We start from the raw sequence: 52,925 nt of genomic DNA, 5'->3' as shown, positions 1-52,925 counted from the left end.
GTAATTGTGGTAGGAGTATTGTGGCCTGTGGGTTTGGTACAACGACCCACAGCCTATTAACACCAGCCTTAACCCTACTCTCCACTGTGTCAAGCACCTTATGCACAACGGTGCCTGTCCCGTAAAGGGTCTCAACCTCAACAACCAAACCATCAAGCCTAGAGCCGCAGTTAGGCTTGACATACACGTCGAACCTAACATTACCGAGTTGATACTCAGTCTCAACGCAATCTAAGGCCTTAAACCTAGCATCACCCTCCTCAATCCCCTTACTCCTAAATTCCTCGGTCAACTCCCTGATTAGGTAATTAACCATGGTTGCCTTGGTTAGGTAGTGGCTCATTGACTCGAGGCTGTGTTCATCACCCTCGGCGCTTGGCTTAACCTTAAGCCTAATGTCAAAGTCCCTTAACGCACCCTCAAGGGCCCTCCAGTAACCATCCTCAAGCCAAACAACAAACTCATCAAAACCACCAAACCCACTGTAATCCGCTATCGGCTTACTAACCCTACCCCACATTACACTAGCTAAAACAGCGTAGAATTCACGTGAGGATTTTGCGTCAAGCCCCTCAACAACAGGGTTAACCTCAATTGGGCTTGGCACCGTTGAGTGGTATTCGAGGGTGTCTTCACGAATAGCCTTAACCCACATGCTACCCATGAATTCACTTACATGTTCATCATCCCCGTAAATCACCACGAACCCGAAGCCCTGTGAGAACAACTCCCTAAGCCTATCCTTAACCCTCCTAAGCGTGTACTCCTCAGCCTTATCCCTCAGTAACTCACCCAAATTACCACTGACAAGGTCTATTACAAATAACCTACCACCGGCACCAACCTCAATAGGTATGAGCAATCTAAGATCCACAATATTACTAACATGCTTCGGATTCGGTAAACCACCAATAGAAACCCTGTAAACCTCCCTAAGAACCCTCTTAAGAAACTCAATGTAGCCAAAACCACCAATACGCCTAGCAACGATCACCAAAGCCCTATCAGGCACAACCCTACCAAGGCCAAACAACACCCTATCAATAACCTCCTCAACCTCGGCAATTTCCTTAATTGACAATTCACCAGCCTTCTCTTCATAGGGTGGCTTGCTTTCCGACTTAGCCGTTGTATTCGCCGTGGCATTGCCTAGGCTTGGTAGTTCATAGTTAATAATGCCTAGGGATACTTGCCTAAGCTGGGCAAAGGTTACTGAGGCGGTTCTGAATTCATAGGCGGCTCCCCGTGGAGTAATGTGGTTAATGATGTGGCTGTAATCACTGATCAATTGAAGGTTCACAATAGCTGGCTTACCAAACGAGACTACGACGGGTTTAATGGATGCCCCAATGATTGGTAACTTATCGATGAACTCATCATCAATAATAAACTTTACCCGCCTAGTAACGTTGAAGCCGACTTTAATAGGTGTTAACTGCGGCGCCTTTATAGGTGGGATGCGTGGCACCTCAGCATTAACACTTAGATTAATACCCCTAGGCCCCTCAAAGTTAACACTAACACCGATTAGCCTTGGAGTAGCGGTGGTAGTTATTTTAGGCCTTGATGAGTTAAGGTTCAGGCTGAGACTTGGGGGATTCGTAAAATCAACATCAACCCTAGTAAACCTAACCCTAAACTCCCCACCCTCACCAACACTGGTGCCAACGCTACTTGGCATTGCCTGTATCGATAATGAACCCAAGCCCCTAAAGCCACGTATTATGTAAAGCACGTAACCCTCAGGAAACTCCTCTTTAACGACCTCTACTTTCTCAGCCATAACAACCACCTAATGCAATACATACATCATGATACGGTCGGTCTTAGAAATCCATGCAACACCAAGGAACAGCAACTGTGAAAACACCTCCAAAAACCTTTCATACCTTATGTCTATAGTATCGCTCCATGTTTCCTTCCCCTTTTTCAACCTGAAATCGCAGGATTCATTAAATGACATAACATCGTATCTACCGTTGTCCATTAACCTTATGAGTCCTCCATGGGCTTCAAGACTTAATCGGTGTCCGCATTTTAATTTAACATCAGCGGCTATGATGTCGCTAGCATTACTGGCGAATTCATCTAAGTAACCACGGTATTTGCTAACATTAACATATTCCTTAAGTTCATCGTTTACGCGGTAACCCAGCTGGTTCAGTTCATAGGTTAATTCGTAGATACCCCATATGAGTCGGGTTAATAGGTCGCCGACGCTCCCATCCTCATGCCCAATTACCGCTAATTCATCATCCAGACTTGATATACCTAGGTTTGGATCCAGTATCTTCACTAGTCCAATCCCGTACTTACTCATTAAATTCCTGATGGGGTCGCTGAATAACTCGTCGCAGTACATGATTTTGAGGTATGGTTTTGGTGTTGAGCGTAGGGACTGTATGAAGAATGTGAATGGGTTATACAGCGGCAGTAGTTTAATGCCCTTGTTTAGGAAGTCCTCAAAAGCCTTAACCAAATCCCTATAATCATAATTCACGGGATTCGCTGATTCCAGCTCCGGTATTACCCTCCTTAACCTATTGTAAATGCCCCCCGCTAGCTTATTAATCTCACTTATAGTACCCAATGGTGGAGGTTCACTTGAGTAACTGCTTACCAGCATTCCCAGTCTTTCATCGCCAATCTTCTCCAAGCCTTTACGCCCTATGATCTGCACGAGCCTCGTTGTTTCACTTAAATCGCTATATATGTCCTTCCCTAACCCAACCCCAAGCACATACCTGTAGAAGTGCGCCGCTGAGCCAGGTGGAATGCAGCCCCTCTCTATCTTACCTTGCTCTACACACTCATCCTTTACACCCCCAAGCAGAATCCTCAATGCCAAGTCCCTCTTACTTTGATCCGCGAGCACCTGAGCCAAGTCTCCTGATAACTCACTTAGTAGAGCGCTCTTAGCGTTAAGTAACCCCTTAAGTGATGAGTAGAATTCGGCGAAGTCCTTTATGAAGAATTCCCTCCACCAATCCTCATTCCTGTAGTTTACTTCCGGTATCTTGGGTTGGCACTCAGCCATTCCAATCACCCGGTTACCTTATTCTTATACCCTTGCCCTTGTGGGCACTTGACTTTAAGCTCCCTATCATCAACGTCGATCCTGGCCCATATGCTGCTGACTGGTTTAGTGGATAGTACGTTGTCTAGGAATGGTATTAGGTCGCTCCTCAACTGGTTTATGAAAGCCTCCAGGAAATCCCCACTGTAATTCGTACTTACCACTGGTTTGTATAGGCTGGGCTTGTCTAGGCTCCACCACCTGTACAGTATCGACAATGCCTCCCTAACCACTGGTTTGCCTATCCCGTTGAAGGCCATTAGTATTGCCCCTAGTTTACCGTAGGGCCACGGTAACGTGAACCTGGGGTAAACTGGCTCAATCACAAGCCAGCGCATTGGTGAGTACCAGTCGATGTGGATGTGATCCCCGTGGTCTATTATGAATGGCCTAATCACGGTTACTAACGAGCCCTCCGAGGACTCCTCAACAAGCCTAAAAGCCACGTAGTTGCACAACCCCTCGTCACTAGGCTCATAGATGCTGCTGGGCATTGGATCCATACTGAACCTAACATTCTCAAGGGTGTGGTGGCAGAGTTCGTGAAGGAAGAGCACCTGCGGGTAGATTAACATAACCAGGTACTTGCCCTTACTAGGAGGCCTATTACTGCTGCTGTTGATTAGTTGCCTAGCCAGGTTACTCAAATCCCTCTCCATGTTAGGCCTAACGAAGTAGATACCCCACCCCCTATTCGAGTTAGTACTGTAGGGCACGTAGTAGGCTAGGACATCGTAGGCCACACCCTCACAGAAACCGCCGGCACTAAAGTCTACGTCAGACCTAGCCACATCCACGTTAGACTCCGGAACCCACTCGGCGCCCGGCTTGAGGTTTAACACCCGCCTCACCAGTTACCCTAGCGGTTACGTGTTGGATATTCCTTTAGTAGAACCAAAAGTAGAACTAGGCTACGTAGGATAGTTAACTTTATTAACAATGGTTGGTTTACTGGGATTGTGGGTAAGGGTAGGGGTACCTCACCTATTTACGTGCAGGAAGCTAGGGCTACAGCTAAGAGTGGTAGGGGTAGGAGTACATCACTGGTTGTTTTGGCTATTGTGTATGGGGCGATGCTTAACGGTGTGGATTGCGTTAGGTTCAGTGAGATTTTTAATGCTGTTGGGCGTGGTAGTAAGGGTTCCATCGGTAACACGCTTAATAGGATGGTTAAGGATGGGCTACTTGAGAGGGATGGTAGGGGTTGCTACAAGGTGACTGATAAGGGTATTGAGACCCTGCTTAGGGGTAATAGGAACGTTGTTGACCTCTTAAACACCATGTTGATGCTTTACGCTGACCGTCAGGACCCAGAGGACTTAATCCCAAGGATCAGTGGTATTGGTGACTGGATTAGTAAGGTGTCTGCTTTACTGGATTGCGCGGAGGTTATTGGTGCTGTTGCCAGGTTCAGTGGTAGGATTAACGTTGATGACTTGATTACTGCACTTGGTTTGAATAACAGTAGTGTTGTTGCTAAGGCTGGTGAGGTGGATTCTAAGGAGTGTTATGAGGCTTTGAGGAGCCAGAGTTGGAGCAACGTCTGGTGTTGGGATGAGGAGTACCATTACTTCAACTTCTTCGAACCACCAGGCTACAACGTGATCATTAAGCTGGGTAAGGATGGCGTCGATGCACTCTTCCTGTCGGCGTTGATATATGAGCAGTGCATTAATGAAGCCGAGGCTGCTGATGCAGTGCTGAGTAGGTATAGGGATGGGTTTGGTGAATCAGGTAGGTTCATCATGACTAGGCTACTTCTAACACACCTAATGGGGCACATGGCGATGGTCGACATGGTCGCCAGGTCTAGGCTTGGAGTGGGGTTAGTGGTGAGTGAGCTTCACATGTTAACTAAGGTTAAGGGTAAGCCGGTCATAATGCCAATCGTAATGAGTAGCCAAGGTATAGACCTAGGTAGCCTAATAATGAACACTGTGCTTAAGGGTACCTCACTAACCGTTAACTAGGCCTATTAACTCAATGTTGTCCTCAGTGATGGGTAGTTCGATTGCCCACTCACCGTTTAAGTAATCAACCCAAGCCTTGAAAACCCTGTAACCGCCACTATGCTTAACAATCGCCTCAACTGGTTTTGCCGGGTTGTCTGGTTTGAAGCCAAGGCCGTAGTAACCCATTGTACCCGTGCAGTCTAGGCTAATCAACCTAAGCTTCATGTATGCCTAATGGGCTTGGGGTATTTAGGGTGATGGGTTAAAATAAAAGGTCCTATGCTGAAGGGGTAAGCGTTAAAATGCTGAAGTGGACAGTAGGCAGTGCCTAGTACTATTGACATTACATTGCTCTTCAGGGAGCTCCTAGGTAGGTTATCCACCTCTAAGGTTAGCCTAAGCCCAGGTGGACCCTATGCTGGTGAGGATGACTCAGCATTCACAACGACCCTGAGTGGGGAGTTTAAGGTTACCGGTAGGGGTGGTTTGGGTTGCAGTGGCCTATTGAGGACCGTGGTTGTTGATGGTTCATCCAGGAGGCTTGGTTCACCGGGCTTCAGGGTCTTCCTAGCCGGTGTTGCCGTCTACGGGGGTGTTGGTGGTAGCCCCTTGATGCTATACCCAACGTTAAGTGGGCTTGAGGGTGGTGTCGGCTTCATGGGTGTTAAGGCGCCTATTGACGTGCTTAAGAGCATTGAGGGTGATGTGTCGTTGAGCAGGTTCGTTAGGGTTAGGTTCACCGGTGGTGGTTATTTTGATGAGGATGCTAATGAGGATGACATCAGTGATGACGTTAGGATGAGCCTTGAGGCGTGGGCCATAGGTGAATTAGCCAGGAGGCTCAACAGGGGCTATGCTGTTATCCTCGATGGGCCAATTTACCTAGGCGTTAGGGAGAAGGCTAACCTAGCCTTCAGTAGGATTACGGCTGTTAATGGGCTTGAGGGGGTTGGTGTGCCGGTTGTTGGTGTTGTTAAGAGGGTTGAGAACTCCAGGAAACTATGCAGTGGTGGGGTTATTGAGGAGCTTAACGTTGACGTAGACCCCAGGCACTGTAACGACCCAACCGTGGTTCAGGCCGTGGGTAGGAGGTTTAGTGGTGGTGTTGGTGATGTAGTCCTCATTGGGCCGTTTAGGCATGTCCACGGTAAGGCTGGTGGGTTAACAAGCTTCATGTTCCCTGAGAGGGTGTTTTGGTACGTCCACAGTGGCTTCGGCTCCAGGGTTTTTAGGGTTGAGGCGCTTGCATCAACCTACAACTCGTTTGGGGGTGAGGTTGATTGCCTCGTTAAGTGGCTTGCCTTGAGCATAGATGGTAATGGGCTACCCTACGTTATTGACATTGCCGATAGGTTTGCTAAGGGCATTACAAGGAGCCTATACCTACTGTTCTACGGAATGGCTAAGTCAGCTAACGTGGCGTTCACATACGACACGGAGCAGGAGGCGGCGTCAGTCATGAGGGAGGTGGCTAACCTGGGTGGTGCAGCGTGGGCATAGGGGTTGATGTAGGCGCCTCGGCTAGGGGTGTCTTGAAGGCTGTTGTTGAGAGGGGGCTTGGTGAACCCATTGGTAGGGTTTCCGCAGGCGACGTCATAATCGTCGGCTCTGAGGGTGCTAAGGTTCTCGTCGACGTACCCTTCAACGACTACGTTAGGCATGGCGTGGGTGTTAATGATTACCTTGGGATTGCCACGATTATACATGGGAGGCTTGTGCTTGGTAGGGTTGTTGAGGTTAGGAGGAGCCACGTAATGGGGCTTGTGGGCGCCTCACCAATACTTGAACCAACCGAGGACTACACAGGCCTTGCAACACCAGCAACAATACTCCTTGAACCATTGACCGAGTGCCCGCTTGAGGGTTTCGAGGACTGTGAACCCAACACTGTCCACACACCAATAGACCCATTGAGCATTGTCTTCAAGCCAAGCCCAACATTCCTAAGGAGGATGCTTCAACTACCGGGTGAGGGGGTGTTGATTGGTGAACTCTACTCTGGTGGTAGGGTTGTTGAGGGTGTTGATGTTAAGCTACCGACCCATGCACTCTACGAGCATGTTCTCGTGATTGGGACCACTGGTAGTGGTAAGACGGTGCTTTTGAAGAACATGGCACTCTCAATGCTGAACAACGTGAAGGGCTCGACGGTGCTGGCCCTAGACCTACAGGGCGACTACCCACACCTAGCCCTACCAAACCCAGTAAACGCAAAGCCACTATTCAAGCCAGTGGGCTCTTTAACCGTGATACAGCCCATCACCAGGGATTACCTTGAAGGTTACAGGGGGTTGATTGAGGGGGTGTTTGGGGTTGAGTACCTTGAGGATTACCTAGGTGAGGGGGGTGCGGAGTTGAGTGACGTTAAGGATGCTGAAACCCTGGCTAAGGCGTTAGGCTATGCACTACTCAGGCTTTTCATAAGGGACGTGTACGGTGATGCAGAGGTTGAGGGGTTTAATGCCTCAGTGGGTGGCGGTGGGTCTGAGGCTGTGCTGCACTGGGTTGAGGCAACCATTAAGGTTGGTGGTTCATCCTTCAGGCTTAGGCTGGTCCCATGGTCGCTTAGGTTTAGCGACGTGTACATTGAGTTGCCTAGGATATTCCCAGTATTCTCGGAGAGGGTTGGGGTGATTCTGCCCAGGGTTCTTGAGAACGCAATGAACTACATAAATCACGGCGTCAACTGCGCACAGCAGTTAAGCCAAAGGGGTAGTAGGTGCCCTGGGGAGCGGCCTCAAGCAAAGGTTCAGGCTAGGGCTGGGGGTGAGGGGACTGTTGAGCAGGGGGTGGTGGATCTTGACGCCCTTTTGCGTGAGCAGGCTTGTGTTGAGTTGGCTGCCGAGTGCCTTAGGTTGGCTTGGCAGCAGAGGGATAACATAGTGAGGGGCCTCCACATGCTAGGCAGGTTAGGCGTAATGGACGTTAAATTCACTGTTGGCGGTAAGTCCGTGCTCCTCGAGGAGCCCAACTACGGTGAACTGCTTAACGGAGGCTTGATCGTGCTTGACCTTAGGTTGTTTAGGGAGCAGCCAACGGCAGCATCAATAATCGTCTACAGGGTTTTATCAAGGGTTTTCGAGGTTAGGGATGTTGAGTTGAGGGGTGGTGGTGAGCCAAGGCCAACATTCATACTCATTGACGAGGCCCACAACTACTTCCCGCAACCTGAACGTGGAGTGGAGGACTTCAACAAGGATGTTGTTGAGGCTATGATAAACAAGCTGACTAGGCTTGGTAGGGTTAGGAGGATTGGAGTGGTCTTCGCAACCCACACACCAGACGACCTAAACAACCTAATACTACAATTAACAAACACGAAGATCGCCCTTAGGAGTGAGGGGCATGTGCTTGAGAGGGTTGGTTTAAGGGAGTACTCCAGTGAGGTAACCTACGCACAGGACGGCGTGGCGGTGGTTAAGAGCTACGTCTTCAGGACGCATTCAGTAACGGCAAGGGCAATACCACCACAGACAATGCACAGGAGCCATAAGTAACTTTGCTTAGGGGTATTGTTTTAAGGGGGTTTATTTAAGGGTTTGTATGGGTGCTGGTGAGTTTAAGCCGTGTAGGGCTGCGTGTGACTTCTGCGAGTCAAACCTGAGGTTTATATCTGGTAATAGGCCTGGCCTCCTCAAGGATCTTAGTGACTTAATTGGTGATGCCTATGATTTAATGCCAGCCACCCTTAACCCTAACTCACTCTTCACGTTCGCACTGATGAACCTAGTACAGCCACTCGCCAACTACATACCGCACTCGGTGCTTGAGTGCGCACCATACTCCACCCTATCCTCAATGAGGCTCATCATAGAGTCCCTGGCGGTCGGCCTCTACGCCGATAGGTGGTTCGGCAATGCTTGGCTTGGGGAGAGATTGAGTTTGGCTAGGGGCTTTGAGTTGGGTAGGTTTAGGAGGTGTGGAGAGGGTAGGGGTGAGGATTATGCGCTCTGCAGCCAATACGAGAACTTGAGTAATGAGGTTAATGAGGCATTGGATTGGTCGAGGAGTTGGTTAGGCAGTATCCTCGGTACTAGTACTGAGCCCATGGACTTCATATATGAAACCTACAATTCACTATCAAAACCCATCCACGCCGTGGCGATGATTAATGGAGGGGGTGTGCTTGGGGCCTTGGGAATTGCCGTGTTTGATTACATGCGTTCAAAAATCGACATCCCACCAATGCGGACAGTCATGATGCCGGCTGAGTGCGAGGAGGACGACCTAGTAATACTCGACGCAATTCACTGGGACTTATTACTCGCTAGGTTATCCATGAACATGCTAATCTACGCATGGGGAGTAGTAGCAAAAGGCATGAGCAATGGGGAGCTTGAGAAGGCTAAGGCGAAGATTGAAGAGGCATTAAAGAGAATAGAGGAAGTGCATAAGGAACTGGAGAATAGGTATAGAAACAAGACTGAGACCAATCACTAAGTGGCTCACACTGCTCCCAGCTAACCACCCCCTAGAGGGTTAAGGAGGTTAGAGACACCTTAGCAAAATACAGGGATGAGGTGAGGGAGTTATCGACGCTAAGGGATTAAGGGGAATGTGGGGCTCATCGTAACCGAAACACCTAAATTAACGGCAACAGTACTACGTATTAATGCCTAGGTGCCCTTACTGTGGCTCGGAGGACTTAACACCAATTAAGACTTGGAGGTTCAGATTCTATGAGGTGACGAGGTATAAGTGCAACAAATGTGGTGGAATATTCCAACACTACAGGAACACCACGGGTAGGGGCAAGCCTGAATTCTACATCAGGATTAAGCCTAAGCCTTCCTCAACTCGTTGATTGTTGTTCATAGTTTTTAATGTGGGCATTGTACTTGTATTCAAGTCCTCTGACTGTTTCAAGAATCCACATTCTTTGAAATTCCTCGAAGGTTACGCAGTTTACTTCACTTAGATTCCCCTCACTAATGTACACTATGCACACGATGTGCCTATCTGGGAACCTTGATGCCCAATCAATCTCATTAGCCGTGAATGAGACTACCTCGTCATATCTACGACTCCAATTTTCCTGCGGAACCCACCTACCCTTCACCTCAACGGTGTATAACCTACCATTCCTGGAGACAACCATATCAAAAGGCCTAGGAACACTCCTATAACCCTCAATCATTTTATAACCCATACTGAGTAGATACTCCTTAGCATACTCGGCAGCCATCAGCTCAGTCCTCTGCCTTGAGCGACTGGACTTAACCTCCCTCATGACCATATCCTCGAAATCCCCCAAGTACTTCGCTGAGGTCTGCACACCCCCCTTAACCCTAGCCCTGGCAATACTAACTATCTTATACCCTGGCTCACCTATCGTTAAGTACTGCTGCAGCTTTTCAAGGTAGTTCTTTAGATCTAGCCACAACTCCGTATGAACCTTCTTCTCAATCTCGCTTCTCTCATCCTCCCTAACCTCACCGCTATCGTTCTTCACATCATCCCAATTAACCTCAACCTCTCTAACCAAAGCCTCCCTAACCTCCCTACTCTTACTCAACGGCGTTGGTAAGCGAATCAAAAGTCTCTCCCTATACGCCTCCACTTCCCTATTAGTTTCCCTGTCCCTCACTAGGTATACTAAGTCAACGATGTAATAGCCACCGCCTGGCTCAACATCAGCACTTGGTGGGTAGCCTAGCTTAATCCTTAATCCCCTATCGACATCCTGCTTGGGCTTCCACCTAATCTTCTCCCTCTCCCTCAATATAGCCTCAATTTTTCTACGTAACTCATCCAAGCGAGCGCTTAATAAGGCACCATACACCTCATTCTCCCTTAGGAACACTGAGGAGCCGATCTCCATTATCTTGTATACCCCCTCCCCAACCTCGTAAATCTCGAACTCGCCGTAGCTTTGGGGAGGCAATGCCCTAAGTGATATCTCATACAATTTCTCCAGAAGGTCTAGGTACATCGTGTACTCATCACGTTCAAGCGCGGTCTTAAGCACCATATCGATAACCAAGACTGAATCAGCCTTTTGACCAAACCTCCAAATCCTCCCAACCCTCTGAACATGCTTAGTAGGGCTCCAAACAACCTCATAATTAACAACAACGTTAAACGTCTGCAGGTTAACACCCTCAGACATTATGTCCGTGGATATGAATACCGCCGTCTTAGATGACTCAGCGAGGTTTGAGGCAACGGCACCAACATCAATCTTCTCCCTAGCCCTAGACGTGGCATACATGATGCCGAAATCACCACAGTCAGCCCTAGCATAGCCATCGGATGATTCAATAAGCCTACAATTACCCAACTCACCCATGAGCCTTTGGAATAGGTACTCCGCAGTGGTTGCGTATTCAGTAAAGATAAGGACCTTCCTGCCAACTAACCTATCAGTCAGTAGCCTCTTAAGTGCATCAAACTTCCTATCTGCAGCACTGGAGTATTGGCTGGCTAAGTCCATTAAATCCCTCCAACCAGCCACACCACTTAGGCAGGAGTCCAACTCACCCTCCTCAAGCTCCTCCTCCCCACACCCACCCCTGGCAACAACCCTCCTAAGGGTTGTGAGGAAGGATAATGGGCTTGACATGGCCCTCTTCTCAACAACTACACGGACAATATCCTCAATGTTAGTCCTCTCAAGTAGGTTAAGGATCTCGTAGAGTGCGTGTGACTCCTCTCTAGTAGCCTTCACCTGCACAATCCAGTAGTTTAACCTTGGGAATATTCTCCTACCCTCATACTCCTCCACATCCCTCTTCTCCCTCCTAATAACAACATTATCAACGAGTGATGTGAGGAACCTATAATCATTCTCATTACCAGTGTGTGGTGTTGCGGTTAATAGAATGCAGCCGTTAGCCCTATTGCATAGGTATACAAGCCTCTCCCTCTCCCTACCCAACCTAATCTTATGAGCCTCATCAATTATGACCAAATCCCATTGCATCTTCTGTAGTGAATTCATGTAATCAACCATCTTAGCCCTATCAAGCGTGACCAGGTAGACTCGATAACCCAGTGGGTAGTCTGGCGATTCAATTAGGTAATGCTGTATCTCAAATTTGTCCAATTCATCAGACCATTGATTAAGTACTGAGCGGGGAACGATTATTAGGACATTATTAACCCTATTCAACTCCATCAAGACCTTAACGAGCAGTAAGGCCTGTATCGTCTTACCAAGACCAACATCGTCAGCGAGCAAAAACCTAGGCCTTGGAAGCCACAGCACATCCGACACAAGATCTAACTGATGCTTATACAGGTCCTTACCAGCAAGCCTCAATATGTCTATTAATGAAACCATAACTGCCTCATTGAAACACTAGTCCCCAATTATATATGCATTCCCCTCAATACAGTATATGCTGATTATTTTTATTCTTCACATATTACCGTGAACTCCAGGTTCCAGCCCTTAAACTTCTGAGCCATATCATCATCCACAACAATGGGTTCAAGGAACTCAAACACTGCCTCCACAGTAGGGGTTATATCCGTCAGTGCCATTAATAGACGTAAGACATTATTATAAGACGTATCTTTCACCCTAAAGTTTGCGTTCAGCTTAATCTCGTTCTCACCAACCTTCTGCTCAGTACTTACCCTAAGGGTTAGGCTGAGCTTACGCTGACCCCACAAATACTTTAATAAATTCGTCGTATCATTAGCCTTCAACACCTTAATCCTCTTAACAACATCACCTAGAGAAACATCGTATTTAATGCACTCCCTCCTCCTACCCTTTACGTAAATTGTTACAGTCCTTTGATCCCTAATCCCACTCTTAAAGACTGCCTCAATACTGAGTGCATGCTCACCAGGCTCTTTAGGCACCTCAACCTCAAAGCGGTAGTTAACGCCTGGCGAGGGTGCCTTATTCATAGTACCGTTAATGCCGTAAATCAACTCACCCATCTCCTCACTCGCAATAACCTCAACATTTACCTTAGTACCCGGAAGTCTCTCAATGAAGAGTTGCTCAACTCCATCAACTAAGACCTTAATAGAAGCCTTAACGATCCTCCTCTCGAAACAGCCCTCCGTGAAGTAGGGCCAGTCACCCTTCTTCGTTAATGCGTCATCGATGCTGACCTCGACCTCCTCACCACTGGGTCTCCTATACTTAATATAATACCTTGTAGAGTTACCCTCCATCTCATGAAGCTTCTCAAGGAACTGCCTAACGGGCCAGTCAATGAATTCCGTACCAATGATTATGGGCGCAACCCCACTATTCTCATCCAAACTCAGCGTTTCACCCTTACCGGAGCACTCCGGTATCCAAACTAACTCATTATTTATCCTGAAGACGCACCTATAGCCCTTACAGTAATCCTTAATGGAACTTAAGAACTCATCAAAACTTATTGGCGCGGATGGTAACTCGGAATTGTTAAGGTATATGTTCCATAAATCATCTATAATTTCGAAGTTACCGCGCTTTATTGAACTCTTGACTAAATCGAAGTTGAAAACTCTTTCTGCAAGCGTATTCACGACCTCACCCTTCCTCTTACTAATCTCGACCAAAGCACTATCAAGCTTATCGAATGATTGCTCCTTAAATCCAATCACCGCCTTACTAAGCCACGTATTTACCGCCTTCCTAAGTGTGGCTAGAGCCACAGACTTTCTATCATTAAGTCGATTTCTTAAGTATCCCTCGATCTCCCTCTTAAGACTCTCATTCTCTATCTTAAATAGATCGGGAAAGTAGTCCAAAAGCCTATTACTTACCTCATCGATAGCCTTTATTATCCTGCCAAGGTCAACAACGGCACTTTTAATACCATTCTTCTCCCTGGCCTCCATTCCATAACCCTTAAGAAGCCCAACAGCCTCCGATGGCACCTCTACCTCATCGTTGGGCAACATAACCACTAAATTGTTTCTTTTCACCTTGATGCCAAACTCGCGTATATCCACTGCAAGTATCGACTCCTTACTGTTACTTAACTTTTCCTGCCAAGAGTCTTTATCGGCAATTATAACAACCTTATCCAGCGACCTAGGGTTTACACCCGAGATGAGAACTCTAGAGAAGGCGCCCAATCTATCCTTAATTATATTTACCAATTCGTTAACAGCAATATTTAAACCATCAATGTCTGAGTAGGTAACGGCTGCTTTATATACGGCTTGTGTTTCATCACTAAGGAACCAATATATGTACTTATCCTTGTCAATCTTCGTAACATGAGTATCCTTACTAACTTCATTAAGTGCCTCTCTAAGGACAACGGTACTCGTATCTAAATCATTATAACTACCCACGAGTAAGTCCTGCTCCGATGGGTATAGCCCTATTATTGGCATGAGTCTCAGGTAATATGTCATGAGTAATACATACCTAAGCATTGAAAGCGCCGCTTTATATGTTGAATGACTTAAGTTTCTACTTTTAATATTCTCCACATCACTCTTATAAAACTGAAGGAGTGATGTCCAAATGGCTGCTTCATCACCACCCGGTATCAATAATTCATTCGGCTCCGGAAGGTGTGCGAAGGTTATCAACTCCCCTCTATTCGTGTTTAGGTAAGCGCGTGCAAGTATCCTAAGGAGCTCTCTCGTTAACTGTATCCTCGTCCTTTTAACCAGTGACTCATTAGCAAGCATTAGGAGGATATCAAGGAGTTTCGGGTTAACAGGGTACGTTTGCTTAAACTTATCATTAAGGCGTTTATATTCCTCATCGCTGACCAAGCCCTTCAAGGGGACTAAATCAACATCCTTAATGGCTATTCCACCCCACCTCCTGAGTATGGCTGTGATTTCACTGACCGTATCTAACGAAATTCTTATTGGTTCCTTCCCCCTCCCAGTGACCCATGTCGACTTACGGGTTCCCAGCTCAGGTTCCTCAGTCGCAAATAGCGAGTAGGACACGAACAAGAACACTCCCGGTATTTCATGAACAACCTCAGCCAAGGTCTGAATCCAAGCAACGAAATCGTCTTTCTCATCAATCTCGAAGAATTGCGTCTCGTCAAAAATAATGACCAACGGCACATTATTCCTAACAATACTCCTTAAGTCATCCTTAATTTTCGTCTCCCTAAGCCTTCTCTCGAAATCTCCCAACCTCTGCCTACCCTTAAAAACGGCAACATTGGGGACCTTGCTTATCGATGGTATTTTGATGTCGATACCGTACTTCGACAACTCCCTACTAACGCAATCCCCAACACCATTACACCGCCTATAGAGGGCTAGGAGGTGTAGTATGAATGCTAGGAAGTGCGATTTACCAGCACCCATCAGGGCAGGCATTAGGTAAACCTCACTCTCGCCCCTACTTAGTTTCGCCAGGAAACCCTCTATGTACTGCCTAAAGGCTGGGGTTACGTGCGTGATGGAGAAGAATGATTGCGGATCACAGTATATTTCGTACACTTCCTCGGGCTTCTCGTTTAGGAATAATGCCCTATACACCTCGTATATGTCTATGGCAGAGCTCACCTTCCCCTCGGCGAGTAACTTTAGGTTCACGGCACTCATTGCCACCACTCCATACCAAGAACCAGCCTTGAAAGCCTTACGTCAGCATCATCCTCATCAAGCAAGCCCGACTTAGAAAGCTCAATCAAGGCTCTAGCCAGGTTAAGGGCCTCCTCCCTAACCTCAGGAGTGCACTTAATCGCTGACCTAATTAGGGCATTAAGCTGGAGCTGCCTAAGGCAATCAAGTACGGCAGACTTCCCACGCTGTAGTGAGTAAACCCTCTTAACCTCATCCACAGTGTCACTACGCGGCGCCAGTACCTCAAATGTTTTGCGCTTAGCCACATTAGGCCCGCCAGTCTCAACCTCCGTAATCAAGCCAAGCCCAATCAAGTCCTTATGCTCCAGCCCAACAGCCTTCTCTACGTATGACAACGTATCACTATCCACACGACCACTCTCACTCTCCATAATCCTAAGAGCCAGATAGGCATGCGCACCCCTATCAGTCAACTTAATACCAGAACTCCTCAGCAACGCCTCAAACGCAAGCACAACAGCCTGCCTCATCAAACCATCAGAACCAAGCTCCACACCACCAAGCCGCACCGGGTAATGAGTCGTCAAGTACTCCAGGGCAGCCAAGTAGGAGTAAACCCACGCCGCCACACCACCCTTCCTACCCCGCAAAGCCTTAAGCCTAGCCTCAAGCCTCGAAGAAACCTCCTTAAACGCCTCCTCCCTCGCCACATCCAAATCAAGCGGCCTCTCCCCAACCCGCCTCCTCCATGCCGAGACATAACCACCGAGAACCGAGGCCTTACCCCTAGCAACAACACTCTCCTCACTCTCAGTCTCAACTGGATAGGCGGCGACAAGCTCAAGCCTATTCTTACGCCACAAAGCATCAACCAACGCAGCCCAAGCCTCAGGCTTCTTAGCAACGTAGTACACAACAAGTAACCCATCCTCCTTGAGGAAACGCAGAACATTAGCAAAAGCTCTAGTTAACAACTCAGCAAACGTGACCTTCACCTCAAAGTACCCCCACCGACCCTCATTCTCACTCACCTCCTTAGGCGCAAACCTCTGCCACTGAGTTGGTATCTCCAAGCCAAACTCGTCGAAGAATGCCTCAGGCAGGAAGCGCGGTTTTAACTCATTATTTTCCACATCACTGAGAGCCCTCTTAAGCCAGACATAGTAGAAATCACTAAGCTCTGAATACGGCACATCATCAGCATAAGGCGGATCGGTCACTATCACATCAAACTTCTCACCCTTAAGTTTGGAAAGTTCAGAAGCATCATCTAAAATTATATTTACGGAACCCGTAGCATTAGAAAGGTAGTTAATTGAATCAAGTTGAACCTGGATGTTTCTCCAGTATGAACCAGTCCAGCTAATATCAGGTCGTTGATCATACCAATTCCACATCATTGCAATACCTCTCATACTCATAGTATGGGCCATTATAAGTGACAGATTCCACACATTATTTGTAGAATTATAATTAGCATATTTTATCAACGCCATAGCTAAATACGTTGTTACTGCTTCTGCGTATTTTTTCGCGTCTTCAGCGTTCCAACTCTCCTTTAGTTTCTCCTCCTCAACTGCATGCCCTGTCTGTCTAATTAATTTGACTAGCTTTGTTAGGGTGAGGAGTTGGCGTGGGTTAAAGAGTTTATAGAATTTATCGAAACCCCATAGTGTAATCCTAAGAGCACCTGCAGTTCCCATCTGATATGGTGCAAACATTTCCGTAGGCATATTTGGATCCCCCCACATTTTCCTTAGCTCCTCAGTGGCTTTCCATAGTTTCTCCGTGTCTTGTTGTGTTGCTGGTTTGAATTGTAGGTCTCCATCCTTGACGTAAATCTTAACTAGTAGCGTGGGCCTTGCTGGTGATTGCTTCAACTCCTCAAGTGTTATTTCACCCCTTAGGTACTTCTCGTAATTCTCATTCCACTGCCTGAGTGCCCACTTCACGTACCAATCACCATCCTTCTTATTGCCCTTAACCACCTTACCGTTTACTACGCGGTGGTTTATCTCAGCCCTGCAGTATAGGCACTGGGCGGTCTCGCGCCTTGCATCCACATTCTTTATTGGCACAACGAGCTTCTGATTCGCCCACCTCACGGAACCACCCTCCTCACCTCTTGTTGTCACCTCGGCACTTAGGTTATCGCAATTCCCCAGCCTCTGCTGTCTGCATTGTTCGTTTAGGTCCACCACCTTGATTTCACCGTTTTGCCACTCCATCCAGGCAAGCCTCTCATAGCCCCTATTGCCACTCTTCACCCTCGCCAACCACCAATTACCAACCAATGGCGTGTACCTGCCGCACACCGGGCACTTGACCTCCCATGTACCAATGTATATGTCGGCGTCGTAAAGCCCCCTAATCACTGGATCCTCCCTGAGCCTGTTGATTACCCATGAGCCCCACTTGGCAACATCATAAATGAGTATAGGCACCTTGTACCTACCAGAATCACTCACCTCCTTCTTACCGTTGAATTGCTTGGCAGCATCCTCAAGTCCCAATTCCTTTATGGTCTTCCCATCAACCTCTATGAACTTGTCCCTAAAGAGCCTTGGGTATTCTAGTATTGCCTTTAGGAATACGTAGGCTGTTGGCAGTAGCTCAACGGCAACAGCATCAACACCAAGCCTAGACGCCTCAAGCGGTATTGAACCAAAGCCGGCAAATGGGTCAAGCAGCCTCTTTCCCTTGAGCTTCTCGATTAGGCGTTGTGATGGGTTGCAACTATGCGCAGTCTTCTTCTCATGCCTACATGGGAATAGGTCGCTTAGGAACTGCTCCATGTTTTGGTAAGCATTATCAGGTAGGAGTGATGCGGCTATTACGGCTCTGGCGCCGGCAAGTGGCTTCCTAGTCCACCAGAAAACCATCTCCCAATGAGGTGGCCTACCAGGACCCTTCTCAACACTCGAATACTCATTAACCTTATCAATGGGTATGCCACGCTCTAAAAGAGACACCACAACAGTTAAACAGCATACACTTTTAAAGAATTACACCCATCAAACCAATGCCCTGGTTCCTGTACGTGGGTGACTTGTTTAGTCTGGTGGACGTTAGGGCATTCACTGTTAGTGAGGCTGTTGAGGCTGGTTTGAAATTGGCTGGAGGTATTCTCGGTGGTGCTGATAGGTACTGCGTCTATGAGGGTAGCAATGAACTTGTCATCGAGTTTTGGCATAATGGTGAGTCGATTAAACTTATTCACTCGGATAAGCCGAGTGAAGCAATCATGCGTTACTACGATGCTGAGAGGGTTGGCTTGGTTAAGTGTGTTGAGTATTAGGCGGTGGGGTGGGTTTCGCAGGGTTATGTATTTTACCACGGCGAAGCCTACACATCAATGGATAAGAAATGCATAATCATCGGTGTAGGCATTAACATCACACCAGCTAGGCTAGCGCTTATTAATGCTGACGTTAATGATGGTGATTATGTTATTCTAGTTGGTGTTAGTGGTGATGCGCTTAATGCATTAGCCGAGTTCACTAGGCAAGTCTACCAGGACTTGAACATTGATGTTAAGCCGATTACCATCGACACTCAGGTTAGCCTAGTTGACGCTGTTTCAATGCTTAGGAGCATGATTGAGGGTAATGCACCTTGCGATGAACAGGTGAAAAAGTATGTCCACATGCGGCAGGCTGCGTATGACTTAGCGCATATGGCTAGGAATGGTATGGTCAGCGCTGTCCATTCAATTCCAGTTGGTAATACAGTTGGTAATACTTCCCCCAGGTGTCACAAGGTTTTTAAATTATGAAAAAGCGGGGCCCTGAGGTGATGAGGAAGGGGGAGCTGGGGTCAGCCTGAGGGGTGATGAGCTAGTCCTTGGGCTGACCCCATATCCCCTACGGACACCCACTGTATACCTCTAAGGTGTCTTTAGTATATCTTTAGTATACCCGGTTTTTAGGTTTTTCGGTTTCTGGGCCTACTGGTCACTGGTAGGTACAGTGCACTGGAGGCTCATCACGGATAATTCCCAGCTACAAAACCTAAGGTAATTGGGTTCCCAGATTGCGAACACCCATGCTCACATTGAAGGGTGCCTGGGCGGGGCGTGGGTTCCATTGATTCTCACATTGTATTTATCCAAGGTGCTTACCCTTCAATTCTCCTTTGAGATCACCCCCACGCCCCTAATACGACCATGTCATCAACCCAGGCACCCAGTACCCTCACTCCAGTGCGAGTTTTAAAGCATTGCATTCAATATGCTTAAAAGAGGCTTGATTGAACTACTCCATTAATGGGGAGGAGGTGCATTGTAATTGGGGCTGGCTTGAACATTACCCCAGCCAGGTTGGCTCTAATCAACAGTGAGGTTAATGATGGTGATTTGGTAATCCTCACTGGGCTTAGTAGTGACGCCTTAGGCGCATTAGCCGAGTTCACAAGCCAAGTCTACCAGGACTTGGGCATTAAGGTTGAGCAGTTCGTCCTGAACCCAAGGGCCAGTTTGGTTGATACTGTGGCTGGCTTGAGGAGCTTCATCGAGGACTACGCACCATGCGGCCTCGTTATCGGTATTGCTGGTGACAGGTGGGTTACCACTGTCTTGGGCTTCCTGGCCATGACGCTGGCTACTGTTGGCGGCTTCACTGGCATTAATGTTGATAGGGTCTTCACCATGCCTGATAAGGGTGAGCCAATTGACTGGCCTATTGCACCGAGGCTCATTAACCTGAGCCAAACAGAGTACCGTGTGTTGAGGCTCATTTGCGATGGGCATGCGTTGGCTAGGGAGGTTGCTAAGGCTTATGAGGGCGCCTTCAGGGAGTCAATATCCATTCAAGCCGTTGAGAGGGTGCTAGCCAAGCTTAGGGCTAGGGGGCTTGTTACTGCTAAGCCATCTGGCAAGGCGTACTTGTATGATGCCACTTCAATTAGTAGGCTACTCGCCTGCAGGATGCCAGTCATTAGGGGTGGCTAGGGCTCGTCATCCCCCCAAGCAAGCTCCTCATCCTCAGGAGGCCTACTCTCGGCTATGGAAAGGTTTATAAGGCATGAGCATGATTCATGTGTAATGAGGATGAGGCTAATATACAATGGGCTTGAACTCACAAGCTCTGCAGGAGTACCATTGAGCCACATTGCAGTCGCCAATGGGCTACCTGACCCTGAGGAGGCCAGCTTCACTGAGGTTGTTGAGGCGCTTGGGAGGCTCGGGTATAATACTATTAGTTATAGTTAGTATAGTAATAGTGAAGCCTGGGAGGGTTAGGAGGAGGGTTAGTGCCCTGAGGCAAGCCTAATAAGACCCCACCTGACAGCAAGGCCCCTAGGCCCAGCGAACCTCTTGTCGAGAAGCCAAACTGTGACAGTATCATTCAATCCTCTAATACCCCTTCCAATTGCCTGAAGAGTCCTTATCCTACCAATCTCATTCATTAATGCTGACTCACCAAGCCCACTTGCCTTAGCCATGTCCTTGAAGACGGCATCCTCCTTATTCGGAAATGGCACGCCAGCGATTATAATATTCTTAATGAGGCTCTTATCCCCATCCTTAACCTCAATACCCTCCGTGAACCTACCACCAGCAACAGCATTCACGACAACCTTGTGCCCATTCTTAACAGCCTTTATGGCACTATCAACAATAGTGCTGAGTTCCTTTGTATCACCCTCATTGAATACCACAACATTGTTAATATTAAGGTGGGATAGTACACTATTCATGAACTTGTAGCTTGGGTACACGACTAGGACTACACCTGGCTCCGCATTGTTTACAATCTCACTAATGCGTTTCCCATACCTCTCATACATTTCCCTACTCCTCATATTAAACAAGCTTGTTAGACTTGCATCAATCCTAATCTTATACACACCAAGCCTTGGGCGCCTTTCAACGGTAGCATCAACCTTGAAGCCGTAGACGTGCTCAATATACTTTTTGCTTGGGAGTGTGCCACTCATGAGGAGGAACCTAGTATTGCGCTTGTTTAAGGTGTTGAGGATGTCCTTGTACACCTCCTTAGCCAGCAGTGGCCTGAGCATAATGCCCACAGTCCTCTTCTCACGATAAACGTAGACACCCCAACCAGTACTGGGCTTATCAATATACTGTAGTATCTTATCAATAGCCACGGCGGTCTTCACAATCTTACTATAAATCTTACGTACTTCAATATCATCACTAATCATTATGATAATCCTCCGAAGCCTATCACGGGTAGTATCATCAATCTTCCCCATAAGGAGCCCCTCTATGTCCCTAACTAGGTTCACAATAGGCTTAAGGGCATTATAGGCATTATTGAGGATTCCCTTAATCAACACTGGGTCTTTAACATGAACTGTCGAGCCAACATCAAGCCCATTAGCCCAATCATTCAAGATAATGCTAAGGTCATCGGCAATGGCCTTGAGGGCATTAACAATGTTATCTAAGTCAAGATTGAGTGGTTCACAATCCACCTCACTACAGAGTTTGATAATAGCCTCTGCCGTGCTCGCAAGCCTACCTGGGCTAACACGAGTACTCACAAGGTCTGTGAGTCCATCTAGGTTGTGAACCTCATCAATAATGACAAGCATGCTCTCAGAGTCCTCAATCTTATCCAATATTACATCGGCGATTTGAGGTATGAGGAGGTAGGGGTAGGGGCCAACAATGAGCCTAGCATACTTCACGGCTTGTAATGTGAGTGGGTAGACACAGTATGCCTCAGGTGGTTTTAACCCCATCGCCCTAGAGTACGATACCCTAATGTTAGGTACAGTTGGGTCAATAATACCCATTACATTCAAAGCTTCATGAACCAAAAAATCACCATGAATCAAAAAATCGCCAAACTCAACATCATCACTCTTACCCGCATTGTACCAACACTCACTACACTGCATGACAGGCTCCCCATCCTCATCAATGTACACCTCTGGGCAAAAACGAGCCTTACCATGAAGGGTCGCAATACTACCCCTAGCCACACCACTCTTCACAAGCATCAACCACTCCTTCCAAGGCGCCCTCTCCTCATTAATAGTCCTAGTGAGGAAGATGATTTTATCAACACCAAGACCAAGGGCATACAATAATGCTGTAAGCGTCTTCCCACTACCAGTGGGCATGCTCAAGGCGAAAACCCTCCCACCCCGATACAACAACTCCCCAAGAACCTCCGACTGCCACGGGTACAGGTTTAGCCCACCAAGCTTGGACATCACAATGGGCGTGGTGCATTAACTAATTAGCTGAACCAAGACTGTGGAATTATGAGGCAGGTTGGGAGGAAGCAGGTGAAGCACAGTGACTTCAGTGAGGAGTATGCTGGCAGGGCAATAAGTATAAGCCTGGCTGATGGTAAGGCAATAAGTGGGGTGCTTGTCGAGTCTAGGCGTTACTGGGTTAAGTTGAGGACTAGCAATGGTGTGGTTTACATTAACAAGGCATTCATGGTGAGCGTGGTACCCAATGCACAGTAACGCCTTCGATGAATGGTAACCGTAGGGCTTGTTCAAAGTACTGCCTTTGGCTCGCCTTCAAACTCCTAATTAGAGAATGAATGAGAGGTTGGTTAATGGGGATTACAAGCCTACTCAACCTCCCATACGGCATTGGGATTACCATAGCTGGCATTGAACTGGCTTGGGGCTTAATCAAGTACTACCTAGCCCCAACCCCAGGGCAGAGGAGGGAGGCTGTTGAGGAGTTCTACGGCATTGTAATTGGCGCAATCCTCACTGCAGTTGTGGCATACTACATGAGTATTGGCCCAAGTATTGGTGTGAAAATTGCTGGGGCAATGGGTGTTAATGCCACTCAGATACAGTTGAGTGATATCCCAAATGTAATGTATAATGATTTTAACCTCGTGATGGGGCAGTACATTGCTAACCTAGTATTCGCCTTCGCCTTCAGCGCCGCTGGGGCAATCATAGGAGCCACTGAGGTGCTCAAGCCAATTGGCGCACTCCTCGGTAGTTTATCAAGCTTCTTGAACGCAATAATGGCACCCTACAATCGTGCCTTAGTCGCCACAATGATGAATACCATAGCCCTAGCCGCACTTGGACAAGTCATGAGTGTAATGTATAATTACGGTATTGGGAGCCTCTCAGTGGCATTACTACTCCCATCAAGGACTAGGCGTATTGGGGCTTGGCTAGCATCATTCATCCTAGTCTTCAGTATCCTACTACCAATGGTGGCTGGGTACCAAGATACCCTAGTCTTAAACTATGGGAATGAATTGACAGCGTGGTTGAATGCAATTGAACAACAATGCGCCAACAATCCATTGGCAAAGACGCTCCTAAGCCTGCTTGCTACAAGTGGCATTACGTGGCTCCAGAGCAGTGTAGCCCTCATGCTAGTGTGCGGTGCGGCAAGCCCACTGGGGTTAATTAAGACAGCCGCCAGCCTCGTGAGCACTGGCACCTTCAACCTGCTCGAAGGCGACATTATCATTGATATTGCCATGGGTATTGGGTTCGCCATAACAGCATGGCTAGCTGACTTAATTGAAGCTGGGGCTAGGGCGCTATTCGAGGTAAGGCACCTGTGATTGGCAATGAACTACGCTAGCATACTCTGGGGTTCCGTGCTGACTGGGGTAGGCTTCTTTGCCATTTACATTGCCTACCTTGTAATCGTGAAGGGTAGGCTTAGGGGCATTAACATTAACCGTGAATTATACAGTGCCGTGGGTGCCTTCACGGCATTCATAATAATGATGAGTATTATTACCCCACTCCTAGGGCACCTGCCAAGCCTAACCCAACCACCACCTGGTGGTTTGGTTTTCAAACAGTATGATATTGTCACGGCGGTACTAGGCATAGTGAAGATGGTAGCAGCCATAATCCTCTTCCCAGTCGAGGAGTTCGATACATACTATTCACTATCAAACATTATCGATGGCATTGTAGGCTTCATTGGTGGGTTAGCATACCTCACTGCAATGGTGATAGCCCTATACAAGGCACTCCTAGCACTATTTCCATTTGCCCCACTCTTCATAAGCCTAGCCCTAGCAAGGCCAAACAAGCCTGGGAGTATTGTACTCATGGGTATTGGGTTGATGGCACTAGTGGCAACACCGTTAATTGGATGGGTAGCCTCACTATTCTATAAGATTACAATGGGTGTGGTAGCAGTACTAACCCCACCATGCCTGGACATTAAGATACTCGGTGTAGCCTACTACGGGCCTTCCCCAGCATTGGTTACGACTAGTCAGGGAGTCTTCATGACTAATGGGACAAGGTACATTCCAATTTGGGGGTGCGAGGGGGTTTATGTTACCCAGGTTGCCTGGGACTGGCTAGTACTAAACTCCTATTACATATTACCACCAGGCTTCAGCATCATCCCACTCTACGGTGGAATCCTCATGATAAATGCACAATTACCATTCCCAGCAACGGCAATTGAGAATTCGAGTGGGGTCTATGGGGCATGGTTTCCATTGAGGGTACTCAGGTATTGGCGCAATGGGACTGGCTACATGATTAACGATACGGTCTTCTACATTAGGAATGAGAGCGTTTTATTCTGGGCATGGGCTGATGGCGTGGGTGGGAATTGCAGTCTCAAGATTAATGAGACTGGCATGGTTAAGACGACACTCGTGAGCGGGCCAATGGTACTCCCAATGTTCGCACCATTGACAGGCTCATACCCACCAGGCTACTATTACGGCTATAGGCAGATGCTCATTAACGCCACTGCCTTCAACGAGTCCTGCATTATAATCTTTGAACCAGGCTCAAGGTGGAGTGGCTACACGGTACTACCAGCCACTGGGCCTGTGGAGTGGGCACTGGCAGGGCCACTCAACCTCGTTATTGGGCTTAATAGCCAGTGGAATAATGTTGAGACTGCCTTCACGACTGTTGGAGTCCTAACAGCGGCAGTCACATTGCTCGGCATCCTACTCCTACCATACCTTGCCATTGGTACAGCATACCTAGGAGCCATCATTGTCGAGTTCATTAGCCCACTTTGGGGTGTCATAAGCCAATTACTCCCATTCTAACCCAGTAACCCAAGGCTCCTGAGTAGGTTCAAGGCATCCTTAATATCATTATCACTAACCCAGGGCTTGAGGAACCTAACATGGTCAATGGCACCATTCAAGTCATCCCTGTAGTCAGGGGCATCAAGTAGGCTCCTAATCATTGAGGCAACCTCAAGGACATCAGTTGGATACTGGTTAAGCCTTTCAACAGTACTCCTAATACTACGGCATTCCCCAGCCTCAAGGCAAAGTACAGCAAGCCGAGCCAGTTCATCATCACCAAGGTGCGCCAATAGTTCAATAGTATTAGCCAACTCACTTGAATAAGGCCCATGGTAGTAGAGGTCGAATTCAAAGCCAATATCATACCCAAGCCTCTTGAGGAAGTATGCAGTCTTTTGTACCCTAACCCTAGCGTCAATGCCATCATCCCCGTCACTCAGCAGCGTACCCGCTCTGATGCCTAGCGTGTTGATTATGAATGCTACTACGGCAATGTTCACGAATGTGGTTAGGGTTGGGTGTTAATTAGGGGTAATAGTGAGTGGGGGGTTTCGGGGGACTTCTCCTTAGGCTTATTCTTCCTCCTCATTAGTACTGCCATCAAGAAGAACACTGGTGATATGAACATTCCTCCAGGCACAACGAGTAGTACTAGCCCAATGATTGTTGGCACCAACCAATGCCTACCCTCCCCTTTAGAGTTTTGGGTTTGGGACTGGCTTGCAGGCATTCGAGGATTAGTGAGGGGGTTTGGGTAATAAGCCTTACTCAACCATTGGCGCCTGTACAATATACGCCATTGTCTCAACAGATGCCTTACCCTCAAGCTCTGATTCAACCACCATTGGCTTGTCATAGCCTAATACAACATTGACATGACCCCTCTTAACCTCCTCAAGGAATTCTGTAACATACTTCAGATTGTACCCAACCTCGAAGATATCATCAACACTGTACTCCCCAGGTACAAGCTTGGTATCAAGCATCATCGTCGCCCCCTCATTATTAGCATCAATCATAAACCCATTATTCAACATCTTGAAGCGAGCCTCAGCCCTTGCCACCACTGAAAACGGCTTAAACCAGCTCAGTAGTGTTGAGGCATCAACACTCTTCATAACAGCCTTCGGGTGCCACTCCTTCAATTGCTCAACCAATCCACTCATAATACTCTCAGGCTTCTCAACAATAGTACCATCAACACTAGTATCACCATTCATCGAGTGCACTTGAATCCTTGCGCCATTGAAGATAACCCTAACAAGCATCCTACTCCACGGGAGGCTCTTCAGCAACCTTTTAACACCATCATTACTAATCATTATACTGTAACCCAACTTATTGAACAGCCCCACTGTATCAACAGCGGCCAATACAGTGTGGTCATTACTTAATGCCTCAAGCCTTACCAAGTTCGCATCATACTTAGACCCTATGGGCATTATTGTTACATCCGCATCCACTATTGACAGTATCTTAAGTATCTTCTTGAGTTCCCATGCCTCCATTATGGTTTGGAAAGTTTGGGTGGTTTGGGTTGGGACTTCGGGCATAGCATTATTACAGGCTAGTAAACTACTAATTAGATTAATAGGAGAGTAGGCTCCTCATGAGGGCTTGGGTGAAGAGGATTATAATCCCAATCATAATCGGCTTCACGATAATTGGCATAATCCTCCTAGCAAGCCTCATCTTCATACAATCCCAAATACCAAGAATAACCATGAAGGAAGCCAATAATACGATAATCATTAGTGTTGGGAACAGTACAATGACAGTAACCCTACAGGCTAATCAAACCGTGCCAGTGAACGACACGTGAAGGCAATCCTAACCCTTACAATCACGGCAATACTGGCAGTGGGGGCTATTGTGGATGGCATAGTCAAGTGGCCGTCCTCAATAATAATCCTCCTAACCCTCTACACTGGCTTCATCACCATGGCTAGGCTAATTAACAATAAGACAACCAACCCCCATGCGGGTTGCAATACTACTGGCAATAATACTCACAATAACAGTAATAATGGCACCAATGGCATTAACAATGGGTGATAAGCCTCGTCCTTTAGGGCTGGGTTAGGTTTTTAAATGAGTGCTTTCTCCTGTGGATGTTGCGTAGGGCTGTTGCTGTCGAGCTTGAGGCCACTAAGGAGCTTAATAAGTTGCTCTACTCCGTTGAGGCTATGTATCTTAGTATTGTTCGTGAGGTTGTTGCTTATGCCGTTGAGCACAATGTTACAAACCCAACTCAACTCCATAGGTTGTTCTACAGTAAGTATAGGCGGGAGTACCCAAGCCTTAACTCACAGTTGGTTATCCAAGCAATTAGGCAGTCATCCGAAATCGCCAAGTCATTCATTGAAAAGAAGAGGAGGGGCTTGGCGAGCAAGCCCTATCCTGAGGTTAAGGCTGTGTCCATTAGATTCGTTGAAACAACCTGGAATTATGAACAGTTCGCTAGCTCCATAGCCCCAGTTAGGATTGTGATTTCACCCATTAGTACTGGTAAGAGGGGTAGGGGAGGTAGGAGATTTGAAGCTTGGCTTAGGCTTCATAAGAGGTTTTGGCAATACTGGTGGAGGGTATTGAATGGGGAAGCCGAGTTAGCTGGGACACTGATTGTTAAGCGTAGGGCTAACAAGTGGTATGCGGTCTTCATCTTCGAGGTCAAGCCTAGGGAGGCTAAGCCACAATCCGTGGTTTCATTCGATATTAATGAGAACACTGTGGCTGTGGGTAGGGTTAATTTACCATCCACAGTAGATAGGGTGGCTGGTTGGAATAGGCAATACATGGTTCCAGAACTATACACGATTAAGACTGATTTCGGTAGGTTGGCTAGGAGGTATGGGAGGATTAGGGATACAATTACCGAGAGGCTCAAGCCACTGTACACCCTACCAAACGGTAATCACGTGAACATAGCGGACACTAGGGAGTATAGGAAGCGTGTTAAGCACCTAAGGGAGAAGAATAGGAAGATTGGTAGGGTTAGGCATGTGGCTAATGAATTAATAAAAACACCAGGAATCATAATCACCGAGGAGCTTGGCGAAAACCCACAGGAATCAATGATTAATGGAATTGGGAGGGATGAGTTGAGGCATCGCATAAAGCAGACACCATTCAAGAGCATTGAGAAGGCTGTTGAGGATAAGGCATTGGAGAGGGGTTCAAGGGTATTCCACGTATCGGCATACAGGAACAGTAGAGTGTGTCCAATTCATTTTACGAGGCTTGAGGGTACTAGTGATTGGCATACATTGCAATGCCCACTTGGGCACCTCGTGGATAGGGATCATGCCTCAGTCATGAACATGGCTTGGAAGCTAACACCAGAAGCGTGGGCAAAGGGAGTTTGGTGGGATTTGAAGAGTGAGGAGATGAATTGGAAAGCACGTGAAGGTGATTCCAACCCAATTATACCATACCCCATCGTGCAGTATCTACACGCCGCACTCAAGGAATTCAAGGCCAGCTTTGAGCAAAGCCCCGCAATGCTGGCCCGGGGCACTCCCATGAACCCAGCCAGAGAAGCCAATGAAGACTGGGCAAGGAAACCTCCCACGCCCCACAAGGCGGGGAGGAGGCCAGGCATGGGACTCAGTATCGGCTAATTGTAGTGTTATTGTCTCGTGGCCTGTTCCCTCAACATATACAATGTGCCCAAGGCCTCCTGGCTTTGAGGGTTAGGGGTTTTGGGGCTTGAGGATGGCAGTTAGTTCAAGGTAATTACCCCTAGTCTTGGCTAAGCTGACCTTGGTTGAACCGGGGTTCAAGTCGCTTGAGGCAAGGTAGTACCATTCACCATCCTTAATGAGCGCTACACCATAGTCAAGGGTAATAATGGTGAATACTAAAGGCTTGGCGCCAATTGCCAAGCCACCACCTGCGATTTTGAATAACTCAAGGGCAGTACCAAGCCTCTTAACAAACTCATCACTCTTAACCTCAACCCAAGGCGCCTCACGCCACTCATAATTAACACCAAGTAGCTTGAAGAATGACCTCACCAACTCCTCTCCATCATCCGTTATAGCAAGCCCAACCAAGTTTTGAAAACCCCTACCCTTGGGCATACAATAAGCACATGCACTGATTAAATTAGGCTAACCCTTCACAGGCTCAAGCCTCACGAAGACCCTCCTTGGGCGTGGTGGGTAGATGAGGATGCCTGGGGTGTACTCACCCCCAAAAACCCTCGGATTATTAGCCTGGCTAAGCCAACGAAGGTTATCCTCACCAAGCAGGAAGACCCTCCCAACAGACTCAGCATAGGGTGCAGGCCCCTGGAGTAGGAGGCTGAAGCCGAAGTTCTGCAGTGTAGCAGGCTTCACATCACCAAGGCTCTGTGTAATAACCCAAATCCCGAAGCCCATTTTACGAACACCCCTAACAACCAACTCTAGTATTGGGGATTCAATAATCAGGTAAGCCTCATCGAAGGCTAGAATATTCTCAACCCTCTCCGTGAATGGTTTGCTCAACCCCTCGTGGTAAGCCCTGGCTAATAGCACCTGCATTAGTAGGCTAACGTACTCCCTGTGAACCATAACATCCCTAAGGGTAATGATAACTGGATTAGGCGCATTCATGAGTTGGCTTAGCCTCACTGGGTACTTGGGGGCTAAGTCAAGGGCAGTGTACCAGACACGCCTAGCTTCACCATTCCTCGCAAGCCAATCCAGGGACTCATGCAACCCAAGGTACTCACCTTTCCCGTATAGCCTAACCAAGTCATTGAAGACAAGCCTGGCTAATTCGGCATCAGCGTAAGCATGCCTAACGGCTTGGCTAACCAAGTCAGCCCAAGCAATTGGGCTAGTCACAGGCTCAAGCCAGTCAATGAACGCATCCCTAACATTAATCACAATTGGCTCAAGCGCCTTCAAGTAGCCAGGGTACTCACCCTGAGGGTCGATGATTAGAACCCTAACCCCATACTTCGTTACCGCACGCATCATAAGGCTAACAGTACTCCAAGATTTACCTGAGCCAGTTGGGCCCACAATCAAGGCGTGTGGGCTTGGGGCAGTGTTCAAGCCAATCTTCACCTCACTACCATACTCATCACGACCAACATCAATGACAACCTCATCCGACTGGGCAATCATACTCCCACCATAGAACACTGGCACAGCCGTAACATCCATGCTTAAACCATTCAACTCAGGCTCCATAAGCCAGTGAACAGCCCCAAAACCAACCCTCATCCCAGGAGCCTCAATGTCACCGAGGATTGCGAACCTAATGGGCACTTCCCCAGCTAGGACACGCTTATGAGTAACCTGGAGTGCATCAATCCTAGGAGCATACGTGCCCCTTCCAGTCAGCTGATACCTATCAATGGCACGGGCTAGTTCACTCGCATAATTCTCCCTACCCATTAGGCTACCCGTAATTGTTAGGGCGAAGTCCCTCCTGGCATTACGCTCAGCGTAAGCCAAGAGTTGGCTTGGTTCTAGGCTCATGTGCCTTGCGTCACTGTGGGTTACACCAGTCTTGAATGGTGTGTACCTTGCTATGCTTAACCCAGCCCCAGCCTTGAGTAGTGCTATTACCAGTAGTATGCCTGTTACTACCCCAACCCAGAGCCAGTGCAGTGGCATACCGTAGAATATTATTGAGGCGATTAGGGTGATTATGAGTAGTGTCATGAAGCCACGGCTTCTGGTTAGGCTCATTGGGTTGCCCAAGAGCCTGACTGCCTCTTGAGGTGTTGCTGGCTCAAGTAGGAAGTACCTGTTTAGAATATTGGCGACATCTGAACTACTCCCAATGTAGAGGGTGCCCCCAATCTTAATGAAGCTGACCATAGTACTATCGAGGGGTAGGGTTGCGATTAAACCGTTCAAAGCCTTGATGGCATCCTCCCTATGCACCTCAATACTAAGCCTCGGGTAAGCCTTGTAGAACCTCCAATCCATGTTCCCAACCCTCACAATTGCCTGACTACCCCTTGCAGTTACTGTGACTTCAGGCATTAGCCTAGCCCCATAAACAAGCTTGAGGAGTTCAATGATGGATTGTGGGGCTAGTATCCCAATAATGCCTCCTAGAATGGCGATTGGCTTGACCTGTGGTACAAGCCCGATTATGAGTGGGGCTAGGAGTAGGATAATGAGCCTGTACCTCATGGCCTCCTACCCCTCAACAGGCTAGTGAGCCTCTCAAGGAGACTTGGGCTTGGGCCTGGCTGTACAATAGGCCCGAACTCACTTGCCTCATTAAGGGTGAACCTACCCTCAACCAATGGCTTAGTATTAATACTCAACTCACCATTATAAACAATACATGGGATATCACCAACATCCTCAGGCTTATCAACAACAGTACAACCATCCTTGAGAGCATGGGCAATGTAGGCTAGTGCAACCTCGTATTGAACACCAGCATTAACAGCCTCCTTGAGGACTCTGGCAACCTCACTTGGGGCAACAATGAGGAGCACCTGCCTTGCAATGTTCATGCAGAACTCCCTATTATCCCTAATACAGTACTTTGTAGCCTCCCTAACGAGCCTATCAATTCCTGGAATCCTCTTACCCCTAACTGGGGTTGGCTTGAGGGCATTCAGCCTAATGACTGGTGTTGGGCTCGTAAGCTTCTCAACCTCCTCACTGGTGAAGGGTAGTGGTGGGGATTGGCTCATGAGGTTAATCGGGCCAGTGGTGTAATTAGTACTCTTAGGGCATTGTAATACCACTCAAGGCTTGTTAATGGGCTAATACCGTGGAGTAAATTAACAATGATTATTGTGAGGAATACCCCAACACCCAGTTCAATTGCAATTAACAACCCAGGGTGCCTAAGCCAAGCATAGGCTGGCGCACAGGCTATACTGGCTAGTAGTACTATTACTGCCCCAATGCCTGGCTTCAATGGCTCACTAGCCCCGATTACAACAACAGTTAGCCCAATGCCTAGGGCAACAGTGAAGGCTATGATTGGGGTTTTTGGTACTTGGCTCATTAATAATCCTGGCCCTAGATTCTAATTAGCCATTATGCCCAATACCCCTGATGCCTAAGGCTCGTGTAACAGCCCTAACCATGGGCACCTTGAACCCAAACCTCAAAACATTCAGGATTATCACGAATGAGCATGTCAGCATTACCAGTGATGGTACCGTGAAGTGCATTGGGGAATCATGCGATGCTAATGGCACCTTCATTATCCTTGAGGCAGAACACCCAAACCCAAGGGAGCTTTATGACGCCTTGAGGAAGGTGCGCATCCTCAAGATTGAGGTTGAGGTTAGTGGGCTACCAAGGCAGTTACTCACGAGGCTTGAGTTCCTGGTGGGCAAGCCGATTAGTGATAATGCCATTGTCAAGTACACTTGGCATTCACTGCCTAGTTTTGAGGAGCTTGCCCTAGCCCTAAACGACCTCAACCTGCCTACTCATCCTCAATCAAGTCCTCAACCTCATCCATGAACTCCTCCTCACCTGGTTCAGTGCAATCATAAACCTTGAAGGAACCAACACTCTTAACCTCAATGCACTTAACCCCACTATTACTTGCCCTATTGGCAAGTCTCTTCAACGCCTCCTCGTCAATGGCTTCAACATCCTCAACCTCAAGAACCCTAACAGTACTACCACCCACGTAAACTGCCTGCCCGTTTAGGAGGATTAGTATTGTTTTTGAATGGTTCATGCGTGGGCTAGCCTATTAGTGGTAATTAGCGTGTGGCATGCCTGGTGGCATGGGCATTTTACAAATCATTGGTGTGAAGCCGTGCTTAACTGGTGGCATGCAGTAGTGGGTCGTGCCCAACCCCACTATGCCTACGCTCACTATTGCCGCTACGGCTATGCCTATTGTGAGTACTGCCCACTTCATGATTAAGGCTGTGTTTTTGAGGCTAATTAGGGCTTACCATTCAATTCTAGTATTAATCCCAAAAAACACGGTTTATAAACACGAGCACAGTATTTAGGCTTATGAGGATTGAAGTCAGGCGTAACCCAAACTGGGAGCCAGGAGTGCCGTTAATGGTGTTTAAGGTAGAGTACAAGCTAATGCCAGGCATGGGGTACATTAGCATAGTGCACTGTGGTAAGAGGCAGGTAACCCTTACTCTTGATAAGGCTAAGACTGTGAATTGGCTTTGGGACTACCCGATTCTCGCAGGCGCCACGTATAGGGACGACTTCGCTGTTAATATTGCCATCCCACCTGAGGCCGCTGAGGAGACTGGTATTGTCGAGTGTACTAAGGGGATTATCTTAATCCCACCTAAGGAGTACCTATTCGTAACCGTTGATAGTAGGAAGGACTATGAGCGCTTCATTAATAGTAAGGAGGATGAGGTGGAAAAAGAAGGGGGGATTTTGAAAAAACCGCCTGCATTTATGATGGGCTCAGGCTGGGGAATCGCCTAGCATTTTTGGGTCACATACTTGAGGATTGTGCTTCATGTGTACACTAAAGTTAGTGATAACGCCAAGAACCCACGACTGCAGTCTCCTCACCCCGTATATACTCTTACTAAGCTGAACCGACACCCATTTGTTCTCCTCTGGCACCTTCACCAGCTTGAACAACAACCCCGTAAGATTCCTCACAAGGCAGGCACCGTGGTATTTATGAAGCTCCTTCCCGTCCTTACCATAGACAACAACATCATTCGTGCCCATGTTGATTACAATCTCATACCCACCGCTCTTTATCGACACAATCTCCTTAGCCCTCCTCACCCTAATATTGAATGTGTCTTGCTCTTGAGTCGGCACTGTCAGTACTGGCTCCTCATGCGAAAATATCTCCACACGTTCCCCCCTCATTAGCTTCTCCCACACGTCCTTTATGTCCTTGTCCCCAGCCTTATCCGAGTTTGGAGAGTTTGGAGACCCCGCCATAAGGGTCTCGGTATACTGGCTAGCCTGGCTAATTAGGAGGCTGGCTCATTACCATTGTTAGTAATACTAACCATGGCCACCATGATTCTCCCATACAAGTTTGTTAATTATAAAACTCAGATGGGAGAATCCATAAACCATTTGACATAAACCCTAGCCAGGCTATCAACCTAAGACAATGCATCATACGGTACAATCCGAATACCCACGGGCGATTGTCTTCTCCCATTCTCCCATCCGCACCCCCCACCCCCCAGAGCTAGTGCACCATTAGCCAGTATGTGGAGTTGTTGTGGGTTGTATGACACCACTCACTCCCAGGGGTACCCCCTCTGGGATGGGAGAATGGGAGAAGACGTTTGTTGATGAATACAAGAATAATGTAAGGGGGAGTTTTGGCACATTACTCATAATTCACATCCTCCTCATTGCGCCTGCGCCGGCTACGACTCCCATACCTCCTACCACCATACCTACCATACTGCCTATTCCCATAACTCTTTTTATACCCACCCTGGTTCTGATACCTACCTTGCCCCTCACCACCTTGGTTCTGACCTTGATACCTCCTACCTTGCCCCTGGCTCCCACCTTGAGGGCCGTACTTCAATATCGCCATTATCACATCAATATCTCTCTCAATCCGCTTCATCCTAGCCCTTATTCTTTTAAGCATCACCGCCGCAGTCTCTGGAGTTAGACTATCATAATCAACGTATCCCTTATCCCTCCACCTAGGCGCCTCCTGGCTAGTTTCTGGCTTCTCCTCAGGCTTAGCCTCACTAGGCTTAGCCTCCCCTTGTTTAGCCTCGGGTTTAGTTTCGGGCCCACCTTCGGGCATGAGTATTAGCCAGTATGCCAGCTAATTAGCCTAAGCCCTGAAAAAGCCCTAATGCTCCCGACACCAGTCCTCAAAACAGTATCAGAAATATACCCAAAACCAGAGGAGGGAGAGCCAAGGAAGCCAATAATGCGCATTAGCAGGTTCATTTGGCTAGACGGGCCAAGCAACCCAGGCCCAAGCCTAGCTGGGAAGCCACACTGTGTTATCTGGAACACCATCCTCTATGGTTCCTGGATTCTTGAAGGTGGTGAGGATGGGTTGGATTACGGGAACCGCATCCACAAGGCATACGCTGAATGGTTCCACAAGACTAATGGGAGCCTCTATGATGATATTAAGGTTGAGGTGGCATTCGCCCTAGCACCCTTGACACTACGCCCAGACATCCTGTATGGGAAGAATGGGGAGTATGGGATTGTTGAAGTCAAGTCCTATGGGGCTGGTAGGATGGATGAGGCACTGCCACAGTTAAGCATCTACGTGTATGGGTTGAGGACTATTGGCTTCAATATTACCCAGGCTTTCCTTGTAATGAGGGATGCTGTTGTTGGGGAGAGTGTTGATGCCCTGTATAAGATGGGTGAGTACCAATTCAAGTACCTGAGGGATGCCATTAGGATGCCTCCAGATAAGCCAGGGCGCTCGTGTTTTAAATGCCCATACGCCCTAGTATGCCGTATCCCAAAACCAAGCCTCTTCTCCTAAACCCCAAACGGTATAACGCATAGAATCAATACTTAAAACCAAGCATCATACTCGATTATTGCAGCAGAGCCTTGAAGAAAAGAAAATACCCATTTCAAGACACCAAGCCGTTCAACCTCCCCTGCCAGGTTAGAAGGGAAGAAAGAGAAAAGATGAAGGAGAAATTTGATTTTGAGGGGGGTTTAACCTATGCTTACCTTCTTCTCAATGCTATTAACGCAGCCACAGCCGCAACAACAATGACTATGACTACTATTCCAACGATTAGTGCTGTTGATATTACTGGTTTTGTTACTGTTACCGTGCTTACTGCTGTTGTTGTTGATGCCATTGTTGAAGTTACGGTACTAGTCACCGTTGCCGTTGATGTAACAGTTGAAACTGCCGTAGTTGTAGTCGTAGCCGTAGTGGTAGTCGTGGTTGTAGTTGTTGATGTGGTGGTAACGGGGGTAGTAGTCGTAGTAGTGGTAGTCGTAGTTGTAGACGTAGTTGTTGTGGTTGTTGATGTGGTTGTGGTGACTGGAGTATACGGAATATGGAAATACGAGGCAACACAAGACTGAATACTGGCATCTGGACTAGGCAAACCCAGGAAGGCAGCATACTGAGGATACTCAGTCCAAAGACTACCATTAGCTATCAACTGCGCCAGAGGTGGGACTTCACCAGGTGGTGCAACACCACCTGAATATACTAGCCAGTCAGCCGTACTACCCCATGGGAATCCCGAGGGTGATTGATATACTATAGTTTCTCTCGTGGAGAATGGTAAGCATTTATATAGCCAGTTGGGGTCAAACGTTGCCTTTGAGTACATGGGTGGTTTAAGTTCACTTGCAAGGGCAACCTCTGGCGCATAGTACTCCCACCAGGCGAAGAGTACCTTACCTAAGGTCACCATGTCCTCACTACCCGGCTCCGCAGCCCACTCAGCATCCTGCCAGTTAGTGGTGTTGAAGTAGCCGAAGGTTGAGTTAACGCAAGTCACGATAGTACCGTTGGGTATTGGTAAATCAGTTATTGTAACTGGTTCACAGTACCACCCAACCAACTCATGGTTAACAACCTTCGGGAAGGCTATTGGGTATGCAGCATTCCACTGGTACGTACCACCCAAAAACCCACCATGGCCAATTCCACCCCATCCAAATGCTACTCCAACCCTTAGCCCATGGAACCCATGTTTCAGCGGCTTCCCATGAAGTACCCCAGAATAACGTACCCCAGTAAACCCCAGTATCAACGGCAATCACCTTTGTTGGTATACCGAACTCAGTCAACTCATTAGCCATTACGGATGCCATCGTCACCCAGTCAGTCCAACCCGATGGCGTCACTATCTCAAGGGTTAGTGGAGTACCGTTTGGTAGATACCACTGGTTACCCTTCTTATACAACCCAGCCGATTCAAGGAGTTGAGCAGCATAAGTCCAGTTAACATTGTAAACTATTACCTCATCAACCAATGGCTTAGGATACAGTGCCAAGACCTCTGGGACACCATTCCAACTATTATTCAACGTGTAGTACTCTGTTGGCGTATTAACCCACGTTGGGAACGTGACCATTAACCCCCATGACTCAGCAACCTCAGTCCTATTAATAATGTATAGGAAGGCTTGCCTAACCTGAGGAATATTAAATGGATAAACTAGTGAACTAGTGATCAATGCCGCAATGGCAAAGTCAGGCGTTAACATAACACCAACACCAGCGTTCTCAACAGTAATAACCTGCTGTTGTGATAGGCCAACCCAGGAGTATTGAGCCTTACCACCCATCATGGCAGTCATCGATTGGGTATTACCACCCGTAAACCATATTATGAATGTGGGTGAGTATAGGCTCCAGGATGAGAATGGGAACACCTTAAGCCAGGATGCCAGTAAAGGTACTCCATTATAGTACATTGGCTCAAGGTTAAGAGTTATGTAACTTGAACTTATTGATGATACATAGTAAGGTGCGAGGCCCCAGTACGGTGCAACAAACTCAGTTACGTTAAATGAGTACTTCGTAGCTTGGGTGGCGTTCATGGTTTTAAGCTTGTCAACGATGGGTTTCCAAACTGGCCATGGTGTGGATATTTCAGTTGTTAGTATGTAGTATGGTTGTTGTGGACTCCATTCATTAAACACGAATTCAATGGTGTAGTTATTCAGTACCCTGATTTCCTGGTCTACTAATGATGCGTTTAGGAATGGGTAATACCAACCAAAGGCCTTAACACCAATGTAAAACTCAGCATAAACATCCCAGGCAGTGAAGGGCATAACAGCAGAACCATTAAACCAATACAAGTCATGCCTAAGATAAATTATAAAGGTCTTATTCTGCGGGAAGAGAGTCCAATTCACAGCCAAGACAGGGTAAAGGACACCTGTGAATTGATTATACATGGCGAGGGGCATGTATGATATTGAAGTACCTATTAAGTTACCTGAAGCATAAGGATTCCAAACAGGCGTACCAGGGGCATAAACCAGTGTAGTTGGGTTGGCATTAATTATTTGAGGTGGGGAGGCCGCATGTGTTATTGTGATGCTTACAGATATGGCCAGTGCCGCCACAATCACCAATAGGAGTGTGAGGATCCTACTCATAGAATCTCGCTTCAATTTAATTTTAACTAACTTATAAGTATTGCTCATCATTTAACTGCATCCTAATGCAACCCAATATAAATTTTAGGTATATTGCAAAGTATCCATTAAAGCATCACAAACAAGACCTATATGTATAAGTTCAGCTAATTACCCCTGTTCAAGAGGCTCAACACTGGCAATCAGGTTCACAGCCTATAATGCAGGACTGTGTTTAGCCTACAGCCAGGCGTAGCGCCTCCTAGCCACAAGGAACACCACAACGGCTACAATAACCACTACCACCACAACGGATATGAGTGGTACACCTGAGCCACTTGCCCTAACCGTGGCAGTCCCTGGGGCAGGCACCGTGATAGTAGTATTAACATATACCGTGGTGGTCTTAGTAACAACCGTGGCACTACTCACAATCCTAGTAACCGTCGTGGTGACAGTGGTAACAGCCGCAGTAACTGGGGCCGTTGCCGTGACAGCGCCCTTAAGGCTTGGTGTACAGGATGCTTCATTCAGTGGTATTATGCTAACGTATAGGCGCATGTTGTAGGTATTGAGGAATGCGATAACGGCAGTATTGCCAGTAACCACGCCATCAGCCTCAAGGTAAGCCCAATTGCCAGGGTTAGTCAGGTTAGCGAGTGGTGTTAGGGCATTATTCACCCACCTGAAGGCGCTCACTACAATACCCCAAGCCACTATAATGTAACCATTGTTGAATGGTATTGGGTATGCTCCACTGTAGTTACCAGGGATTGTAATGTGAGTCCCACCGACAGTGAGGATGTGGGATTGTGGGTTATAAGTATAGTATTCTCCATTTCTCGTGACGCCAGCCACTAGGTTTTGGCTTATTGGCTCAATTGCCCCATTCCTAAGATTGATGAAGGCCATACTACCATTGGTCAGGAGTAGTACACCATTCATGTCGTAGGCGCTAATACTGACAACCTCGGGGACATTGTAAGTCTTAAGCACCACCCCACTCATTGTGGTTACTAGGATTCTTGTGCTCTGGTAGTCTAAGCCTGGCTTAGCCTGATAGTCAATGTAGATGTACTCCCCATCACTACTGTAACTTAGTACAATGCCACTATGAGTAATGTTGATTGGGCTTCCCCAATGCCCATTAACAAGCCTAGACTCCTGGAGTACTATTGTGACATTAGGGTACTTGCCATAGACGCTGAGCCACATTAAGGCTAATGTACCGTTTGGCATCCTCACTAGTTCAGGCTCAACGGTATTGATTGTTTGGGGTGGATAGGCTGGGGTGAATTGGCAATTGCCAATATAGTAGCCTTTTAGGCTTAGTGCAATGCCGAAGACTGCTGGTGCGTAGTAGAATAGTATTGTAGTATTGTTGATTGGGGTTAGCGTGTAGTCGTTGAGGCCAGTGTTGGTTAGGTTGATTGTTGCCACTGTGCCTGCAACTGCCACGTGGCTTGCCATGACTAGTACTATTGCCATTATTGGTATGGTTTGGATTGGGATTGTGCCCTTCATGGGTTTGGTTTAGGGGGCTAGTGGTAATTAGGATGAGACTAATTAACACTCAGGCATAATGAAACATGATGATAATAATCGGGGAGCCTAAACTTGAGGACGCCATCGCCATCGTTGGGACAAGGAGACCATCAGGTGCCGTTGATGGGTTAGTTAGGGAGTTGGTTAAGGCGCTTGGTGAGGGTGGTTACAGTGTAATCACTGGTGGGGCTATTGGCGTTGATTCAATTGCCGTTAAGTATGCTATTGCCTTTAATGTGCCATACACTATTGTTAAGCCATGCCTAACTGGCATTGAGAAGCCTAGCCCAGGTGGGGCATACATTAGCCCGTACCAGTGTAAGAATCTCTCCAGGAGGTACTTTGTGGAGAGGGATAAGGTTATTGCCGAATTAGCTAAGGCTATTATTGTCCCTGAGGCTCGTAGTGGTACGGCAAAGAAGGCTTGTTGTGGGACATGGTACACTGTTGTTAAATATGGGGTAATGCGTGGTAAGCTTGCATTCATATTCAAGCCACTTGTCAATGACCTTGATGTCCTTGAGGCTTTTAGGATAATGGTGGGTGATGGTGTTAGTCCAGTATCGAGTGTGGGGGAGTTGTTGTCCGAGCTGAAGAGGCTTAGGTGATTGGGGTTGGGGGCATGGTTAATGGGGTTAGGATGAGTGGGGGAGTTTAGTTCAGGCTTGCAATGAGCTTGTTCATACTGCTTATCGCACGTTCACTATTCCTAGCGCTACCATGAGTGGCTATCCACCCTAAGGCCTGCATTACGGTTAGTAGCGTGTCACCATACTGAGGTTTATACTCTGCATATAACCTTTGAAAGTCTGGGAAGCGCCTGCTCAAATCCTCAACAGTCTTAGGCTCAATGGGGCGCATTAGGCGTTCGATATCACCACTTGGCCTCTCCATGTTTATAATATTCACAATCCTATTAATGATTTCCCTAACCTTATCAGGCAACGGCTTATTGAGCCTTGAGTGAAAGACCCTGGTGTAACTATCCTCACCCATTACTAAACCATTCTCACAAACCACAACCCCAATAGTCTTGGTAATCCGAAAAGCATGGTACCCATCGTCACCCCACGTTACACGGAGTATGTACTTGAACTCCCCAACCCTCGGGTGGGAATCCCTACCCAACACACCTGTAACCTCACCATACTCCGCCCCCTCATACTGCCAAAGCCTCTCAGCCTCCCAACGACCAAACTTCTCAACACCAGGCAGTACACTCTTAACAGCCCTCAAAACCACGGTACCAGGAACCTCAACATAGGTAGGGCTTGCAATCCTAAACAACCAGTACTCACCCTGCCACATTCTAACACTAGCCAGCCAGTCACCTGGAGCCTGCAAAGCCACTTCAATACTCTTGAAGCGTTTAATAACATTACCATTCACAAAAACATCCCCAAGACCCCTAACCTTCAATACATACCTCCCAGTGTACTCATCCTTATCAAAACCCTCCAACCTCCTCCTCAACTCCCCCATGGTTAAGGTTTCGGGAGTTTCAAGGCTCAAAGCCTGGGGCATACAATAAGGAAACAGGAAACAGGGTAATTAGGGTAAACCATACCCAATAACCTAAGGCGTTTTTAATGCGTTTAAAAACCTCCACACCATTAAGTTACTGCTTTAGTGATCTTTATTTCGTATGCTTCCCTTACCACTGCTCCTCCTTTTCTTAATTCTTCTATTGCCTTTTCGAATAGGCTGTCCTTGGCTTCGTAAACCAGTAGTGCCATTGCTAAGTCTTCGCTTACTGAGTATGCGTAGGTGGTGATTAGGTTTAGGTTCAGTTCAGCAAGCCTTGAAGTCAACCTAGCAAGAGTACCAGACCTATTCGGCAGTGCAATGAGGAACATGAAGACACCACTAGGCGAGGCCAAGATACTCTTATAAACCTGGGCGAAGGCATTACTAACCTCACCAACAACCCTACTCAAACCACCACCCTTACCAAGTATCGGTTTGGTTTATCCACACTCCAGCAACACTCTTGGATTATTTAAATATTATCATATGTTGTAAAGTTGTGGTATGGTGTTAATGGGTGCCACTATAAAATTGAGTGATGAGCCATTAACGAGAATTTGAAACTCAAGACACCACCGGCAAACTTAAACTCCGAATCACCAGGCATTCTTACGAAAACCCCATTAAAAGCCTTTGCATGCAAGTCTGGTTAGAATTAAATAAAGTCCATCATTCATTCTCATACTCCTCGAGTTCTATTCCCTTCCCTGGTTGTATTTCTACTTTGTATGCTTTTTTGGAGTGGTTTGTCATTCTCATTTTCTTTATTATTAGCCACCTCCTAACCTCCTTAACCTCCGTTACATTATCCATCCACATGTGGATAATGCCGTCTGCAATGTGCTCTAGGCCAAAGCCGAAGCTCATTTCTGTTGTTGGTGCGTATTGGCTTGTTAGGAGGGCCGTAATGTTCTGCCTGTACAATGCCTGCCTAAGCCTGTAACTAAAAGCCCTAGCCATCGCTGGTTTATCAGCCCAGAAGGCCGTCATTGAGTCGATGATTAGCCTACTCGGCTCACTAGGCCTACCCTCCTCAAAGCCAAGGAGCTCATACGCCTTAGCCACACTAGCCTCAAGAACCTCAATGCTAAGAGCCCTACTCGGCCTCCTACCCCTCTCACCCTCACCCTCCTCCTCACTGGCCTTAAGCATCTCCCTATACTGCCTATAAAGGCCGAATAGGTCGATGACTACTAGGTTTACTTCACCTGGCTTAACCTTAACACGACCAGTAAGCGCATCAACGAGGCTTACTGGCCTGTAGTCCATGAACCTCATGTTGAATTGGTCAGCCTGCCTGACAATATCCTTGAAGCTCGACTCAGTGGTAACATAGATTACTGGTTCGCCATTCTGCAACCCAGCCCATGCGAAGTGCATTGCCAAAATGCTTTTCCCAACGCCTGGTTCACCTGTGGCTAGTACCCAAGTACCCCTTGGTGCCCCACCCTCGAGAGCTGTATCCAGTGCCTCAATCCCAAAGGGTTCCCTTACAATGTTTTGGGTTGTTTGGGTTGTACTTTGAGCCATGGGGTTAATGTGTTTGGGGGTTAATTAGTTTGGAAGCCCGTTTCCTCATCATAACTCATAGCCACCACTCTCAATTATCCTTAGGGCATCTCTAGCCAGCTCATTATTCATTGAAGTGGCAATCCTCTCGATTTCCTTGGCCAATGCCTCACAATCTCCTGGGGCCCAACCTGTTATACAGTCAATATACCCCTTGAAGAGCCTCTTCAAGGTTTGGGTTTTGTTTAGGCTAGTGGTGGGCATCGGGTTAGGGTAGGAATCAGGTTAAAATTAGGAGAATGGGGGGTTTTAGGCTTCCTAAGGAGTATGAGTACTGTCACCAGCACTGCCTCAACAGCATACATCGCAATTCCTGGGGGGTCTATATGAACGGCCATTATATGCCAACCTACACCACCAACAATCCCCCCACCTACACCTACGCCTATTCCCGTAAGGAGTTTGGATTTCGCCCAGCTGGGCATCCAGTTGTAAGGCATGCCCCCTCAAATAAGCTTTACTAACTAAGAACAATCCCAGCCTCTGCCTGGATTAGTGGGGCAATATTCCTCGCAATATAATCCCTAACCCTACCATCATATGAGGGAAGGCTAGTCCTAACACCATCAATGACGAGCGCATTGGGGAGTGGCCTAAGCCTACTAGGCTCAACCCTAATGGTAGTACTCAAGACTGGGCCATTCCTAGTACTGGCTATGAACCTCCTGTGGAACTCTGCATTGGTTGCAAGGATTACCACAAAGGCAGTGTGAGGCTCAGTGAAGGCAGTGGGCTTAATATCGAAAAGCATCCTATTCCCATTGTACAACATTGTAATTGTTGGGAATATTACAAAGGTCTTGAAGAGCTCAAGAAGGCTCTGCCTATTCTCAATATCACTGAACCCCTGGGTAATGGCAATAATATTAATCCCAAGGTTCCTAGCCACCCTAACAGCCTCCTCGAATAGGCTATTCTCAATCCTCATGAAGTAATGCGCCTCATCAACAACTACAATACTTGGCTTGACTACCCTACCCCTGGCAATAATGGCTAGGAGTGCATACACGTATGCCACTGCCTCAGGTAGGCTGACACCACTGAGGTCAATACTAATACTCCCATTAAGCCTGCCAAGAAGCCATGCTTTAAGCAAGCCATGAGTCCTAGTAGCCCAGAGGAGGTTATTGAAGAAGCGAACCCTCCTAACAACAGCCTTCCTAGCATTCTCATCATCCATACTCCTATACTCATGCTCACTAACACAGGCAATGAGTTCGGGTATCGAGTGGGCTGGGTACCAGGACGACTTACTCTTAGCCAAGCCCTCAGGTTGCTCCTCGCTGAAACAGTTCCCAACAATCATCTGCTGTGCTGGAGTCCAGGGATTATCCATTTCTGAGTACGTTGCCTCAATGGATTGTGTAATAACATCAATCATGTCGTCTGGCCTAATGAATTCGAGTGGGTTGATTGGGAATGGCCCATGGTACCTAGTATAGCCACGGTAGTTTCCTAGGTAGTCCACAATGAGGAGGCGTTCCTCTGGCTTGGCATTAATCATTGCCTTGATTAGGGTAGTCTTACCAGTACCAGGAGCCCCAATGATTATTGCATGGCTCTCATTCATCTTGAGCATGCTTATTAGGTCGCCTGGCTCCACAATTCAACCCCACCTCCTCCGTACTAGTTCTAGGATTATATCACTTACCTTCCTAACCCCATCACTCCACTCCCTGTACTCAACCTCCCTCCTAGCCTGCATGTCACCAGCATACCTAATCGCCAAGTCCCTCCTAAGGCTAGTGAGGGCGTGCACTACTCGACTATATGGTAGTGTTATCAAGCCATCGTAGGTGTGGGTTATGAGCCTCCTCATGTCACTATCCGATATTGGGAGTGCCTTGTTTATTATAACATAAGTGGCAATCCTCCTCTTAACAATCTTCGCAACACCCTCAACAAGGCTCAGGGCATCATTAACCTCGTGAACATGCACATCACCCCACTCACCAATAATGAAGACAATGTCAGCTAGGCTTATGAGGCTCCATGCAAGTGGCCTGAAGGCGCTTGAGGGCAGGTCGATTAGGACAACCCTAACCCTCAACCCCTGCTTACCCTCCTTTGACTCCTGGAGCATTGTAATGAGCCTAACAACCCTATCCTGAATGTACTTCACGACAGCATCAGGGTTCTTATTGAAGGCAGCCACTAGTTCTGGGAGCCCCCAGTTGATTGCGTCAATGTTAAGGCATCCTGGGCCAATTACCCTAAGCTTCTCACGCTGAACAGGGCTAACCTGTGTACCACCCTTAACATCGAGAATATAATCATAAAGCCCAGTGCTGACGCACATGCCCCCATCACTGAAGCCAACACCAAGGAGCTTACTCAATGTAGCATTAACCCCATAACCAGCATCAATAACCCCAACATCCTCACCAGCTGGCATCCTCTGACTCGTGAGCCATGCAACGTTAGCCGTGATAGTACTGCTCCCTACACCACCCTTCCCACTCCCCATGAAGAGTGCTATTACTGGCCCATTCTCCATAAGCCTTTGCCAGGCTTGGTATTAATTAGAAGAACCCAACGGTGGGGATTAACCCCACCCCAGCCCGCTCCGAGTCGGGAACACCCCCCACAACCCGACCTCGGGCAATTGCCTAACCGTGAAGCCCCCTAATTAGCATAACCCCATTAACCCCATGATGAAGTACAGTCCCGAAGCCTCACTAGCCCTCGCCATTGCCCTTGCCGTAATTGATGGTGTTGAGACATACATTGGCGTCATACTCCTCGGTGGTGTTGAGGAAGGACAATTAACCAGGGCATTTATAAGCCACTATGGTGTAATTGGACTGGTGGCTGATGACCTCCTCACTGTTGGTATTGCAGTAATATTCTACCTTATGGCAAGGCAAGGTGGGGTTATTGGACTCATAGGCTTAACAACACTTAACATTGCAAATGGCTTGAGGATGGCAGTCGTAGCCTCAAACGCTTACGTTCTAATAGTTGGCTACACAAACATCCCGCTGGTAGTGGCATGCGGTGTAATTATTGGCATTGTCCTCAATACTCCAATCCTGAGGCTAATTAAGGAGCATCCAAGGCTAACACATGGCCCAGGTACAGGCCTCAAAACCACAGGTTGAATGCGGGCAGGGGCTATACGACTTCATAATACCCAAACTATACAGGGCTAGGGAAGCCTACATTATAAGCCCGTGGTTAAGCCCAGAGACAGCAAGGCTAATAATACACCTAGCCAACCACGGTACTAAAATACACTTGGTAACGACAGGTGATACCAGTAACAGGAGCCATGCCTCAGCAATGAGGCTACTGGGAACTGGCCAAGGCTCAAGGGGTACTGTACTAGCCACTGGAGTCCTACTAATCATGATTGGCATAGCCTTCACTGTACTATCACCACTAACCCTAGTCCTACTGGCACCAGGAGCGTGGTTAATATACAAGGGTTCGAGGGTTAAGGCAAGGCAAGTGCATCCCAACCTATCAATTAGGGTAATCAATAATCTACATGCTAAGGCAATTATCATACCTGAGGATGGGTTGGTTGGTATTGGCAGTGCCAACCTCACAACGCATGGATTGCATAGTAACATTGAATGCTGGGCTTGGTTTAGGGACAGTGAACTGGCCTCAAGGCTAGTCAAAACATTCCAAGCATAACTCACTAGGAGTGAGGAAGGCAAAAAAGGGAAGATTTTGATTTTATTTGAACCCAGGCCTAAGCCCGATTAGCCAACACTTATTTGAAGCATCTTGCCTCCATTGTAGAAGATTATTACAGTCGTCACTTGGCTACAGGCCCCAGAGGCGCCTGGTTTGAATGTGAAGCTTGCTGACTGCCCATTCTGCAGTACCCACGGTGGCGTTATGGAGCCTGAAGAACTGGCAATGTAGACTGCGCTTAGGGTACAGGAGCCAGCACTGGTTGATGTTGAGGTTGCTGTTGCTGTATAGCCTGGTGCCGTGCCTATGGCGTATACGACTCCATTTGGGGAGTCCAGGACGATGCCCTCGACTGATACCTTACCGCCCTGTGCATTAACTGTTAGTAGTAGTGAGCCATCACTGGCTAGTGTGGCTGAGCCTGAGGCAGTGCCTATTGCATTCATTGTACTCATGCTCCTCAGGAAGAGCATTGCTATTACCGCTACTGCCAGTACTATTACTATCACTACTATTATTATATCACTCATTGTTTGCCCACGCCTCATTTTCGGCTGTAGCAGGCGCCTTGCTTGCTTTAGGCTCACCATACGCCTCAAGAAACCATACCACTGAGGGGGTAATTAGGAGGCGCCCATTCAGCCAATGATGGGGATGACCGTGGTCTTACCAGTATTGTAGAAGATTATTGCCTGGCTTACACTACTGCACCCACTGGTGCCTGCATCGAGGGATGCTATTACCCTAATGGGAGTACTCGTGGATGTGGCTGATTGCGCAGTGAATATGAAGCTTGCTGATTGACCGTTTTGGAGTACCCAGGGTGGTGTCAAGCCACCTGAGGCACTGTTAATGTAGACTCCTGTTAGAATGCAGGTTTGTGTTAGTGGGGCAGTGTAGCCTGGTGTAATGCCGATAACCGTAACTACCCCGCTACTGTTCAATAGGACTATACCATTTATTCTAACAGTCCCACCGCTTGCTGTCACGGTTAATGTTAGTGAACCATCACTGGTTATTGTGCCACTGCCAGTGAGGGTCGCCATAGCATTCATTGCACCCATTGTCCTCATGTAGATTATTGCAATTACCGCAATGGCTAAGACTATTACTACTATTGCTACTATAGCCCAAGACATTGCCTGCCCCCTCCTAAGCATGGTTAGCCACCTGGCTTTGTGGTTGATTAGGTTGAGCAGGCTTGGACTTAGCCTTAACCTTGAGCCTAGCCTTCCTTGCCCTTTCAACCCTAACCCTATTCACAATAACACCATCATTAGTGTAGAGGCTTATCGTAACCGTGAACTCACCATTAGTAAGCCACCTAGGCCAAATGCCCACGTCAATAATGAGCCTACGACCACTATGGCTAGTACTCCTAATGCCAAGGCTAGCCACCATGAGCCTAAGCCTCCTATACAACCCATCACCCTTCCCACTCCCATGACCCCTAACCCTAACCTGCACCCTCTTAGGCTTCTGAATACGGGTTAGAATACCTTGAAGGGTAGCCTCAACCTGGCTAAGGGGGACAATAGCATTCACTGGCTTGGCAATCCTAATACTGCACAGGTAGCACTTCTCAAGCCATGCCTCCTCAAGGAGAACCCTAAGACCCTCGTAATTATTCCAAGGCTCAGGGAACTCGACAACATACCAATATGGAGTCCCAGTGTAGGCTAGGGAAACAGGGGATAAAACCCTAATACTCCTCTCCCCAGCCCTAGGCCCAGTGAGGACAAGCCACCTCACGAACAGTACACTACAATATAATTAATTAGTAATTCACTACTGAAGGACAACCCCAATGCCAATAGCCTTGAAGGCACTATGCAGGTCACGAACACTAACCTGACAGGCACTACGCCAAGGCAACTTATCAACCCTCCTCGGCTTTGGCATCGGTAGGACTGGGATGATTAAGGCAACATGCTCGTAGTGGCAATAATAACCCTCGCCTAACCCATCCCTAACGGGGTCGTACTTCAACCTACCAATGTTTTTAACAACAAGCGTGAAGCCCCTACCCCACCAGTCTTGAATAACACTAACACCATCGTTACCACACGGGATGTAACGCCCAACGTGGCACATTCCAGGCTCAGGAACCCCCTGGACTGTTGGAGGCTTGCCTGAACCAGGCTTGGAAGCCACCACTACCCCACTGTTGCTGACTACTACTATTGAACCCCTCGGTGATGATACTGACTGGCTGAGTGGTGACTCCACGGTACTCCAGCCAAACCTGCCTAATAGCCTCATAATCCTCAAAATTCTGACTAGCCTTAATTAGCGCATTCGCCAACTCCTCAGGGTAAGGCTTAGCCTCAAAGGGAGGCTCCTCAACGCAGGGCTCCTGGTTAGGACACCATTTTAGGCCTCTTGGCCACCACACCCTTTTAGCCTTCTTATTAACCATGAGGACTATGATAATGTTCCTATTCACAATACTCTCAACATTGGCAATACCCATACTACTGAGCCTCTCAATCAAGTTCTCCCTACCATCAGTGTGGTAGGTCGTGAAGCCACCATGCCCACTCAGAATAGCCAAAACCCAAGCCCTAGCATCCTCAGGTGAGAGAACCTCATTCACTGTTAGGTACTGGGCGCCAACCCTCATGCCATATGCGATTAATTCAGCCTTGGTGATCTCCCTGACGCCAAGCCCAGTGGCACTCCTAGTGTTAAGCGTTACGACACTGCGTATTGGGAGTGGCTGGTACTCATCAACGTCTTGGATGAAGGCGACACGCTCATCGGGTGGGAGTGTGTTTGCCAGTGCGGCTGTTAGGGTGGTTTTGCCTGAACCCATTTCCCCAATTGCCAGTAGGGCTAGTTTCCTACCGTTCTCAACCCAATTCGGGTCGCCTGTGGTGGCTACTAGGAGCTTGGCGGCTAGGGCTGGTGTTATTGAGCCTAGGGCTATTAATTTTGGCAAAGTCCAGTATGATGACGGGTGCTTTCTAAATGCCACAGTGTACTGGCTGATTGGGTCAGCTAGCATTGTTATCCTGAGCCTCAGGTCAGTGTAGGTTGCCATGCCAGCTGGGGCATAACTCGTTACAGGCGTCCTCGTTAGCTCACTGGCACGGTCTAGGATGTACTCGTTGAACGTTGGTGGTTGTTCACTGTCAGTTGTTGTTGATTGCCTGAATATTGAGAATATTGAGAATAAGCCCCTTTTCGGCTCGTCATCACTACGGCTTGGGCACTGGTTTGGTTCAAGGATTAGTGGGTGGTATGCATCACCGTATTGACTACCCCTAATGTAAACCCTCGCACTCCCATCATCACCAGGCTTATCCACAACAATATCATTGAACACCTCACTCCTCAATAGTGGGTCAAGTACCCCGAAGCCGAGGTACCACCTCTTGAAAACCCTAGCCAACTCCTCGGCAACCTCAACCACATCAGCCCTCTTAATCCCTCTCAGTAGCCTGTGTGGTATAGCCTTTAGAATTGTCTTAGGCCTAGTAAGCTTTGGGAGGGGCATGCCTTGGCTAAGCATGCCTAGTAGCTTATCCCAGTCAGCACAGGCGATAATATCAGGGTAATTCAAGTCGTCATGCATCCTGAACTCGAAGCCACCAGGAGTCTTCAAGGCGAATAACCTAGTCCTAATGTCATAGGACTCAAGTATCGCAACCTCCTCACCAACACCTGAAGTGTACGTGTTGAACCTGTAGTCCCTTGCAAACGGCATTAGGGTTTTGAGGACTAGGTGTTAATTAGCTAATGTCATCAAGTGATTAATAATACGCTATGTAGCACGAACCAGGCCACAATACCGAGGATTCCACCAAGTAATGCGCCTAGCCTCCAGTCCTGTATAATCATACCGCCAGCAAGCCCACTACCAATTGCCGAGTAGAATGCACCCTGAGGCATACCAAGCAGGAATGGTACAGAGACTGGAACCTGCATAAGTGAGGAATAGTTAATAATCCTGGCCAAGTAGCCCATCAACCCAATACTGAAGGCACCACCAACACCAACAGTCATAGCCCCAAACATAATGCCCTGGGTGACAGTCCTCTGCACAGCACCAATGAACTCACTCACAAGGACATTACTCCAACCGACGAAGAGCGGCGTGCCAGTCGCCTTAGCCTCACGCCAGAGTGGGATTAAATCATGCTCAATTGGACTCAGGTCACGGACTGGGGTTGGGTTAGGCTTAGTGAGCAATTCATTGAAGCTCGTCATAACCCTGATTGGTAGTGATGCCCTAAGCCTCAGGTCGTAGGTTATGCTCGGTAGTTTGAACAAGCCATAGGCTAGTAGTGGGAGTGCTGTGGCTAGGTACCCGTCAACGAACAGCATTGCCAAAACCCCAGCCACAATGCCCGCAATAATGCCAATAATGTCAGTGTCATCAATCACAAAGTAGTGGGTACGAGGCATGAAGAAGAGCCCAACAATCCCCATTAACCCCATTATTATCATCCCGCTGAAGCCGAGTATCCCAATACTAGCCATCATTGTCATCATTACCACAGTGACTAGTACAACATTGAACATTTCGCCAATTAACCCAGCATCCGTAGTGAGCCTCCTCCTAACCTCACTGAAGAGTTGCTGGAAATACGCCTCAATACTAGCCCCACCCTCAATGTCCCTAGCAACCTTAAGCAGGTAAGCCTGCCTAATGAGCCTACCATAAGTCCTAGCATTGGGAGTGTAGGCTATGATTTCGGCAATCCTCCTAAGCCTCCGCAGTCCCCTAGTAGCCTCCCTCCAACCAACCAACGGCGCCTTCAAGGTGAATACTAAGTCCTCAACCCTCTGCCCCAACATTATATCAGGCAGTTTTAGCCTTACCCTCACCACCAATCACCATGTTGATTAACTCAGCCAACCACGGTTCAACACCCTGCCTAGCCTCAATAAGCAATGCCGTGAGTAGCCTAGCCTGGCAGTCCTCGGGTACGTTAGCCTTCCTGAGGAGTTCAACAAGCCTCTCACCACTCAACCCATCAATATTGATTGCACTCGCCAGCTTCAACAAGCCCTGAGGCGTCCTGAGTGTACCCAGTATTGCGCTCCTTAAGTCCAACCCAGTGTCTTGGTAGCTGAGGAGTAGGTAGAGGGCTTTAAGGTACTCGATTGGGCTTGGGGCACTTGACTTAGCTGGCTGGCTCATTGGCTTGGTTTGCTCAAGCGTGCCCAGGAGCCTCTTCGCATCCTCAACCCTCTCTATAAACGACATGAGTGGGTTAGGCATGCTAGGCTAATTAGCCTGACTAAGCCAGGAGGCATTAATGAGCGCCGTCAGTGAGACCGTAATCGGGGTAATAATAGTAGTAATGGCGGCAGTGGTACTCGGGGTAGTGTTCTACATTCTAACAGGCTACCAGACTGGCTTCACCCACCAACTTGAAGCAGTCACAACACTCGTGGCTGGCGTTGAGACTGAGCCTAACACGTGGATTGTTGAGGTCGTTTGGACTTACAAGCCAGTTATTAGAGGCTTCATCACGAGTGATGGTAAGTTCATTAGTGTTGATAGTGGGCAGGTTCAGTTACTCCAGTGTGGTGTTGGTTATGCCCCAGCGCCCTACAGGTACTGTATTTATAGGCTTGAGGGTGTTTCTAAGGAGCCTGTTGAGGTGGTTGGGTAATGGCTATTGAGGCTCCCCTAATCCTAGCCTTCATTGGGATTATATTCGCTGGGGTGATTGGCTTCATGATATTCATGGTCAGTGCCCAGCAGGCTATCGGCTGGGCTAATGCCATTAGGGCCTACACCCCACCTGAGATTAATGGGACGTATTACTGCCCTGGGGGTACTGTAATCAACCCTTACATTAATGCATCTGGCCTGTACCAGTGTGGCCCGTGCCTAATCTACATTTACCAGAATGCCACTGCCCACCTCTCATGCCCTAGGTGAGTGGCAGTGAGGATTGTTGTCAAGCCAAGTGAAAATGAGGGTAGGGTGTTGGTTATACACATGGGGAAAACCTCGCCCTTCAGGGGCTTAGGGGCACTATTCTCTTTGGCTTATCAGGCAGCTCCACGGCCTCACCTATAACCTCGCTGAACACCCTCACGGCGCTGGATACTAATCCTACTTTTAAAGCAACACCACAAAGATAATAAAACCAACCACACAACCCAACCATGGCCTACTCAGATAGGGTTAGGGGATTGCTTG

Annotated in this window: 58 protein-coding genes; 23 read left to right on the top strand and 35 right to left on the bottom strand. The window is 47.8% G+C overall.

What is annotated here, in order from left to right:
* The 3 genes from AAX04_RS05580 to AAX04_RS05570 form a co-directional block, all read right to left on the bottom strand.
* A partial coding sequence (locus tag AAX04_RS05580; RefSeq protein ID WP_156519719.1) for a hypothetical protein occupies positions 1 to 1,783 on the bottom strand: 1,783 nt, incomplete at its 3' end.
* A gap of 9 nt (positions 1,784 to 1,792) precedes the next feature.
* Positions 1,793 to 3,037, bottom strand: coding sequence for a hypothetical protein (locus AAX04_RS05575; protein ID WP_066795282.1), 1,245 nt, complete (start codon positions 3,035 to 3,037; stop codon positions 1,793 to 1,795).
* Positions 3,038 to 3,042: 5 nt separating this feature from the next.
* A complete protein-coding gene (locus AAX04_RS05570) occupies positions 3,043 to 3,918 on the bottom strand; it encodes a hypothetical protein (RefSeq protein ID WP_156519718.1) in 876 nt (291 codons plus the stop codon).
* A 117-nt stretch (positions 3,919 to 4,035) separates the two neighbouring features.
* On the opposite strand from AAX04_RS05570, the gene AAX04_RS05565 reads away from it, so the two are divergent.
* The gene (locus AAX04_RS05565) at positions 4,036 to 5,046 is read left to right on the top strand and encodes a hypothetical protein (protein WP_066795277.1); all 1,011 of its coding nucleotides are present in this window, start codon (positions 4,036 to 4,038) and stop codon (positions 5,044 to 5,046) included.
* On the opposite strand, the gene AAX04_RS05560 is transcribed toward AAX04_RS05565, so the two are convergent.
* Positions 5,032 to 5,253, bottom strand: coding sequence for a hypothetical protein (locus tag AAX04_RS05560; RefSeq protein ID WP_066795275.1), 222 nt, complete (start codon positions 5,251 to 5,253; stop codon positions 5,032 to 5,034). The two genes, AAX04_RS05565 and AAX04_RS05560, sit on opposite strands and share 15 nt — an antisense overlap.
* A 99-nt stretch (positions 5,254 to 5,352) precedes the next feature.
* On the opposite strand from AAX04_RS05560, the gene AAX04_RS05555 reads away from it, so the two are divergent.
* The 4 genes from AAX04_RS05555 to AAX04_RS05540 all read left to right on the top strand — a co-directional run bounded on the left by AAX04_RS05555 (position 5,353) and on the right by AAX04_RS05540 (position 9,832).
* A complete protein-coding gene (locus AAX04_RS05555; protein ID WP_066795273.1) occupies positions 5,353 to 6,528 on the top strand; it encodes a DNA double-strand break repair nuclease NurA in 1,176 nt (391 codons plus the stop codon).
* Complete coding sequence (locus AAX04_RS05550; RefSeq protein WP_066795271.1) at positions 6,519 to 8,525, top strand: ATP-binding protein; 2,007 nt, start codon at positions 6,519 to 6,521, stop codon at positions 8,523 to 8,525. The genes AAX04_RS05555 and AAX04_RS05550 overlap by 10 nt, the downstream gene beginning before the upstream one ends.
* 46 nt (positions 8,526 to 8,571) lie before the next feature.
* Complete coding sequence (locus tag AAX04_RS05545; protein WP_066795268.1) at positions 8,572 to 9,468, top strand: hypothetical protein; 897 nt, start codon at positions 8,572 to 8,574, stop codon at positions 9,466 to 9,468.
* Between the two features lie 172 nt (positions 9,469 to 9,640).
* On the top strand, positions 9,641 to 9,832 hold the full coding sequence (locus AAX04_RS05540) for a transposase (protein ID WP_066795265.1): 192 nt from the start codon (positions 9,641 to 9,643) through the stop codon (positions 9,830 to 9,832).
* On the opposite strand, the gene AAX04_RS05535 is transcribed toward AAX04_RS05540, so the two are convergent.
* The 3 genes from AAX04_RS05535 to AAX04_RS05525 form a co-directional block, all read right to left on the bottom strand.
* Positions 9,821 to 12,310, bottom strand: coding sequence for an SNF2-related protein (locus AAX04_RS05535; RefSeq protein ID WP_066795262.1), 2,490 nt, complete (start codon positions 12,308 to 12,310; stop codon positions 9,821 to 9,823). The two genes, AAX04_RS05540 and AAX04_RS05535, sit on opposite strands and share 12 nt — an antisense overlap.
* 71 nt (positions 12,311 to 12,381) lie before the next feature.
* Positions 12,382 to 15,513, bottom strand: coding sequence for a hypothetical protein (locus AAX04_RS05530; protein ID WP_084761214.1), 3,132 nt, complete (start codon positions 15,511 to 15,513; stop codon positions 12,382 to 12,384).
* The gene (locus AAX04_RS05525; protein ID WP_238377812.1) at positions 15,504 to 18,461 is read right to left on the bottom strand and encodes a DUF1156 domain-containing protein; all 2,958 of its coding nucleotides are present in this window, start codon (positions 18,459 to 18,461) and stop codon (positions 15,504 to 15,506) included. Before AAX04_RS05525 ends, AAX04_RS05530 begins: the two co-directional genes overlap by 10 nt.
* A gap of 50 nt (positions 18,462 to 18,511) precedes the next feature.
* Here AAX04_RS05525 and AAX04_RS05520 point away from each other — a divergent pair, with 50 nt between their 5' ends.
* From AAX04_RS05520 to AAX04_RS11885, 4 genes are all read left to right on the top strand, one after another.
* On the top strand, positions 18,512 to 18,787 hold the full coding sequence (locus AAX04_RS05520) for a hypothetical protein (RefSeq protein ID WP_066795256.1): 276 nt from the start codon (positions 18,512 to 18,514) through the stop codon (positions 18,785 to 18,787).
* 57 nt (positions 18,788 to 18,844) lie between these two features.
* Positions 18,845 to 19,264: a hypothetical protein gene (locus tag AAX04_RS05515; RefSeq protein WP_066795253.1), complete on the top strand. Its 420-nt coding sequence runs from the start codon at positions 18,845 to 18,847 to the stop codon at positions 19,262 to 19,264.
* A 489-nt stretch (positions 19,265 to 19,753) separates the two neighbouring features.
* Positions 19,754 to 20,437 (top strand): hypothetical protein, encoded by a 684-nt coding sequence (locus AAX04_RS05510; RefSeq protein WP_066795250.1) that lies wholly within the window; start codon positions 19,754 to 19,756, stop codon positions 20,435 to 20,437.
* A 93-nt stretch (positions 20,438 to 20,530) separates the two neighbouring features.
* Positions 20,531 to 20,698, top strand: coding sequence for a hypothetical protein (locus AAX04_RS11885; RefSeq protein ID WP_156519717.1), 168 nt, complete (start codon positions 20,531 to 20,533; stop codon positions 20,696 to 20,698).
* Between the two features lie 38 nt (positions 20,699 to 20,736).
* On the opposite strand, the gene AAX04_RS05505 is transcribed toward AAX04_RS11885, so the two are convergent.
* Complete coding sequence (locus AAX04_RS05505) at positions 20,737 to 22,674, bottom strand: helicase C-terminal domain-containing protein (RefSeq protein WP_066795247.1); 1,938 nt, start codon at positions 22,672 to 22,674, stop codon at positions 20,737 to 20,739.
* 51 nt (positions 22,675 to 22,725) lie between these two features.
* Here AAX04_RS05505 and AAX04_RS05500 point away from each other — a divergent pair, with 51 nt between their 5' ends.
* From AAX04_RS05500 to AAX04_RS05490, 3 genes are all read left to right on the top strand, one after another.
* Positions 22,726 to 22,935: a hypothetical protein gene (locus tag AAX04_RS05500; RefSeq protein ID WP_066795244.1), complete on the top strand. Its 210-nt coding sequence runs from the start codon at positions 22,726 to 22,728 to the stop codon at positions 22,933 to 22,935.
* 95 nt (positions 22,936 to 23,030) lie between these two features.
* Entirely contained in the window at positions 23,031 to 24,017 is a 987-nt protein-coding gene (locus tag AAX04_RS05495) for a hypothetical protein (protein WP_066795234.1), read from the top strand.
* Positions 24,018 to 24,023: 6 nt separating this feature from the next.
* Positions 24,024 to 25,490, top strand: a complete 1,467-nt coding sequence (locus tag AAX04_RS05490; RefSeq protein WP_066795231.1) for a hypothetical protein — start codon at positions 24,024 to 24,026, stop codon at positions 25,488 to 25,490.
* Here the strand turns inward: AAX04_RS05490 and AAX04_RS05485 are convergent.
* Genes AAX04_RS05485 through AAX04_RS05475 form a run of 3 tightly spaced genes read right to left on the bottom strand, consistent with a single transcriptional unit; the run spans position 25,487 to position 27,028 of the window.
* Positions 25,487 to 25,975 (bottom strand): hypothetical protein, encoded by a 489-nt coding sequence (locus tag AAX04_RS05485; protein WP_066795229.1) that lies wholly within the window; start codon positions 25,973 to 25,975, stop codon positions 25,487 to 25,489. The two genes, AAX04_RS05490 and AAX04_RS05485, sit on opposite strands and share 4 nt — an antisense overlap.
* A gap of 8 nt (positions 25,976 to 25,983) precedes the next feature.
* Complete coding sequence (locus tag AAX04_RS05480; protein ID WP_066795226.1) at positions 25,984 to 26,205, bottom strand: hypothetical protein; 222 nt, start codon at positions 26,203 to 26,205, stop codon at positions 25,984 to 25,986.
* 34 nt (positions 26,206 to 26,239) lie between these two features.
* Positions 26,240 to 27,028 (bottom strand): hypothetical protein, encoded by a 789-nt coding sequence (locus AAX04_RS05475; RefSeq protein ID WP_066795223.1) that lies wholly within the window; start codon positions 27,026 to 27,028, stop codon positions 26,240 to 26,242.
* A 56-nt stretch (positions 27,029 to 27,084) separates the two neighbouring features.
* Here AAX04_RS05475 and AAX04_RS05470 point away from each other — a divergent pair, with 56 nt between their 5' ends.
* From AAX04_RS05470 to AAX04_RS05460, 3 genes are read left to right on the top strand one after another with little or no spacing between them, the layout of a single operon-like run.
* A complete protein-coding gene (locus tag AAX04_RS05470) occupies positions 27,085 to 27,297 on the top strand; it encodes a hypothetical protein (protein WP_066795220.1) in 213 nt (70 codons plus the stop codon).
* On the top strand, positions 27,294 to 27,530 hold the full coding sequence (locus AAX04_RS05465; protein ID WP_066795217.1) for a hypothetical protein: 237 nt from the start codon (positions 27,294 to 27,296) through the stop codon (positions 27,528 to 27,530). The genes AAX04_RS05470 and AAX04_RS05465 overlap by 4 nt, the downstream gene beginning before the upstream one ends.
* A gap of 59 nt (positions 27,531 to 27,589) precedes the next feature.
* Positions 27,590 to 29,095: a zinc ribbon domain-containing protein gene (locus tag AAX04_RS05460; protein WP_162270112.1), complete on the top strand. Its 1,506-nt coding sequence runs from the start codon at positions 27,590 to 27,592 to the stop codon at positions 29,093 to 29,095.
* A 72-nt stretch (positions 29,096 to 29,167) separates the two neighbouring features.
* Here AAX04_RS05460 and AAX04_RS05455 read toward each other — a convergent pair whose 3' ends face one another.
* From AAX04_RS05455 to AAX04_RS05440, 4 genes are read right to left on the bottom strand one after another with little or no spacing between them, the layout of a single operon-like run.
* On the bottom strand, positions 29,168 to 29,557 hold the full coding sequence (locus tag AAX04_RS05455) for a hypothetical protein (RefSeq protein WP_066795208.1): 390 nt from the start codon (positions 29,555 to 29,557) through the stop codon (positions 29,168 to 29,170).
* 30 nt (positions 29,558 to 29,587) lie between these two features.
* Positions 29,588 to 31,615, bottom strand: coding sequence for a helicase HerA domain-containing protein (locus AAX04_RS05450; RefSeq protein WP_066795205.1), 2,028 nt, complete (start codon positions 31,613 to 31,615; stop codon positions 29,588 to 29,590).
* Positions 31,612 to 32,130, bottom strand: a complete 519-nt coding sequence (locus tag AAX04_RS05445) for a hypothetical protein (protein WP_066795202.1) — start codon at positions 32,128 to 32,130, stop codon at positions 31,612 to 31,614. Before AAX04_RS05445 ends, AAX04_RS05450 begins: the two co-directional genes overlap by 4 nt.
* Positions 32,127 to 32,450, bottom strand: a complete 324-nt coding sequence (locus AAX04_RS05440) for a hypothetical protein (RefSeq protein WP_066795194.1) — start codon at positions 32,448 to 32,450, stop codon at positions 32,127 to 32,129. Before AAX04_RS05440 ends, AAX04_RS05445 begins: the two co-directional genes overlap by 4 nt.
* 50 nt (positions 32,451 to 32,500) lie before the next feature.
* Between AAX04_RS05440 and AAX04_RS05435 the strand changes: the two genes are divergently transcribed.
* Entirely contained in the window at positions 32,501 to 32,917 is a 417-nt protein-coding gene (locus AAX04_RS05435) for a hypothetical protein (protein ID WP_066795192.1), read from the top strand.
* On the opposite strand, the gene AAX04_RS05430 is transcribed toward AAX04_RS05435, so the two are convergent.
* Both AAX04_RS05430 and AAX04_RS11880 read right to left on the bottom strand, forming a co-directional pair.
* Positions 32,880 to 33,140: a hypothetical protein gene (locus AAX04_RS05430; RefSeq protein WP_066795190.1), complete on the bottom strand. Its 261-nt coding sequence runs from the start codon at positions 33,138 to 33,140 to the stop codon at positions 32,880 to 32,882. The two genes, AAX04_RS05435 and AAX04_RS05430, sit on opposite strands and share 38 nt — an antisense overlap.
* Positions 33,141 to 33,155: 15 nt before the next feature.
* Positions 33,156 to 33,326 (bottom strand): hypothetical protein, encoded by a 171-nt coding sequence (locus AAX04_RS11880; protein ID WP_156519716.1) that lies wholly within the window; start codon positions 33,324 to 33,326, stop codon positions 33,156 to 33,158.
* Positions 33,327 to 33,427: 101 nt separating this feature from the next.
* On the opposite strand from AAX04_RS11880, the gene AAX04_RS05425 reads away from it, so the two are divergent.
* Entirely contained in the window at positions 33,428 to 33,868 is a 441-nt protein-coding gene (locus tag AAX04_RS05425; RefSeq protein ID WP_066795188.1) for a hypothetical protein, read from the top strand.
* On the opposite strand, the gene AAX04_RS05420 is transcribed toward AAX04_RS05425, so the two are convergent.
* Both AAX04_RS05420 and AAX04_RS05415 read right to left on the bottom strand, forming a co-directional pair.
* A complete protein-coding gene (locus AAX04_RS05420) occupies positions 33,848 to 34,345 on the bottom strand; it encodes a hypothetical protein (protein ID WP_066795185.1) in 498 nt (165 codons plus the stop codon). The two genes, AAX04_RS05425 and AAX04_RS05420, sit on opposite strands and share 21 nt — an antisense overlap.
* Positions 34,346 to 34,748: 403 nt before the next feature.
* Positions 34,749 to 35,186: a hypothetical protein gene (locus AAX04_RS05415; protein ID WP_066795182.1), complete on the bottom strand. Its 438-nt coding sequence runs from the start codon at positions 35,184 to 35,186 to the stop codon at positions 34,749 to 34,751.
* 51 nt (positions 35,187 to 35,237) lie between these two features.
* Between AAX04_RS05415 and AAX04_RS05410 the strand changes: the two genes are divergently transcribed.
* Positions 35,238 to 35,894 (top strand): hypothetical protein, encoded by a 657-nt coding sequence (locus AAX04_RS05410; RefSeq protein ID WP_066795174.1) that lies wholly within the window; start codon positions 35,238 to 35,240, stop codon positions 35,892 to 35,894.
* Positions 35,895 to 36,087: 193 nt separating this feature from the next.
* Here the strand turns inward: AAX04_RS05410 and AAX04_RS12375 are convergent, their stop codons facing one another.
* The 3 genes from AAX04_RS12375 to AAX04_RS05395 all read right to left on the bottom strand — a co-directional run bounded on the left by AAX04_RS12375 (position 36,088) and on the right by AAX04_RS05395 (position 40,000).
* A complete protein-coding gene (locus AAX04_RS12375) occupies positions 36,088 to 37,011 on the bottom strand; it encodes a hypothetical protein (RefSeq protein WP_238377811.1) in 924 nt (307 codons plus the stop codon).
* Entirely contained in the window at positions 36,953 to 38,497 is a 1,545-nt protein-coding gene (locus AAX04_RS12370) for an ABC transporter substrate-binding protein (protein ID WP_066795171.1), read from the bottom strand. Before AAX04_RS12370 ends, AAX04_RS12375 begins: the two co-directional genes overlap by 59 nt.
* A 219-nt stretch (positions 38,498 to 38,716) precedes the next feature.
* Positions 38,717 to 40,000 (bottom strand): hypothetical protein, encoded by a 1,284-nt coding sequence (locus tag AAX04_RS05395; protein WP_066795167.1) that lies wholly within the window; start codon positions 39,998 to 40,000, stop codon positions 38,717 to 38,719.
* A gap of 68 nt (positions 40,001 to 40,068) precedes the next feature.
* On the opposite strand from AAX04_RS05395, the gene AAX04_RS05390 reads away from it, so the two are divergent.
* A complete protein-coding gene (locus AAX04_RS05390) occupies positions 40,069 to 40,629 on the top strand; it encodes a DNA-processing protein DprA (protein ID WP_066795165.1) in 561 nt (186 codons plus the stop codon).
* Positions 40,630 to 40,675: 46 nt separating this feature from the next.
* Here AAX04_RS05390 and AAX04_RS05385 read toward each other — a convergent pair whose 3' ends face one another.
* From AAX04_RS05385 to AAX04_RS05355, 6 genes are all read right to left on the bottom strand, one after another.
* Entirely contained in the window at positions 40,676 to 41,545 is an 870-nt protein-coding gene (locus AAX04_RS05385) for a hypothetical protein (RefSeq protein ID WP_066795162.1), read from the bottom strand.
* 89 nt (positions 41,546 to 41,634) lie between these two features.
* Positions 41,635 to 41,958: a hypothetical protein gene (locus tag AAX04_RS05380; RefSeq protein ID WP_066795158.1), complete on the bottom strand. Its 324-nt coding sequence runs from the start codon at positions 41,956 to 41,958 to the stop codon at positions 41,635 to 41,637.
* Positions 41,959 to 42,217: 259 nt separating this feature from the next.
* Complete coding sequence (locus AAX04_RS05375; protein WP_066795155.1) at positions 42,218 to 43,078, bottom strand: KaiC domain-containing protein; 861 nt, start codon at positions 43,076 to 43,078, stop codon at positions 42,218 to 42,220.
* A gap of 48 nt (positions 43,079 to 43,126) precedes the next feature.
* Positions 43,127 to 43,321: a hypothetical protein gene (locus AAX04_RS05370; RefSeq protein WP_066795152.1), complete on the bottom strand. Its 195-nt coding sequence runs from the start codon at positions 43,319 to 43,321 to the stop codon at positions 43,127 to 43,129.
* 256 nt (positions 43,322 to 43,577) lie between these two features.
* The gene (locus tag AAX04_RS05360; protein WP_066795146.1) at positions 43,578 to 44,720 is read right to left on the bottom strand and encodes a helicase HerA domain-containing protein; all 1,143 of its coding nucleotides are present in this window, start codon (positions 44,718 to 44,720) and stop codon (positions 43,578 to 43,580) included.
* Between the two features lie 3 nt (positions 44,721 to 44,723).
* The gene (locus tag AAX04_RS05355) at positions 44,724 to 45,614 is read right to left on the bottom strand and encodes a hypothetical protein (RefSeq protein WP_066795144.1); all 891 of its coding nucleotides are present in this window, start codon (positions 45,612 to 45,614) and stop codon (positions 44,724 to 44,726) included.
* Positions 45,615 to 45,771: 157 nt separating this feature from the next.
* On the opposite strand from AAX04_RS05355, the gene AAX04_RS05350 reads away from it, so the two are divergent.
* Entirely contained in the window at positions 45,772 to 46,218 is a 447-nt protein-coding gene (locus AAX04_RS05350) for a hypothetical protein (RefSeq protein ID WP_066795141.1), read from the top strand.
* Complete coding sequence (locus tag AAX04_RS05345; RefSeq protein ID WP_066795139.1) at positions 46,184 to 46,759, top strand: phospholipase D-like domain-containing protein; 576 nt, start codon at positions 46,184 to 46,186, stop codon at positions 46,757 to 46,759. The genes AAX04_RS05350 and AAX04_RS05345 overlap by 35 nt, the downstream gene beginning before the upstream one ends.
* Before the next feature lie 68 nt (positions 46,760 to 46,827).
* Here the strand turns inward: AAX04_RS05345 and AAX04_RS05340 are convergent, their stop codons facing one another.
* From AAX04_RS05340 to AAX04_RS05310, 7 genes are all read right to left on the bottom strand, one after another.
* The gene (locus tag AAX04_RS05340) at positions 46,828 to 47,292 is read right to left on the bottom strand and encodes a hypothetical protein (RefSeq protein ID WP_156519715.1); all 465 of its coding nucleotides are present in this window, start codon (positions 47,290 to 47,292) and stop codon (positions 46,828 to 46,830) included.
* 108 nt (positions 47,293 to 47,400) lie between these two features.
* Positions 47,401 to 47,922: a hypothetical protein gene (locus AAX04_RS05335; RefSeq protein WP_066795135.1), complete on the bottom strand. Its 522-nt coding sequence runs from the start codon at positions 47,920 to 47,922 to the stop codon at positions 47,401 to 47,403.
* The gene (locus tag AAX04_RS05330; RefSeq protein ID WP_066795132.1) at positions 47,915 to 48,514 is read right to left on the bottom strand and encodes a hypothetical protein; all 600 of its coding nucleotides are present in this window, start codon (positions 48,512 to 48,514) and stop codon (positions 47,915 to 47,917) included. The genes AAX04_RS05335 and AAX04_RS05330 overlap by 8 nt, the downstream gene beginning before the upstream one ends.
* Before the next feature lie 36 nt (positions 48,515 to 48,550).
* A complete protein-coding gene (locus AAX04_RS05325; protein WP_162270111.1) occupies positions 48,551 to 48,919 on the bottom strand; it encodes a hypothetical protein in 369 nt (122 codons plus the stop codon).
* A complete protein-coding gene (locus tag AAX04_RS05320; protein ID WP_066795126.1) occupies positions 48,864 to 50,471 on the bottom strand; it encodes an ATPase, T2SS/T4P/T4SS family in 1,608 nt (535 codons plus the stop codon). The genes AAX04_RS05325 and AAX04_RS05320 overlap by 56 nt, the downstream gene beginning before the upstream one ends.
* 38 nt (positions 50,472 to 50,509) lie before the next feature.
* The gene (locus AAX04_RS05315) at positions 50,510 to 51,595 is read right to left on the bottom strand and encodes a hypothetical protein (RefSeq protein ID WP_156519714.1); all 1,086 of its coding nucleotides are present in this window, start codon (positions 51,593 to 51,595) and stop codon (positions 50,510 to 50,512) included.
* Entirely contained in the window at positions 51,570 to 51,977 is a 408-nt protein-coding gene (locus tag AAX04_RS05310) for a hypothetical protein (protein WP_156519713.1), read from the bottom strand. The genes AAX04_RS05315 and AAX04_RS05310 overlap by 26 nt, the downstream gene beginning before the upstream one ends.
* Positions 51,978 to 52,029: 52 nt before the next feature.
* Between AAX04_RS05310 and AAX04_RS05305 the strand changes: the two genes are divergently transcribed.
* Both AAX04_RS05305 and AAX04_RS05300 read left to right on the top strand, forming a co-directional pair.
* On the top strand, positions 52,030 to 52,389 hold the full coding sequence (locus AAX04_RS05305) for a hypothetical protein (RefSeq protein WP_066795118.1): 360 nt from the start codon (positions 52,030 to 52,032) through the stop codon (positions 52,387 to 52,389).
* Complete coding sequence (locus tag AAX04_RS05300; protein ID WP_066795117.1) at positions 52,389 to 52,661, top strand: hypothetical protein; 273 nt, start codon at positions 52,389 to 52,391, stop codon at positions 52,659 to 52,661. Before AAX04_RS05305 ends, AAX04_RS05300 begins: the two co-directional genes overlap by 1 nt.
* The last annotated feature ends 264 nt before the right edge of the window (positions 52,662 to 52,925 follow it).

The sequence above is a fragment of the Caldivirga sp. MU80 genome (genome assembly GCF_001663375.1).
In the GTDB taxonomy this organism is placed as follows: Archaea; Thermoproteota; Thermoprotei; order Thermoproteales; family Thermocladiaceae; genus Caldivirga.
The sequence above is the reverse complement of the archived record's forward strand: the minus strand, read 5'-3'. Positions and strand labels throughout refer to the sequence as shown.

Coding starts and splice junctions, on each gene's coding strand:
- AAX04_RS05575 (WP_066795282.1), bottom strand. CDS start 3,037: ATGGCTGAGTGCCAACCCAAGATACCGGAAGTAAACTACAGGAATGAG.
- AAX04_RS05560 (WP_066795275.1), bottom strand. CDS start 5,253: ATGAAGCTTAGGTTGATTAGCCTAGACTGCACGGGTACAATGGGTTAC.
- AAX04_RS05545 (WP_066795268.1), top strand. CDS start 8,572: ATGGGTGCTGGTGAGTTTAAGCCGTGTAGGGCTGCGTGTGACTTCTGC.
- AAX04_RS05540 (WP_066795265.1), top strand. CDS start 9,641: ATGCCTAGGTGCCCTTACTGTGGCTCGGAGGACTTAACACCAATTAAG.
- AAX04_RS05535 (WP_066795262.1), bottom strand. CDS start 12,310: ATGGTTTCATTAATAGACATATTGAGGCTTGCTGGTAAGGACCTGTAT.
- AAX04_RS05520 (WP_066795256.1), top strand. CDS start 18,512: ATGCCCTGGTTCCTGTACGTGGGTGACTTGTTTAGTCTGGTGGACGTT.
- AAX04_RS05515 (WP_066795253.1), top strand. CDS start 18,845: ATGGATAAGAAATGCATAATCATCGGTGTAGGCATTAACATCACACCA.
- AAX04_RS05510 (WP_066795250.1), top strand. CDS start 19,754: ATGGGGAGGAGGTGCATTGTAATTGGGGCTGGCTTGAACATTACCCCA.
- AAX04_RS11885 (WP_156519717.1), top strand. CDS start 20,531: ATGAGGATGAGGCTAATATACAATGGGCTTGAACTCACAAGCTCTGCA.
- AAX04_RS05505 (WP_066795247.1), bottom strand. CDS start 22,674: ATGTCCAAGCTTGGTGGGCTAAACCTGTACCCGTGGCAGTCGGAGGTT.
- AAX04_RS05500 (WP_066795244.1), top strand. CDS start 22,726: ATGAGGCAGGTTGGGAGGAAGCAGGTGAAGCACAGTGACTTCAGTGAG.
- AAX04_RS05495 (WP_066795234.1), top strand. CDS start 23,031: ATGGGGATTACAAGCCTACTCAACCTCCCATACGGCATTGGGATTACC.
- AAX04_RS05490 (WP_066795231.1), top strand. CDS start 24,024: ATGAACTACGCTAGCATACTCTGGGGTTCCGTGCTGACTGGGGTAGGC.
- AAX04_RS05480 (WP_066795226.1), bottom strand. CDS start 26,205: ATGCCTGCAAGCCAGTCCCAAACCCAAAACTCTAAAGGGGAGGGTAGG.
- AAX04_RS05475 (WP_066795223.1), bottom strand. CDS start 27,028: ATGCCCGAAGTCCCAACCCAAACCACCCAAACTTTCCAAACCATAATG.
- AAX04_RS05470 (WP_066795220.1), top strand. CDS start 27,085: ATGAGGGCTTGGGTGAAGAGGATTATAATCCCAATCATAATCGGCTTC.
- AAX04_RS05455 (WP_066795208.1), bottom strand. CDS start 29,557: ATGCCCAAGGGTAGGGGTTTTCAAAACTTGGTTGGGCTTGCTATAACG.
- AAX04_RS05450 (WP_066795205.1), bottom strand. CDS start 31,615: ATGAGGTACAGGCTCATTATCCTACTCCTAGCCCCACTCATAATCGGG.
- AAX04_RS05445 (WP_066795202.1), bottom strand. CDS start 32,130: ATGAGCCAATCCCCACCACTACCCTTCACCAGTGAGGAGGTTGAGAAG.
- AAX04_RS05440 (WP_066795194.1), bottom strand. CDS start 32,450: ATGAGCCAAGTACCAAAAACCCCAATCATAGCCTTCACTGTTGCCCTA.
- AAX04_RS05435 (WP_066795192.1), top strand. CDS start 32,501: ATGCCTAAGGCTCGTGTAACAGCCCTAACCATGGGCACCTTGAACCCA.
- AAX04_RS05430 (WP_066795190.1), bottom strand. CDS start 33,140: ATGAACCATTCAAAAACAATACTAATCCTCCTAAACGGGCAGGCAGTT.
- AAX04_RS11880 (WP_156519716.1), bottom strand. CDS start 33,326: ATGAAGTGGGCAGTACTCACAATAGGCATAGCCGTAGCGGCAATAGTG.
- AAX04_RS05425 (WP_066795188.1), top strand. CDS start 33,428: ATGAGGATTGAAGTCAGGCGTAACCCAAACTGGGAGCCAGGAGTGCCG.
- AAX04_RS05420 (WP_066795185.1), bottom strand. CDS start 34,345: ATGGCGGGGTCTCCAAACTCTCCAAACTCGGATAAGGCTGGGGACAAG.
- AAX04_RS05415 (WP_066795182.1), bottom strand. CDS start 35,186: ATGCCCGAAGGTGGGCCCGAAACTAAACCCGAGGCTAAACAAGGGGAG.
- AAX04_RS05410 (WP_066795174.1), top strand. CDS start 35,238: ATGCTCCCGACACCAGTCCTCAAAACAGTATCAGAAATATACCCAAAA.
- AAX04_RS12370 (WP_066795171.1), bottom strand. CDS start 38,497: ATGAGTAGGATCCTCACACTCCTATTGGTGATTGTGGCGGCACTGGCC.
- AAX04_RS05395 (WP_066795167.1), bottom strand. CDS start 40,000: ATGAAGGGCACAATCCCAATCCAAACCATACCAATAATGGCAATAGTA.
- AAX04_RS05390 (WP_066795165.1), top strand. CDS start 40,069: ATGATAATAATCGGGGAGCCTAAACTTGAGGACGCCATCGCCATCGTT.
- AAX04_RS05385 (WP_066795162.1), bottom strand. CDS start 41,545: ATGCCCCAGGCTTTGAGCCTTGAAACTCCCGAAACCTTAACCATGGGG.
- AAX04_RS05375 (WP_066795155.1), bottom strand. CDS start 43,078: ATGGCTCAAAGTACAACCCAAACAACCCAAAACATTGTAAGGGAACCC.
- AAX04_RS05370 (WP_066795152.1), bottom strand. CDS start 43,321: ATGCCCACCACTAGCCTAAACAAAACCCAAACCTTGAAGAGGCTCTTC.
- AAX04_RS05355 (WP_066795144.1), bottom strand. CDS start 45,614: ATGGAGAATGGGCCAGTAATAGCACTCTTCATGGGGAGTGGGAAGGGT.
- AAX04_RS05350 (WP_066795141.1), top strand. CDS start 45,772: ATGAAGTACAGTCCCGAAGCCTCACTAGCCCTCGCCATTGCCCTTGCC.
- AAX04_RS05345 (WP_066795139.1), top strand. CDS start 46,184: ATGGCCCAGGTACAGGCCTCAAAACCACAGGTTGAATGCGGGCAGGGG.
- AAX04_RS05340 (WP_156519715.1), bottom strand. CDS start 47,292: ATGAGTGATATAATAATAGTAGTGATAGTAATAGTACTGGCAGTAGCG.
- AAX04_RS05335 (WP_066795135.1), bottom strand. CDS start 47,922: ATGCTTAGGAGGGGGCAGGCAATGTCTTGGGCTATAGTAGCAATAGTA.
- AAX04_RS05320 (WP_066795126.1), bottom strand. CDS start 50,471: ATGCCGTTTGCAAGGGACTACAGGTTCAACACGTACACTTCAGGTGTT.
- AAX04_RS05310 (WP_156519713.1), bottom strand. CDS start 51,977: ATGTCGTTTATAGAGAGGGTTGAGGATGCGAAGAGGCTCCTGGGCACG.
- AAX04_RS05305 (WP_066795118.1), top strand. CDS start 52,030: ATGAGCGCCGTCAGTGAGACCGTAATCGGGGTAATAATAGTAGTAATG.
- AAX04_RS05300 (WP_066795117.1), top strand. CDS start 52,389: ATGGCTATTGAGGCTCCCCTAATCCTAGCCTTCATTGGGATTATATTC.